The following is a 57,671-nucleotide window of genomic DNA, read 5'->3' as shown; positions in this document are numbered from 1 at the left end:
ACGAGAACAGAACGTCTGGAGTATGAAGATGATGAGTATTACTACTATGTAAAGGCAGTTCCTAAGGCTGCGGTAACGACATCTGAGCGAAGCATCAAGAAAATCAATGGAGGAAATTCCAGAGAAGACCGGAGAAGTGAGGAGAGTGTTGTTTCTTTTTCCGAGCCGATGTTTCAGGGAGAAGAGAAACCTAGAAAAACCAAAAAAAGACGTACAGATGAGATGCCGGTAGAACGGAAAGATGATCTGGATGATATTGATTTTGAAAAGAAACTGGAAGAATCCTTAAAAGATCTTTAATCCTGCAGCAGGTGGAAATATCTGCTGTGCGGAAGTTTTTTATGTATTTCTGAAGTATTACAGGGAAGTGTTTTGGATTTTTTGCAATACTAAAAACAGATAGCGGAGGGGAGGATTTTATGCAGAACTTGCAGGGAATACTGGAGAGATATTTATTCAAGATTTCTCTGCCCAGCATTGGTATTATTGACATCATAGAAATTGCCCTGATTGCGTTTTTTATATACCAGTTCATGGTCTGGATAAAATATACAAGAGCATATACGCTTTTGAAGGGAATTCTGGTAGTGCTGATTTTCCTCCTGGTTGCTTATATTTTTAAGATGAATACGATTTTGTGGATCGTGTCGAATCTTGCCAATATTATGATCATAGCGGTTGTGGTAATTTTTCAGCCGGAACTGCGTAAGGTTCTTGAACAGCTGGGACAGAAGAATATTATGGCTGCGATTATTCCGTTTGATACCAGCAAAGAAGTAACGGAGCGATTTACAGATAAAACAGTCAATGAGCTGATCAAAGCCTGCTTTGATATGGGAGAAGTAAAGACTGGTGCGCTGATCGTGATCGAGCAGGATATTCTTCTGACAGAATATGAGCGTACAGGTATTACGCTGGATGCTGTGCTGACAAGCCAGCTTTTGATTAATATTTTTGAACATAATACGCCTCTTCATGACGGAGCAGTAATCGTGAGAGGAAACCGCATCGTTTCAGCAACCTGTTATCTGCCGTTGTCTGATAATATGGAACTGAGCAAACAGCTGGGAACCAGACATCGTGCAGGAGTGGGAATCAGTGAGGTGACGGATTCCGTTACGATTATTGTGTCAGAAGAAACAGGGCAGGTTTCCGTTGCAAAAGACGGGAAACTCATGCGAAATGTAAACAGTACACGTCTCAGAGAAATTCTGGTAGAGACACAGAATAAACAGGTTGTTGACAGCAGAAGGCTGCGGCAGCTTCTGAAAGGGAGAGTGAAGCATGAAGAATAAACTGATCCGGAACATCTCTCTGAAGATCATGTCGGTGGCAACTGCCGTTCTGGTATGGATGATCGTTGTAAATGTCGACAATCCAATCAGAACGGTTTCTTACACGATTCAGAATGTGGAACTTTTGAATCAGACTTACATTGATCAGAAAGTTCCATTGCCTGATACAGATCATGGGACGTTCCGTGTTTATATTACAGCAGAGCGTAAGACTCTGAGCAGGATATCTGCATCAGACATTCGTGCGGTTGCGGATCTGCAGCAGGCACTGAGTTTTGATGAGGACCCGGTTATGGTTCCGATCACGGTTTCCTGTGATGGCGTTTCTCCGGGCAATATAGAAGTGGTTCCCAATAATCTTGCAGTTCATCTTGAGGATAAGAAAACCCAGGAGTTTGTAATCAGTGTGAACAGTGGAGAATCCAAGCCGGGGAAAGGTTACGAGATTGGTTCTCTGACGGCAAATCCAGAAAAAATCAAGATTACGGGTCCGACCAGCCTGATCAATATAATAGGGAATGTAACAGCGAATATCAGTGTGGATAATAAAACAGAGAACGTGACGAAGGAAACAGAGCTTGTTATTTATGACAAAAACGGAACGCAGCTGACCGATGCACAGATGAGTTATCTGAATGTGCCGAAGGTGACGGTTACTGCGAAACTCTGGAGGGTTCGTTCCAATATACAGATCATCGGCGATTATACCGGTGAACCGGCAGAAGGCTATCAGGTGGAGAGTGTTGTCACAGTACCGAATGTGCTCAGTCTTGCAGGAAGTGAAGAAGCACTTGGTATTCTTGAGGAAGAAGGTAACGTGATCAGAATTCCTGCCGAGTATATAGATATTTCCGGTGAAAGTTCGGATGTTGAGACGAAAGTGAATATTACCCAGCTGCTTTCCGATGGCCTGAAGCTCCCAAGCGGTGCCAGCGAAGATGTGTGGGTGCGGGTGAATATACTTCCGGAGGGCAGTCATTCCTATGAACTGGATACCAATAATATTGCAGTGGAGAATCAGCCGGAAGACACGCAGGTGATTTTTGCAATGGATAAGATTGAACTCAGGATCAAAGAAACAGATGGAGCAGAAGAAACTCTTGATCCGGCAGAGATAGAAGCTTCTGTAGATCTGGAGGGAAAGACAACAGGTAACTATGATCTTTCAGTCAAAATAAAACTTCCGGATGGGTATGAACTGGTAGACCCGGTAACTGCAGAAGTTGAGATATCAGAAATTTCTATTGCCGAAAACAGCAGTGATGAATAAGGAGGCGACATCATGATCAGTCAGAAAATAACAATTAAAAATCCAACAGGACTTCATTTGAGACCGGCAGGGCTGCTTTGTAAGGAAGCAATGAAGTACAAATCTCTGATCACATTCACATTTGAAGACTGTACGGCTAATGCCAAGAGCGTATTAAGTGTTCTTGGCGCGTGTGTGAAATGCGGAGATGAAATTGAGTTGACCTGTGAGGGTAAAGATGAACAGGAAGCAATGGATGCGCTGATCACGGCAATCAGCAGTGGTCTGGGAGAGTAAATCATGAGGAACAGGCAACTGTTCACGAAGTACTGTTTTAAGAGTATGGAATGAAAAGTATTTATCAGGAGAATAAGGAGGAATTATTGTGAAAAAGAAATTAGCAGCAGCTGCATTGAGTATTACACTTTGTATGTCTATGATCTGCCAGACTGGTGCCGCTGCTTTTTCAGACCAGACAGATGGGGTAACATGGTCGGAGTTTGATGATTCTTCAGCAGGAATCACAGAATCTGAACCTGTAACCGGGACTGAGTCTTCTGAAACGGCAGAAGCACCGGAAACAGAAACAACAGAGACAACTGTTCCGGAAGCAGTGACACCTTCGGGAGAGCAGACAACTCCGACAGCGGAAGTGATAACACCGACTCCGGAAACAACAGATGTATCTGCAGAAGAAAATGATATTTCTTCGAATGATATTGAACTGTTTTCAGCAGGGGAAACTTCAGCAGATTCTCAGAATACGGAGACCAATGAGATTCAGACGGAAATTCTGACAGCATCAGACGGAAATATTCATGAAACGGACTGGATCAGAACCACATATGGCAAATGGAGACTGAAAAAACCGGTTGTCACAGTGACCGCTTCTGTTCCGGAAGAACAGGCTGCCGGAGAAAATACAGAAACGGACACTACTGGTACTTCGGATAGTATGACGACATACGATGGTGCTGCAGAGGCGGATAAGGATCCTGCTGCAGGATTGGAAGAGGTTCAGGCAGAAGATGCAGATATTATGACGGCTTCTGAAGTGCCTGCTGCACAGGAAGAGACAGTTTCTGCGGAGGCACTGAATTCTGCTTCTGAAGAAGCTGATGCAGCAGAGAATACAGATCCGGACGTACTGCTGCAGACGGATGTTTCCCCAGAACAGTTTTATACACAGGCAGACGGGATTGTTCATATTGCAACATACAGCAATGATCCTACTGTGAAAGATCCGGTTGCAGAAGGAGATTATTATTTTGACGCAGAAGGTTATCTGATCACAGGACGTTATATGGTTCCGTCAAACGAGGAAGGCTCCGGATCCAATTATGATAAAGAAGTGGAGCATTTCTTCATGGATGAGGCAAATGCAACGCTGAAAGATCCGAATTCAACTGCAGTATGTACCCCGATGAATTCTGATCTTGGCCAAATGCAGAAATCTTACTGGCTGTGGACAGGAACTACCTTCCGTTATTATTCTTCGAAAGGTGGTTTCGTATCGGTATCCGGTCTGAAAACGATCAATACAAAAGCAGATAAATATTATGGATATTATAAGATCAATGGAGCGTATTACATTTTAAAAAATGATGGTACGCCATGTACTGGTATTATTACCATCAGCGATGGGAAAAAACCGGGAGAGTATTATTGCCAGCCGGCTGAGAAGGAAGGTGATATTCCGGGTAAGATGCTTCGGTCCGGATGGCTGCGCATAGCAGACAGCAAGGGCGTGTATCGCTGGTGGAAGTATAATTCTGACGGACGCCGCTCCTCAAAAGTCGCGAAAGTTACAAGGCTTGATAAGAATATAGACAGCAGTGTCGGTGATTATACATACATGCTGGATAAAAACGGCTATATCCTGAAAAGCAAAATGGCAAAAGTCGGAAGTTATTATTATGGTACAGACAAATACGGGCGTATCTATAAAAATAAAGTAGTAAAATTTAATGGCGCCAGATATTATTTCACTTCCAACGGGCGTCGCTCCACCTATAAAAATGGATGGTACAGACTCGCATACGGAAGTAAACGTTATTTCTATTATGGTTCAACACCAGGTAAAATTGTAGAAAAGAAAGGCTGGCAGAGGGTTATCACTCCGGAAGGAAAGAGTGCCGGATGGTTTTATTTCCCGAGCAGCGGGAATCATTATGTGAATTACCTTACTAAATCCGGTCGTTATTTTCGTACGGATGGACGTCTTGCAAGCGGAATTACTACGGTAAACGGAAAGACTTATTTCTTCCAGTCTTCTACCAGTTCAACACCGAAGGGTGTGATGTATAAAAACAAAATGATCCATTATAATAATAAATGGTATTATGCCGGAAGCGACGGAGTTCTTTACAAATCCGGGTGGAAGAAAATCGGCGGATATTATTATTATTTTAACAGTGATTATACGATCAAGACAAATGCAGCAGTTACCAGAAATGGCGTTAAGGGATATGTGGACAGCACCGGTAAGTTTTATTCTGCAGGCTGGGTGATCATCAACAATGCGAAAAATCAGGTGAAATATATTGATCCAGAGACCGGATTGTTTGTAAAGAATACATCGAAGAAGATTGATGGTCTGACATACTATTTTGATAAAAACGGTTACCGGATCAATGATCTCACAAATTTATACAGCGGACCGTATTATCTGGTATGTGACCGTGTGAACGGTGTAATGACGGTATATAATTCATCAGGAACAGTTCCGCTTAAGAGTATCCGTGTTTCTGTCGGTCTTCCGGGAACACCGACCTGGCCGACTAACAGGAATATGCGGCTTACCAGTTATAATAGATGGCAGGCATTGATGGGACCCTCATGGGGGCAGTATGGAACTCATGTAGACGGGGCGGGCAATGGAGGTATCTTCATTCATTCTGTTGCAGGAAGCTCCAGAAGTTATTATAATCTTCCGGCAGGTGAATATAACAAGCTTGGAAATCCGGCTTCTCATGGATGCATTCGCTGCTGCGTAGCAGATGCAAGATGGGTATTCTATAACTGCAATGGTTCTACCATCCGCATCATTGACGGAAAATACAATGCAAATGAATCCATGAAGGGACCTCTTGGCCGCAGGGCTCTGACACCTTTGTACGGTTCCAAGAATTTTGATCCGACAGACAATAAAGCATGGCATTGATCGTGATGTGAGTTATGGCGCTCTCCGAAATAATCGGGGAGCGTCTTTTATGTTAAAGGAAAGTGCCTCACATTTTCCTATGATATAAAAAAGCCCTCCGGGCAGGATTCCCTTTTGGCTCACAGGAATTTCCTTGCATTTCCACATACATCTATGTATAATAAAAAATGTAACAAAACCTTAATATTTTTTCAATATGATAGAGGAGTATGATTCAGGGGGATAAAATGAAGGGAAAGAAAAGAAAAGGCATATACCTGCTGATTCTCTGTGTAATGTTGACAATCGGACTGATTGGGACTGCCAGAATATCGGCTTCACCTTATGAGCGCTGGGATACGGTTGCACAGGAAGAGCGTGAAGCATATGAAAGTTCAGAAGGATTGCTGCGCGCATCATCGGGCAGTGAAAATGCCTGGAAAAAAATCAACGGAGTATGTTATAACGGCAGCGGAGAAATAATTCCGGGAGCGATTACCCGCGGAATCGATGTTTCAGAATGGCAGGGAGTCATCGACTGGAAAAAGGTTAAGAATTCTTCTGTGGATTTTGCATTTGTTCGTGTTGCTTATGGAACCAGTTATCTTGATAAACAATATGCGGCAAATATGAAAAATGCAGCTGCAGCCGGGGTTCCGGTTGGGGTTTATATTTACAGTACCGCCACTACAACATCAGCAGCTCTGAAAGAAGCGCAGCTGGTCATCAGTAAAATGAAAGGATACAAGGTTTCTTATCCGGTTGTGTTTGATATGGAATATTCCCGTATGGGAGAATTGTCAAAAACACAGGTATCAAAGCTTGCACTGACCTTTTGCAATGAGATAAAAAAAGCCGGTTATTATCCGATGGTGTATTGTAATACTTACTGGTATGACGATAAAATAGACTGGTCATTGCTGAAGGGGATTGATGTATGGGTTGCGAGATACGGAGACAAGATTCAGGCACCGCCAAGTTCTGATTATCAGTATACAATCTGGCAATCCACAGATGGAGACGGAGGAGGAATATTGAACTCCACCAAGGGATTGATTGACGGCATTCCGGTTTACAATAACGTTGATGTGAATTTTGGCTATAAGGATTATACAAAAGTGATTACTCCCCGTACACAGCCGCTTTCTTCTTATACAGGTTCATCAACAGTAACGGCGACTCCGACACCAAAACCGACGGCTACGCCAAAACCAACAGCGACGCCAAAGCCAACAGCGACACCAACACCGAAACCGACGGCTACCCCAAAGCCAACGGCGACACCGACACCGAAGCCAACGGCCACACCAAAGCCAACAACTGCTACGGCGGTGAAAAACGGATGGAAAACAGAGAGTGGAAAAACCTATTATTACAAGAATAATGTGAAACTGACCGGCTGGCAGAAAATTGGTGGAAAATATTATTATTTCAACAGTAAAAAAGGATATCTCTACAAGAGTACACTGCTTGTTTCGACCAAAAAAAATATCTGTTATGTAAATGCAAGCGGAGCGAGAGTCTCCAAAACGTGGGTTACCTGGAAAGAAAAAAAGTATTATATGGCATCAAACGGTTACGCTGTGAAAGGTTTCTATACTATTAATGGAAAAACCTATTATTTTAACAAAACGAATGCCTATATGTATAAGAACTGCAAACTGATTTCCACAGCCGGGAATATTTATTATCTTGGCAGCACCGGAGCGCGTTATGAAAACGGATTCTATACGGTGAAAGAAAATGGTGTGAAGAATACCTACTATTTTGATAAAAATGGACGTGCATACAAAGGCTGGCATAAGATTAATGGAAAGAAGTATTATTTCTATAAGGGTACTTCCAAAAAATCAGGAGTCCGTGCGGAAAACATAACCCTTACCAGTTCCACAGGAGTGGTATCTGTGTTTAATAAATCGGGTGTATGTACGAAACAATATAAAAAACAGGATGTACATTAGTTATGAAAGAAAAGAAAGTTTTTTTAAAAGGGTTATTGATCATTTGGAGTGTTTTATCAATTTTGATGTTCAGACCGGAAGCGGCGGAGGCTGCAACAGTGAATACCGGTGAATTTGTTGTAGTACTGGATCCGGGGCATGGAGGAATTGACTCGGGTTCCGATGCCAGACATAATGGCAGGTTGTATCTGGAAGCAGATATGAACTGGAAAATTGCCAATTATACAAAGCAGGAACTGAAAAAGTATACAAACATTAAAGTGATTTTAACCAGAACAAAAAATACATGTCCCTCTCTGAAGAACAGAGTAGCTACGGCAAAAAAGGCAAAAGCGGACATTCTGGTGAGCATGCATATCAACTCGGAAGACAGCGGTTACGCAAAAGGAGCCTGTGTTCTGATTTCCAGGGGAAACTATCGGCCCAGCCTGGCGGCAAAAGAGAAAAAATTCGGAACTTATGTGATGAATGAACTTGGGAAACTGGGAATTGCAAAGCGCAATCAGGATACAGGAGGTATGCTGTATCGCCTTTCTTCTGATGGAAGCAGATATCCTAACGGCAAAATAAGAGATTATTATCAGATTGTATACAGCAGCGTAGAGAATAATCTCCCCGGAGTTATTATTGAACATGCATTTATCAGCAGTTATTCTGACGTAAGTAAATTTTTGAGCAGTGATGCCAAGCTGAAGAAAATCGGTCAGGCAGATGCCAGAGCAATCGTCAGCTATATCAGGCAGCTTCCTGCAAAAGAGGAACCAATTGATCCCGGAAAGAAAAACGGCTGGATAGAAGAGGATGGGAAATTCTATTATTATAAAAATAATGTAAAAGCTGTGAATAAACTTCTGACTCTTGATGGCAAAATTTATTATGTGAATGCTGACGGCGTGAGGCAGTATGGATGGCAGGAGGTTCAGGGAAAAACCTATTATTTCCGAGAAGATGGATCTGCTGTGCAGGGATGGATGGAAACGAATGGCGACTGGTATTATTTCAACAGTAAATACGCATATCTCTACAAAAATGTAAAGCTTGTTTCCGGTTCCGGAAATGTGTATCTTTTCGGAAAAGACGGGAAGCGTCTGAAAGGCTGGACAACTTTTGAGAAAAAGAAATACTATGTAGGCAGTAAAGGCTATGCTCTGCGGGGATTTCAGAAAATCAGTTCGAAATATTATTATTTTGATGCCAAAGAAGCATATCTGGTCAGGGATAAAATTATAAAAATTTCCTCTTCTGCCATTTATTATATAGATGCCAATGGCATACGATTTGACAAAGGATTTAAAACAGTTAAAAATAACAGATATTATTTCAATTCCAATGGAAAAGCCCGGATCGGGTGGCTGAAGTCGGGCGGTAAATACTATTATTTTAATAAAAATGGAATTATGCTGAAGAATACTACGATGAAGGATTCCAAAGGAAAAGTGTACCGGTTTAATTCCCAGGGAATTTGTACCAACCGTAAATGACAGAATCAGCAGAATGCTGAAAAGATAAAAGGAGAAACAGGAAAATGAGAACTTATTTAGTAACCGGAGGTGCCGGATTTATTGGTTCCAACTATATTCACTATATGTTTGAAAAATACGGAGACACGATCCGCATCATCAATGTGGATAAGCTCACCTATGCAGGAAACCTGGAGAATCTGAAGGATATCGAAGACAAAGAAAACTATACTTTTGTTAAGGCAGATATCTGTGACAGCGATGCGATCATGAAGATCTTTGAAGAAAACGATATTGACCGTGTCGTACATTTTGCTGCGGAGAGCCATGTGGACCGGAGTATTAAGAATCCGGATGTTTTTGTAAAAACCAATGTTCTCGGAACACTTGTGATGCTGAATGCCGCTAAGGCTGCGTGGGAACTTCCGGATGGTACATTTAAGACGGATAAAAAATTCCTTCATGTTTCTACAGATGAAGTTTATGGTTCTCTGGAAGAGGACGGAGGATATTTTTATGAAACGACTCCATATGCACCGCACAGCCCGTATTCTGCCAGCAAGGCATCATCGGATATGCTGGTAAAGGCGTACATGGATACCTATAAATTCCCGGCAAACATTACGAACTGCAGCAATAACTACGGTCCGTACCAGTTCCCGGAAAAACTGATTCCGCTGATTATTAACAATGCGCTTCAGGGCAAGAAACTTCCGGTATACGGTGACGGTAAAAATGTCCGTGACTGGCTGTATGTGATGGATCATGCAAAAGGCATAGATATGGTTCAGGAAAAAGGCCGTCTTTTTGAAACATATAATATCGGCGGTCATAATGAGAAGCAGAATATTCAGATCATTCACATTATTCTGGATACTCTTCAGGAGATGCTCCCGGATGATGATCCGCGCAAAAAGCTGGTAAGTGATGATCTGATCACTTATGTGGAAGACCGTAAGGGACATGACCGTCGTTATGCGATTGCGCCGGATAAGATTAAAGAAGAAGTCGGCTGGTATCCGGAAACCTGTTTTGAGGATGGCATTCGTCTGACAATTCAATGGTTCTTTGAGCACGAAGACTGGATGAAAAATGTCACCAGCGGTGATTACCAGAAGTACTACGAGGAAATGTACAAAACCAAATAAAAACAGAGACTCCGTCAGCCGGGAAAAATCCCGGAGATAGCTGTATAGAAAAAATTACAGGAAATATAAATGAAATGCTGCAGGACCTCAGGAAATGCAGCATTTCCTATTTTGGAGAGAGCATAATGGAAAAAATAGTGATTATCGGTGCAAATGACTTTCAGCGCCCTCTGATCCAGAAGGCAAAGGATATGGGATATGAAACGCATGTATTTGCCTGGCGGGAAGGGGCAACAGGAGCAGAAGACGCGGATGTTTTTTACGAGATCAGCATCACGGAAAAGGAAAAAATACTGGAAATCTGCCGCAAAATCCAGCCGAAAGCAGTGGCTACCATAGGTTCAGATCTGGCCAATATTACAGTTCAGTATCTTGCTGAAAAACTGGGACTTCCGTGCAACAGCAGGGAGTGTATCCGCAATTCTACAAACAAATATATCATGCGCAAGGCATTTCAGAAAGCGGGCATTCCCGTACCTTTCTTTCAGATTGCAGAAGAAGGACAGGAGATGATTCCCCCGTCTTATCCGGTTATCGTAAAGCCGACAGACCGTTCCGGAAGCCGTGCAATTACAAAAGTTGAAACTCCGGATAAACTGCAGGAAGCGATAAAAAATGCAGTTTCTCAGTCTTTTGAGAAAAAAGCCATTGTCGAAGAATACATCTGCGGCGCAGAGTACAGTGTGGAGACCATCAGTTTTGAAGGAAATCATACCTGTCTGGCGATTACCAAAAAATATACCACAGGAGAGCCCCACTATATTGAAGTAGGACATCTGCAGCCGGCACCTTTGAAAGAGCAGATGAAGGAAAAAGTGAAACAGACGGTATTTGAGGCACTGGATGCATTGGGAATACGGTATGGAGCAGGACACAGCGAACTGCGTATTGATTCGGAGGGAAATGTGCGCATCATTGAAATCGGATCGCGTATGGGCGGTGACTGCATCGGTTCGGATCTTGTTCCCTTATCTACAGGACAGGATTTTGTAAAGATGGTGGTGGATACAGCGGCGGGAAGAAAACCGGAAATAAAAGAAGCGGAAGAATATGTGGCGGCTATCCGTTTTTTGATGAATGAAAAAGATCTGAAGCATATGGAACGTATACAAAAGGAAAATCCGGATAAAGTGAAAAAAACTGTTCTGGACAGTCCGGTGAAAGATGCAGTGATTACGGACAGCGGGAGCAGACCGGGATTTTATATTCTTCAGGCGGATTCCATGGAAGAGATGGAAGCTCTTCTTTATGAAGGTCCTGCAGAAAACCCGGTGGAGATTTTTGAAACTCCGATCCAGAAACTTCGTTTTTCAGATGAAAAAAATGCATTTTATATGAAGAGGGATGATCTGCTTCCCTTCTCCTTTGGCGGAAACAAAGTCCGCTTTGCCCGGAAATTTGTGGAGGATATGCAGACAAAGCATTGCGACAGTATGATTATTTATGGTAATTACCATTCCAATCTCTGCCGGATTCTGTCAACACTTTGTCGGGAACTGGATATTCCCTGTTACATGATTCACAATACGGAGGATATGAAAGAAGAGAAAGAAACCCACAACAGCCGTATCATCCACGAGATGGGGGTAAAGGAGATCCGGTGTACGAAACAGGGGATTGCAGATGCAGTGCAGCAGGCAATGAATGAACTGACAGAAAGAGGATATCATCCCTATTATATTTACGGAACTATTTACGGAACCGGAAATGAGTGGGTACCCATGCAAGCTTATGTGGAAACTTATGTGGAAATCTGTGATTTCGAAAAGAGAAGCGGTGGAAAATTCGATTATATTTTCCTGGCTTCCAGTACCAATGCCACACAGTCCGGACTATTGATGGGAAGCCTGTTGAAAAAAGACAAACGGAAGATCATTGGAATTTCTGTCTCCAGAAATGAAAAGAGAGGAAAAGAAGTGATTGCCGGAAATCTTCAGGAATACGCAGACAGGTTTTCCATTTCTCTTCCGAAACATCCGGAGGAGGCCATTTCCTTTACAGATGCCTATATGGAAGGCGGTTATGGTGTATATTCGCAGAATGTGGCAGATTTGATCAGTCAGGTCTATCGGACGGATGGAATTCCGTTAGATATGACATATACAGGAAAAGCATTTTATGGTATGATGAAATATCTGGAGGAACACGGGATAGAAAATAAAAATATTCTTTTCCTTCATACAGGAGGAACGCCGTTATTTTTTGATTATCTGATGGAGAAATCGGAGAGCTTGAAATGAAAAAATTAATGATTCTGGGTGCCAGTTATTCTCAGCTTCCGCTTTATGAGGCGGCGAGAAAGCTGGGAGTCCATACGATTGCTGTCAGTACACCGGGGGACTGGCCGGGATTTTCTGCAGCGGATGAGAGTTCTTTTACAGATATTTCGGATCCTGAAGCAGTACTTCGGGCTGCAGAGGAATACCAGATTGATGGAATTACAACCTGCTGTCTTGACACAGGAGTAAAAGCAATTGGCTATGTCTGTGAAAAACTTGGCATTAAGGGACTCTCAGCCAGAGCAGGTGAAATCAGCAGCGATAAGTACAAAATGAAAGAAGCTTTTTTGCAGGGCGGTGTGAACTGTGCCCGCCATATCTGTATCCGAAGCAGAGAAGAGCTGGAGGCGGCTCTTGATGAGTTACGCTTCCCGGTAATCGTAAAAGCGGTGGATCTGATGGGAAGCAGGGGGATTTTTCGCTGCATCACAAAAGAAGAAGCACGGACATATTATGGGGAAACGATGGCAGCAACCAAAAAAGACTACTGTCTTCTGGAGGAATTTATTGAAGGAAAGATTCTGGGATGCGAGGCGATGATTTCTGACGGGAAACTGCTTTACTGTCTGCCGAATAATATTGAAGCTTACCAGAGTTATGTTCCAACTCCCATAGGTCATTCAGTTCCGTACAGAAAACAGAAAAAACTCGGTGCGGAAGTAGAACGTCAGGTCGGTCTTGCCATCAAAGCGGTCGGGCTGGACAACTGTCCGGTCAACTGTGATCTGATCGAAAAAGATGACAGAATTTATGTGATTGAAATTACTGGACGTGCCGGTGCTACCTGTCTGCCGGAAATGGTGGGATTGTATTATGGAATCAATTATTATGAAGCCATTGTGCGGCTGGCGCTTGATATGGAACCGGAAAAAATGTTTCGGGAAGATGCCCCGCATCAGGCGAATTTATCCAGAATCCTGACATCAGAAACAACCGGGATTGTAAAAGAGATACATAATGAAAATGTACGTTCAGACGATATTTATGATCTTTCTTTTAACATTGAGCCGGGAGATGTGGTTCGCAGATATGAAAACGGCAGAGATCGGCTGGGCCAGGTGATTCTGACGGGATCAGATCTGGATGCCTGTGAAAAGAGACTCACACAGGTTTTGTCGAAAATTAACATTGAATTTACTCTATGATTGTGAGAAAATAGCATGAGAAATTATTTGTCTGCAAAAAAAGGTACATTTTTATTGCTGCATATCAGCCTGTTATTCAGTTCCCTCAGCGGAGTCTGTTCCAAAATGGCATCCAGATATACGGATCATATTTTGTCCATTTCGTTTCTGTTCTGGTTTGGTCTGGTTTTTGTAATTATGTTTGGGTATGCCATTATCTGGCAGCAGATTCTGAAAAGAATGCCTCTGACAGTTGCCTATGCCAACAAACCTGTGACATTGATCTGGGGAATTATCTGGGGAAGTCTGATTTTTGGAGAGAAGATTACATGGAATATGATTGTTGGGGCAGCAGTGATTTTTGCAGGAATTTATCTGGTAACGAGTGAAAACACAGAGAGAGGCGGTGGCAGCAGTGAGTGAATTGCAAGTGGGAGTGTGTGTGCTGCTGATTTCTGTTATGATTTCCTCGGTATCCCAGATTCTGTTAAAAAAGGCTGCAAACAGAAGTTACAGAAATCCTCTTATGGAATACCTGAATCCGCTGGTCATTGGTGCGTACGCCATGTTTTTCGGTTCCGTGATACTGACCATGATCGCGCTCAAATATGTGCCGCTGTCCATGTCACCGATTCTGGAATCCACAGGCTATATTTTTGTGTCTGTTCTGGGCTACCTGTTTTTGAAAGAACGTTTCAGCAGGAGAAAACTGCTGGGATTTGCATTGATTCTGTGTGGAATCGTGATTTTTAATCTATAAAGGCGGATTGTTGCTGTTTATTAGTACGTCAGATAACAGGCAAGACAGATATATCAGTTATTCATTTACGATGTACTGGTACATCCCGTGAAATGCGAGAGAAAAGAAGGAGTCAGAAAGATGCTGGTATCCATTGTAATACCGTGTTATAATTCAGAACACACCATCGGCAGGGTGGTGGAACTGGCAATTGAAGAATTTCAGAAACTGGATGATTATGAATGCGAATTTGTTCTGGTCAATGATTATTCCAGAGATCATACTTGGCAGGCAATCCATTCACTGACGGAGAAATATCCCAATGTGAAGGGAATCAATCTTGCCAAAAATTTCGGGCAGCACAATGCAATCATGGCTGCGCTCCATTATACAGAAGGAGAACTGATTGTGGGAATGGACGATGATATGCAGAACCATCCGTCACAGATTCCGCAGTTCCTGGATAAAATGCAGGAAGGCTATGATATTGTTTTTGGAGTGTTTAAAGAACGGAAGTTTTCTGTTTTTAAAAATATGACAGGTGCAGTCAGCCGTTTCCTTCTCTGGCACCTCCTGGATCGTCCGAAGGACATTCAGATGAGCAGCTTCTGGTGCTGCCGCCGTTATGTGAGGGATGAAGTGGTGAAATATGACGGATACAATACGTTTATTCAGGTACTGTTTTTCCGTACGACCCATAACATTGCCAATATTGAGATCGAACATTATGCAAGAGAAGTGGGAACTTCCAATTATAATTTCCGGAGAGGGCTGAAACTGTTTCTGTCCTGTCTGAATTTTACAGTGATTCCCCTGCGTGTTGCGACCTTTCTGGGTACACTTTTTTCGGCAGCAGGATTTATCGGTGCAATAGCAGTTCTGATACGGAAAATTCTGAATCCGGCAACAGTCATTGGCTGGTCCTCTCTGATGTGTGTCATGCTGGTACTGTTTGGATTCTGTTTCCTGATGCTGGGAATTATTGGCGAATATCTGGGCAAAGTCATTTTGAATATAAATAAGACACCTCAGTATGTAATAAGAGATAAGGAAAATATTGTCCAGGATACACATCCGGAGACAGAGACGGATTCCGCTGAGAGGAATCCCGGACACAGACCGGAAGTGTAGATACTGAAGAAGAAAAGATGACGAAGAGGAGATCCATGATTGATTTTAACAGACCTGCCTTTACCGGCAGAGAGATGGAGTACATTAAAGATGCAGTGGACCGGGGAATGCTGTGCGGGGATGGAATTTATACCAGACGCTGTTCTCAGTGGATGGAGGAGAAGTTTCAGGTCAGGAAGGTACTTCTGACAACTTCCTGTACGCATGCTTTGGAAATGGCGGCTTATCTTTCCGATATCCAGCCGGGGGATGAGGTGATCATGCCTTCTTATACGTTTGTATCCACTGCTGATGCTTTTGTATTGCGGGGAGCAAAGGTGGTATTTGTGGATATCCGTCCGGATACCCTGAATATGGATGAAAAACTGATCGAGGATGCAGTAACGCCGAGAACCCGGGCGATTGTCCCGGTCCATTATGCAGGAGTAGCCTGCGAGATGGATACGATTATGGCAATTGCTGCGAAATATGGATTGAAAGTGATCGAGGATGCAGCACAGGGCGTGGATGCTTTTTATAAGGGAAAAGCCCTGGGAAGCATCGGGGATTTCGGCTGCTACAGCTTTCATGAGACAAAGAATTATACCATGGGAGAAGGCGGAGCCCTTCTCTTTCAGGATGAGAAATACCTGGATCGTGCGGAAATCCTTCGGGAAAAGGGCACGGACCGGAGTAAATTTTTCCGGGGACAGGTAGATAAATACCGCTGGGTGGATTATGGGTCTTCCTATCTGCCAAGCGAACTGAACGCGGCGTATCTTTATGCGCAGCTGGAGGAACATGAGAAAATCAGCCATAAACGTATGGAGATTTACAATTATTACCATGAGAATCTGAAATGCCTGGCGGATGAAGGAAAGATTGAGCAGCCGTCTGTACCGGAAGGATGTGTCCATAATGCACATATGTATTATATAAAAGTACGGGACATGGAGGTACGTACACGGCTTCTCTCCTATCTGAGAGAGAGGGGAATCTGCAGTGTGTTCCATTATGTTCCGCTCCATTCGTCACCGGCAGGAAAGAAATTCGGCAGATTCCATGGAGAAGATGTCTACACCACAAAAGAGAGCGAGAGACTTCTGCGCCTTCCCATGTTCTATAATCTGGACATGGAAGACGTAAAGAAAGTTGTGGATGCGATTGTTTCTTTTGATGGATTTGAGGGAAAACTATGAAAAAATGGAAAAAAGTTTTGTGCGCGGCAATTGCTGCTTCTGCAGCAGTCTGCACGGTAAGCACGGTTATGGCGGCATCTGTTGATCTGAATGCAGTATATGGTATTTCCAGCAATGAGCGGGAAGGCTGGCCGCAGGGACCGGAAATCTCCTGCAACACCGGAATTCTCATGGAGGCGGAAACAGGTGCGGTTCTTTATGAGAAGGGGGCGGATGAACTCCGCTATCCGGCCAGTATCACCAAGCTGATGACGCTTCTGGTTGCTGTAGAAAACAGCAGTCTGGATGAAGAGGTGACTTTTACAGAGACGGGTGTCCGGGATGTGACACCGGATTCCGGCAATATTGGTATGCAGCTTGGGGAAGTCATGACCATGGAGGATTGTCTTTATGCCATGATCATTTATTCGGCAAATGAAGTTTCGGCTCAGATCGCAGAGCATGTAGGCGGTACAGAGCAGAATTTTATTGATATGATGAATGCGAGAGCTGCAGAAATCGGCTGTACCAATACACATTTTGCCAATGCAAGCGGACTTCCGGATGACAGTCAGTATACAACAGCCAGAGATATGGCATTGATTTTTCGCGAGGGATTGGAAAATGAAACCTACCGGAAAATTCTTAATACACCAACTTATGTAATTCCCGCAACGAACAAAAACAGTGAAGAACGAAAACTCCATACACATCATCCATTGTTTGCGGAGGAATCTGCATTATATTATCCGGGATGCATCGGCGGTAAATCAGGAATGACGAATGATGCAGGATATACACTGGTAACCGGTGTAGAACAGAATGGTGTGACTTATATTGCGGTTGTTCTGAGAGCAGTGGATCTGAGTCAGGCCTGTGTGGACAGCCGGCAGTTGTTTGATTACGGCTTTCAGAACTTTCAGAAGACAGAATATAAAAATGGAAGTGTGATGCTTCCAAATACCATGACAACCGATCAGATTGAAGAAAAGGAAGTGGATTCGCAGGACGGAAAGATGTATCAGTTCTATGTATCCGGACAGCTGATGGGCACGGCAAAAGTGCCGGAACCGACGGCAGCGCCTGTTCCGACAGTGTCGGAAGAAGAACCGGTGGAAGAAGTGGATCCTGCGGATGAGGAACCGCTTTATCAGGAAGAGTCTGCGGCGGAGGCCGGTACAGAAACGCAAAAAAAAACAGCTGAACTGACGGATCGAATCGTGATTCTTCTGATCATTATGGGAGTTATGATTCTGCTGCTGGTGGTTCTTCTGGCAGCACTTCATCATAAAAAGAAAAAGCGGAGCAACAAAAAACATAGAAACAAGAAATAAAGAAATAAAAAGTAAGTACAGAAATCAGACAGACATGCCTGCATTTGCAGACATGATCATCAATATCATGACATAAGGAGGAGTTCCATGAAAGGAATTATTCTTGCAGGAGGTTCAGGAACAAGATTATATCCGCTGACAAAGGCGATTTCCAAACAGATTATGCCGGTTTATGATAAGCCGATGATATATTACCCGCTTTCCACGCTGATGCTGGCAGGCATCCGGGAGATTCTGATTATCTCCACACCAAGGGATCTGCCCGTATTTAAAGATCTGCTGGGAGACGGAAGCCAGCTTGGAATGAAATTTGAATATGCTGTTCAGGAAGAGCCGAGAGGACTTGCCGATGCATTTATCATCGGTGCGGACTTTATCGGAAATGATGCTGTGGCACTGGTTCTGGGAGATAATATTTTCTATGGACAGAGCTTTTCCAGAGTACTGCAGAATGCATATAACCGTACGGAGACAGAGAAGGGGGCCACGATTTTCGGCTATTATGTAAGAGACCCGAGAGAATATGGTGTTGTGGAATTTGACGAGGAAGGGCATGCGCTTTCCATTGAAGAAAAGCCGGAGCATCCGAAATCTAATTATGCAGTTCCCGGACTGTATTTCTATGACAATGATGTGGTGGAAATTGCCAGAAATGTAAAGCCGTCTGCAAGAGGTGAGATTGAAATCACAAGCGTGAATAATGAATACCTCAGAAGAGGAACATTAAGAGTGGAGACTCTGGGAAGAGGATTTGCGTGGCTGGATACCGGCAATCACGACTCTCTTCTGGATGCGGCAGACTTTGTATCCGCATTCCAGAAACGCCAGGGACTGTATATTTCCTGTATTGAGGAAATTGCGTATAAACGCGGATTTATTACAAAGGAACAGCTGGTTGAACTGGCGCAGCCTCTTCTGAAGACTGCATACGGACAATACCTGATCGAAGTAGCGGAGGGATTATAAAATGGGTAAGATAACAGTAGAGACATGTGAAATCGAAGGGCTGAAGGTAATTACCCCGACTGTATTCGGCGATGCCCGCGGATACTTCATGGAAACTTATAATTACAATGATTTTAAGGAAGCAGGCATTGATGTGGAGTTTGTGCAGGACAATCAGTCCAGCTCCCGTTACGGAGTACTGCGCGGTCTGCATTTTCAGATCAATTATCCGCAGGACAAGCTGGTCCGTGTGGTGAATGGTGAGGTTTTTGATGTGGCTGTAGATCTCAGGGAAGGTTCCGCGACTTATGGAAAATGGTTTGGTGTGATTCTTTCCGCAGAAAACAAGAAACAGTTCTTTATCCCGAAGGGTTTTGCACATGGGTTTCTGGTGCTTTCCGAAAATGCGGAGTTTACTTACAAGTGTTCTGATTTTTATCATCCCAATGATGAGGGCGGTCTGATCTGGAATGATCCGGATATCGGAGTGGAGTGGCCTGTTCCTGAAGGAATGGAACTGATCTTCTCAGAAAAAGATCAGAAATGGGGCAGCTTTAAGGATTTCCGGAGATAGGAGAGAGGAATGCTGAAAACTATTTTTTCCCTGCCGGCGGATGTGTACAAAAACCGCCGGCTGGTTTTCAAACTTGCCAAAAATGATTTTAAGACAAAATATGCCGGTTCCTATCTGGGAATCATCTGGGCATTTATCCAGCCAATTGTTACGATTCTGGTATACTGGTTTGTTTTTTCAGTAGGATTTAAGCCGACTATGGATAATGTGGGAGTTCCCTTTGTCCTGTATCTGGTAGCAGGTATTGTGCCGTGGTTTTTCTTCCAGGATGCCCTGGTGGGAGGAACCAATGCCCTTCTTGAATATAATTATCTTGTAAAAAAAGTCGTTTTCAATATCAGTGTGCTTCCTGTTGTGAAGGTGATTTCCGCGCTGTTCGTACACGGCTTTTTCGTGATGTTTACCATAATTTTGTATATGTTTTACGGGAAATGGCCGGACCTGTATTATCTGCAGATTCTTTATTACAGTCTGTGTGTATTTTTGCTGGTTCTGGGCTTATGTTATGCGACCTGTGCAGTGGTTATCTTTTTCCGTGATCTGACACAGATGATCAATATCGGGCTTCAGGTGGGAGTCTGGCTGACCCCGATCATGTGGGTGGCAGAAAATGCACTGCAGGGCCATCCGGTTCTTCAGAAGGTACTGCAGATCAATCCCATGTACTATGTCGTTTCCGGTTACCGTGATTCTTTTATCATGAAGCGCTGGTTCTGGGAACGTCCGTTGTGGACACTTTATTTCTGGATGTTTACCATTCTGTGTTTCCTCGGAGGCAACTGGGTATTCAAGCGTCTGCGTGTTCATTTTGCAGATGTATTATAACGAGAAAGACTGTTCAGAGGCGGGAACAACAGCTCTGGACAGGCAAAAAGAGAGGTTTTGAAGTGGAGAAGAAAAAAGTCATTCAGGTTCAGCATTTATCCAAAATGTATAAGCTTTATGATAAACCATCGGACCGTCTGAAAGAGTCCCTGGGACTTTCCAGAAAAAAACGTTATCGGGAGCATTATGCACTGCATGACGTGAATTTTGATGTACATGAGGGGGAATGCGTGGGGATTATCGGTACCAACGGTTCCGGCAAATCCACCATTCTGAAGATTATTACCGGTGTGCTGACACCTACAGAGGGTCAGGTACTTGTGGATGGAAGAATATCTGCTCTTCTGGAACTGGGGGCAGGATTCAATATGGAATATTCCGGTCTGGAAAATGTATATCTGAACGGTACCATGATCGGTTTTTCCAAAGAAGAAATTGATGCCAGACTGGATGATATTCTGTCTTTTGCGGATATCGGGGATTTTATCCATCAGCCGGTGAAAATGTATTCCAGCGGTATGTTCGTGCGGCTGGCTTTTGCAGTGGCAATCAATATTGATCCGGAAATCCTCATTGTAGATGAGGCGCTTTCTGTAGGAGATGTATTTTTTCAGGCAAAATGTTATCATAAATTTGAAGAATTCAAGGAGCAGGGCAAGACCATCCTGTTTGTCAGCCACGACCTGAGCAGCATTTCCAAATATTGTGACAGAGTCATCCTGCTGAATAAAGGACGGATGCTGGACGAAGGTGCGCCAAAAGCGATGGTGGATATGTACAAGCAGCTTCTGGTACATCAGGATCCTGTGAAACAGACGGAAGGGGCAGAAGATGCACCGGGAACACAGGAAAACTGGCGGGAAGGCTTCCGTGTGAATCCGGATACGCTGGAATACGGTGAAAAACAGGCGGAAATTGTGGATTTTGTGGTGCTGGATTCCAAAGGACGCCAGAGCAATACCATTGATAAGGGAAGCACATTCCAGATCAAGATGAAAGTGCATTTCCATGAAACGATTCAGCAGCCGATTATGGCTTATACCTTTAAGAACATTCAGGGTACAGAAATCACGGGAACCAATACCATGTATGAGGAGGTTTTTGTGGAGCATCCGGATGCAGGAAGAGAATGCGTGGTGACATTTCAGCAGAAAATGGATCTTCAGGGCGGAGAATATCTGCTTTCCTTCGGTTGTACCGGATACCGGAACGGGGAATTCACTGTGTTCCACCGGCTGTACGATGCCTGCAATATTACGGTTGTTTCCACGAAGAACACCGTGGGATTTTTTGATATGAATTCAGAGGTTTCCGTAGAAGAGCCGGAACCGGACAGAAAAGTCACTGCAAAAGAGTAGGAGTGGGATATGTTGGAAAAAATCGGAAATGTAGAACTGGATTACACGTACTATCCCGGAGAGGATCTGTACAGCGACGGCCCGATTGAAGAAGTGCTTCTGGAAATTGCAAAAAACTATCGGGAAGAAGAATTGAATCAGGTGATCGCAGAGAGAAAAGACTGGTCTGTACTGTATCATTTTTCCCATGTGAGACAGAATATCCTGGAATGGCTTCCAATAGGAAAAGAGGATCATGTGCTGGAAATCGGTTCCGGATGCGGTGCCATCACAGGTGCACTGGCAAGAAAAGCCAAAGATGTGACCTGTATTGAGCTTTCCAGAATGCGCAGTACCATCAATGCTTATCGGAACCGGGACTACGACAATATCCGGATCATGGTCGGCAATTTTCAGGATATCGAGAAAAACCTGAATCAGACATTTGACTATATCACGCTGATCGGCGTGTTTGAATATTCCGAAGGATATATCGGAACCGGAGAACCCTATACAGAAATGATCCGCAGGATTTCCACGCATCTGAAGCCGGGCGGAAGACTGGTGATCGCTATCGAAAACCGGCTTGGACTGAAGTACTGGGCAGGCTGTACGGAGGATCATGTGGGAACGTACTTTGAGGGTCTTGAGGGTTATCCCAATACAAGTGGAGTGAAAACATTTTCCCGCAAAGAACTGAAGGATCTGATAGAAAGTGCCGGGGATTTTGAAACGAAATTTTATTATCCTTATCCGGATTATAAATTCCCCATGACGATTTATTCGGATGAATATCTGCCGAAGAAGGGAGAACTTCGGGATAATTTCTGCAATTTTGACAGGGAGAGGATGCAGCTTTTTGATGAACCGAGAGTGTATGATACTCTGGTTGACAGCGGGCTGTTTCCGGAGTTTTCCAATTCGTTTCTGGTGCTGGCAGAAAGGAAGGAGTAAGGATGGCTGAGATTATTTTTTCGAAATATTCCAATGAGAGAAGTCGGAGCTTTGCCATCCGTACAGATATTCTGCAGGATGGCAGGGAACGTTTTGTGAGGAAAACGGCGCCTTACCCGGAAGGCAGAGAACATGTGAACAGGCTGCCGCTCTGGTATGAGAAACTGGAGGAAATGTATCGGATGGTTTCTCTCTGCTGCAACAGATGTGAAGCGAAGGAAGACGGCGTGCACCTGGAATATCTGGAAGGAAGAACTCTGGAGGAAATTCTGGATGAACTTCTGGAAAAGGGCATGGTGGAGGAAGCAAAAGAAAAGCTTTGTCAGTATCTTTCCCGTGTGAAAACGATTTATGACAGAGAGCCTTTCCGCAAAACGGAAGAGTTTGTCAGGGTGTTTGGAGATGAGATGCTTCCGAAGGGACTGACTGGTGCATCTGTGACGAATATCGATATGGTATGTGCGAATCTGGTACTGACAGAAATTCCTGCCGGGTCAGAGGCAGGAAATACAGAAATTTCCGGCAGTGATTCCCGAGTGATTTCTACAGTGCTGGATTATGAATGGACATTTGATTTCCCTGTTCCGTGTCAGTATGTGTTATACCGGATCATTCATTATTATGTGGATACTCATAAAGTGAGAAGTGTTCTTGGCTCTGAGAAATTGTGCAGAGAATTTGGTATTACCATGGAGCAGGTTAGCGCCTTTGAGCAGATGGAACTTCATTTTCAGGAGTATATTACCGGAAGCCATGTTCCCATGAGGGAAATGTTCCGTTATATCACACCTGGCGTAAATACGGTACAGACAGTTAACAGAGGACAGCTGCAGGTGTTCTTTTCCTATGGAAACAGTTACAGAGAAGAGCATTCGCTGACCCTTCCCATGGAAAACGGAGAGGCAGAGCATACGATTGAAATTCCGGAAGGATGTACAAAACTTCGCATTGATCCGGGAGAGCAGGCATGTGCCGTTCATATTCGGGAACTGACGATGGACGGGAAGAAACCTTCCATGGACGGATGTGTGATTCCGGAAGGCGTACAGGCGGGAGAGTGGATCTATATTGCCAAAGATGATCCGAATGTGGCGGAAATCCCTGTAACAGCCGGAACCAGAGCAATGAAAATTTCTCTGAAAACGTATGGCGCTTCCAGGGATCTGATGAAGCAGGTCGTAAAACTTGCGGAAGAAAACCGGGAGCTGGAGAGAAAAGTGGAGCAGCAGAGTCGGCTGATCCGTGATATGAAAAATACAAAAGTCTGGAAAATGTACCAGAAATATCGAAATATGGCAGAGAGGAAAAAATAGCATGGATGACCACATTGTAGTATTGGATACCTGTGATTATGAGCTGAATAAGAATGGTACCTGTGTCCTGCGGGGATGGATGTATGTGGGATATGAGGAGGAACCTGCAGTACAGGTGCGGGCTGACCATATTCCGCTGGAATGCAGCATGACCCGCCAGGTAAGACGTGATGTGGTCGCAGCAAGGACAGATATCCCTTTTGAAGATGATAATGCGGGATTTGAGATCCGCATACCAAATCTGGAACAGGTATTTTCTCTGGCTGATTCCCTGCGTGTGCGGATCTGCTGCGGACGTGAGACGCTGCCGGTTGTTCAGAAAGAGATGAAGGAAGTACGGGAGGAATATTATCAGTCCACGATCCGTTACAATCTGGAGATTCTGGAGCGCAGTCTGGATCAGGTTCATATCCAGGGCTGGTGCATCAATCTGTGCGGAGAACTGGAAACGGAATTTCTGGATGAAAACGGAAATCCCATACCGGAGGTGAAGTGGAATGATGTGCGTCGGGCAGACCTGCAGGAGCATTTTCATGTACCGCTGGAAAAATGTCATGGTTTTTCCATTGATATTCCAAGAAACAGAATCCGGGGAAGAAAGCTGCGCTTTTGTTTCCGAAATCCTGTAACTTCCAGAGAAGAAGTCATTGATATGTATAAATTTGACAGGGACAATACCCGGATTGTCCGTGTGATGAAGACACTTGGCAGAGCCAATAAAGAAAAAAATCTGGAGATTCTGAAAGAAGAAGGACTCCGGGGATTTCTGGACTTTGTGATGGAGGAGTCCAACAGTTATACAGAATCCTATGCCTATTATGAGAAAAAGCATCGCCCAACCAGAAGAGAACTGGCAAAACAGGCGGGAACCGTATTTGAAAATCCACCATTGTTCAGCATTGTGGTGCCGCTGTATCATACACCGCTTCCTTATCTGAAGATTCTGGTGGATTCTGTGGTCGCTCAGAGTTACGGGAGATGGGAACTCTGTCTTGCGGACGGCAGCAGTGACGAAGCGATTGGGGAATACCTGAAAGAAAATTATGGAAACGAGTCCCGCATTCGTTATCAGCATCTGGAGGAGAATACGGGAATCGCCGGCAATACCAATGCAGCAATCGCCATGGCGCAGGGGGATTTTGTTATTTTTGCGGATCACGATGATGTGATCGCACCGGATGCCCTGTATCTTGCCGCATGTACCATCCGGGACTATCCTGACACAGAGATGATCTATACAGATGAAGATCTGATCGACGAAAACGGAAGATGTATTTATCCGCATTTCAAACCGGATTTCAACATCGATTATCTGCGCTGTATCAATTATATCTGTCATCTGGTGGTGATACGGAAAGATCTGATGGAGCGTGTGGGAGGGCTTCGGGCTGAATTTGACGGTGCACAGGATTATGATTTCCTTCTGAGGTGCGTGGAGCAGACCGACCAGATCCGTCATATTCCAAGAGTTCTTTATCACTGGCGCAGTCATGAAGGTTCGACGGCTGGCAATCAGGACAGCAAACAGTATGCGGTCGATGCCGGTGCCAGAGCATTGATGGAGCATTACCGTCGCCTGGGAATCGAAGCAGAGGTGGAATTTACAGGAATTTTTATTGTGTACCGGACAAGATTTATCGTGCAGGGCAATCCGAAAGTTTCCATTTTGATACCGAATAAAGATCACAGAGAGGATCTGGAAAAATGTATTTCCTCTATCCAGGAAAAGAGTACCTGGAAAAATGTGGAGATCATTATTATAGAAAATAACAGTGAGCAGACAGAAACCTTTGCATATTATGAGAAACTGAAGAAGCGATACAGCAATATCAGAGTTGTGACGTATGAGGGAGAATTTAATTATTCAGCAATCAATAATTTTGGTGCTTCTTTTGCAGAGGGAACATATCTGCTGCTTTTGAATAATGATACGGAAGTGATCACACCTGACTGGCTGGAGCGGATGCTGGGATATTGCCAGAGAGAAGATGTGGCGATTACCGGAGCGAAGCTTTTTTATCCGGATGATACTGTGCAGCATGCAGGTGTGGTGATCGGCATCGGAGGGTTTGCCGGCCATATTCTTTCCGGCATTGGCAGAAATGCGACCGGATATATGGGAAGACTCAAAACGGCACAGGATATCAGTGCTGTGACAGGGGCCTGTCTGATGGTGAAACGTTCGGTTTTTGAGAAACTTCAGGGACTGGACGAGGGATTTGGCGTGGCACTGAATGATGTGGATTTTTGTCTGAGAGCCCGGGAACTGGGGAAACTTGTGGTGTTCCAACCGGATGCCCAGCTTTATCATTATGAATCCAAATCCAGAGGGCTGGAAACAACGCCGGATAAACAGGAGCGTTTCCAGAAAGAAATCAACAGGTTTCTGGAGCGGTATGAGGGACTTCTGAAAAAAGGGGATCCTTATTACAATCCCAATCTGAGTCTGATGACGGCGGACTGTTCTCTTCGGAAGGCCCATGAGCATGTGAAAGGAAAAAGCAAAGCATGAGACAGCAATTATATGAGGTAGAAAAAGAACGATTTTATCTGAATGATCCCTGCAGGTATTCCATCTGCGGAGTTCTTCCGCAGGAGGATACCATTGAGGCGTGGCTGGACGGAGTGCGGCTGGAGGCATCTCTGGAAGAAAAAATAGCGAGAAGTGCCATGGAGCGTTTTCAGGACGGGGAACTGATCGGAGGGCATCGGGTTGAGGTTCTGGTGACGCTCCCGGAAAATCTGGACGGATACAAAAAGCTGGAAGTATTTGCCGTTTTTGAAGGAAAAAAAGAATCCTGGTTCCGGATCAATGTAAAGGAGCTGCAAAAGAGAAGAGGCAGACCGCAGTATTATATTGAGGAAGAAAAAGTAGACCGCAGGGCGGGAATTGCAAGTATTTACGGATGGGCAGCGGCATCTTCTCCTGTAACTGTGAAAATATTTGATGATAAGAAACAGCCTGTTGACTGCCGAATTCAGAAAATGAGCAGAAAAGATGTTGTAGACATGTTTTATGAATGCCCGGTGGAAGAAGAGTGCGGTTTTTTTGCGGAGCTTTCGAACATTCACGGCCGATATCTCTACGCAGTCATGCGTGCTGCGGACGGGACCAAATCTGTTCACAAAATGGGACTTGGTGTGGGAGAAATTCTGGCAGGAAAAGCACGTAAATATCAGAAACGCGGTATGGATTATTTACGTGCACACGGGATGAAGGCACTTGCAGTGAAAAGTATACGCAAAGTAGCCCAGATGCGGAACCGCCCTGTGGAATACAGCAAATGGCTTCCGAAACATCTTCCAAGCACTTCAGAACTGGAGAAACAGAGAAAAACAGTCTTTCATTTTTCGCCAAAGATCAGTATCGTAGTCCCGCTCTATAAAACAAAGCCGGAATACCTGGAACAACTGATCACATCTGTGAAAGATCAGACCTATTCCAACTGGGAACTGTGTCTGTCTGACGGAAGCGGGGCGGATTCTCCGCTGAAAGACCTGCTTGAGAAATATCGGCAGGAAGATGCACGTATTAAAGTCATCTCTCATGATTCCCCGCTTCGTATCGCGGAAAATACCAATGCGGCAATCGGGATTGCCACCGGTGATTACATTGCATTCGGAGACCATGATGACGTATTGACTGCGGACGCTTTTTTTGAGTGCGTGAAAGCCATTAATGCAGATCCTCAGATTGAGGTGCTGTATTCGGACGAAGACAAAATGTCTTTCCAGGGAGATAAATTCTTCCTTCCGCATTTCAAACCGGATTTTAATCTGGATCTTCTCTGTACGGTAAATTATATCTGTCATTTGTTTGTAGCCAAAAAAGAACTGGTGGATCGGGTAGGGCTGTTAAGGCCGGAATTTGACGGCGCACAGGATTATGATTTTATTTTCCGTTGTGTGGAGGCAACCAGCCACATTTGCCATATTCCGAGAATTCTCTATCACTGGAGGAGCCATCAGGATTCTACTGCCGAAAATCCGGAGAGCAAGCTGTATGCCTTTGATGCAGGACAGCACGCAGTACAGGCACATTTTGACCGGATTGGTGTGAAGGCGGAAGTTTATCCGGGGGAATTTCTGGGATTGTACCGTACCAGATATATCCGGGATTATGATCCTCTGATTTCCATCCTGATTCCGAATAAAGATCATATTGATGATCTGGAACGATGCATTTCTTCGATTGAGGAGAAATCCAGCTACAGAAATTATGAATACATCATTATCGAAAATAACAGCACAGAGGAAAGTACCTTTGCTTATTACAAAGAACTGGAAGCCAGAAATCCAAAAGCGCATGTTGTGTACTGGGAGGGCCCGTTCAATTATTCGGATATCAATAATTTTGGAGCCTCTTATGCAAAAGGGGATTACCTGCTTCTTCTGAATAATGATACAGAAGTGATCAATGCAGACTGGCTGGAAGAGCTTCTGGGCTACTGTATGCGTCCGGATGTGGGAATTGTGGGTGCAAGACTTTACTATGAGGATGATACGATCCAACATGCAGGTGTGGTGCTTGGTTTCGGCGGAATTGCGGGACACTGCTTTGTTCAGCAGCCGAGGGGCAATACAGGCTATTGTCACAGAATTATCTGTGCGCAGGATTACAGTGCGGTAACGGCTGCGTGTATGATGGTAAAGAAAGCGGTATTTGACCAGGTAGGAGGTTTAAGCTCCGATCTGGCAGTGGCATTTAATGATATTGATTTCTGTCTGAAAGTCAGAGATGCGGGATACCTGGTGGTCTACAATCCGTATGCGGAACTTTATCATTACGAGTCAAAATCCAGAGGACTGGAAGATACACCGGAGAAGAAGGAACGTTTCGGCAGGGAAATTGCGACACTGGAATCTCACTGGCCGGATATTTTTACAAAGCCGGATCCGTATTATAATCCGAATTTGACACTGAGCAGTCAGGACTTTTCGTTGAAAAGACTGTAATAAATTTTGAAATAATCGCACAGCGTATACTGTGAAACCAGAAAGTGAGGAAAAGATATGCGAGTACTGGTAACCGGAGTGAAGGGACAGCTTGGCCATGATGTGATGAATGAACTTGCGAAGCGTGGCTATGAAGGCATTGGTGTGGACGTAGAAGAGATGGATATTACAGATGCATCAGCTGTGGAGCATGTTATGCGGGAGGCTCATGCGGACAAAGTAGTACACTGTGCTGCGTGGACCGCTGTGGATGCAGCGGAAGATCAGGCGGAACTCTGCCGCAGGGTCAATGCCCAGGGTACAGAAAATATTGCCAGAATGTGCAGAGAACTGGATCTGCCCATGATCTATCTTAGTACGGATTATGTGTTTGACGGCGAAGGAACCAGACCATGGGAACCGGATGATGAGCGTCATCCGCTCAATGTATACGGCCAGACGAAATATGAGGGCGAACTTGCCGTAGAAAAATATCTGGAAAAATACTATATTGTCCGTATTGCCTGGGTATTTGGCGTGAACGGGAAAAACTTTATCAAGACGATGCTGAAGCTCAGTGAAAATCATGATACTCTGACGGTCGTGGATGATCAGGTGGGATCTCCTACATACACATATGATCTTGCTCGGCTCCTGGTGGATATGCTGGAGACAGAAAAATATGGCCGTTATCATGCGACCAATGAAGGACTCTGCTCCTGGTATGAATTTGCAAAGGAAATTTTCCGTCAGGCAGGAAAACAGGTAACCGTGCTGCCGGTATCCAGCGAGGAATATCCGGCTAAGGCAAAACGTCCGCACAACAGCCGGATGAATAAAGACAAACTGGAGGAAATGGGATTTGAACGCCTGCCTTCCTGGCAGGATGCACTTTCCCGTTATTTGAAGGAGATTATGTAATTGCCTATGAAAAAAATATGGAATAAGGAGAGGGCTCCGGAATGGGGGATGCTTGCCCTGGTATTTCTTCTGGTACTGGCATGGTCTCTGACTGCTCCGAAAGGAGGAGGACCGGACGAACCCATGCGTTATGATGTGGCGAAGTATCTCTATGAGCATCCGGGAAAGCTTCCTCATGGCGAGGAAGAATCCATCCGCAATGCAACCTGGGGAATTTCGTATGCATTTTATCCGATTCTGTCCTATATGATATCTGCCGTATTTATGTGGATTGCGGGAATTTTCAGCACTTCCGAAATGGTATTGCTTCATGCGGCTCGTCTGGCGGATGTGATGTTTATTACCATAGCAGCGTGGTTTGTGATTCAGGCAGGAAAAAAACTGTTTGGCAGAGAAAAGGGACTGTTTTTCAGCAGCCTGGTGATTTTTATGCCTGGATTCCTGTACATGGGAACGTATGTAAATACAGATTCCCTTGCATTGATGGCGGCAGCAGTCATTCTTTATGCGTGGGTATGTTATCTGGAGGAAGGATGGAGCTGGAAAAACTGTGTTTTGCTTGCTGTTGGAATGGGAATCTGTTTTTTGTCCTACTATAATGCGTATGGATGGATTTTGTGGAGCTTTTTCTTCTTCTGTCTGACGGTTCTGCTGTGCATGGAGAAACCGGTGAGAGAACGCTGGAAATTTCTGTTTTCCAGAGGTCTGGTCATTGCAGGCATCACGATTCTTCTGGCAGGATGGTGGTTTGTCCGGAACTATGTGATTTATGACGGGGATATTCTGGGGCGAAACGCCAGTACCCTGTGCGCGGAGCTGTATGCCAAAGATGCCTATAAGCCGTCCGTTCATGTGACTCCTGCCAAACTGGGATGGAGTCTGAAAGATTTTTTCTTGTATCAGGATCCAGGCTGGCCGCACAACTGGCTGGTTATGGTGGTGGTAAGCTTTATCGGTCTGTTTGGAAAATTTGATATTTACATGCCGGAGACAGCAAGTAAGATTTATATTCTGTTTGTGGCTGTTGGTATTTTGGGTGTGCTTTTGATGATCCGGGAATTTTACTGGCACAGAAGAAGCGTAACGGTTCAGAAAACATCTGTAAACGGAGAAAAAGTAAAAATCAAGACGGTCCGCTGTTCACGGGAATGGAGCAAAAAAGGATTTTTTAATCTGATGATGCTGGCTTCGCTGGTCACACCGGTGATTCTGTTTATTGATTATGCGTATTTTAACGATAATCAGGCACAGGGAAGATATATCATGTCTGCTGTTTATCCGGTCATGTATTTTGCTGCGTGCGGATATGGAAAACTGCTGGAACGATTTGTGAAGAATGAGAAGATACGGATCTGGTTTTATCGTATTTCGTCCGGTCTGTGGATTCTGGGAGCTGTCCTTGTTTATCTGCGGGTGATTATTCCGGCGTATGCAGCGTGACAGAAGCTGTATTTTTCGTAACACAGGAAAGTGCTTCTCGTTTTCCTGCAATATAAAAAAGCCTATATCACAGGAAAATGCCTTGCATTTTTTCTGGATATAAAAAATATCAGGACCATATTCTTTCCTACTACATAAAAAACGCAGGGAAATCCTCCTTACAGGAGAGGTTTCTCTGCGTTTTTTGTGTTTATTATGAATGTCCCGTTTATGGTAAAATCAGGATTTGATAATCTTTACGATCCAGAGGATCAGAAGCAGGAGCAGAAATGCGCCGACTCCGCCGATTACGTAATAGGGAACAGGCGTCTTGTTTGCAGATAAATCCTGTGCGGCAGCCATATTTTCCTGTCCCTGGGTGAGAAGGCTGAGATCCTGCTCTTCGGAAGGCATTACTCTTCCGGTTCCGATGGCAGTACCTCCGTAATAATAGGTGCGGTTCAGGTTTCCGTCATCAGCAGCCGTGTCTTCGGTGGTAATGTCATTTTCGGAAATTCCCATGGGAGCAACGACAATGCCGCCGGAAATAAGGTTAAAGTCCGTATCTCCCACATCAAGGAGCTGGAAATTATTATACCCATAATCCAGAATGGAAACCGCCTCTGCAGCAGTGGTACCCTGTGCGCCCTGGAAAACGACCGCGATCAGAGTCATACCGCCGCGGGATGCAGCGCAGGCAATGGTGCTGCCGGATGCTTCCGTATAACCTTCCTTGCCCCCAAGGCAGCCTTCATAATAAGAGGCATTGCCATTGGTGATCATGGAAAAATTGTTGGTCAGTACGCGGGAACCGCCGGAAACATTTGTGGCCGCAATGGTATAGGATGCCGTAGAGGCAATCGTACGGAACGTTTCGTTGCTGATGGCGGCTTCCATGATCAGAGCCATGTCATGAGCGGTGGTATGCTGATTTTCATCTGGAAGTCCGGTAGGATTTGTAAATACGGTATTTGTACAGCCAAGCTCCTGGGCACGTGTATTCATCATCTGGACAAAGGTATCAACAGAACCTCCGATATGTTCCGCCACCTGAAGGGCGATATCATTGGCAGATGCAAGCATGATTGAATAGAGGCACTGTTCCATGCTAAAAACTTCATCAAGCTGTGAAGAAATGCTGGCACCGCCGTCTGTCACACCGGAAACACCTGTCTGTGTCATGGTGACATTGTCAGCGAGCTGACTGTTCTCCAGAGCCAGCAGCGTGGTCATGATTTTTACCGTACTTCCGGGATAAAGAGTCTGATCCATGTTTTTTGCATAAAGAATCGTGTCAGTGGAAGCTTCCATGACGACTGCTGCCGTCGAGGTAATATCGGACCCTTGCGGCCATCCGGGAATGGAATTGGTGGAAACTGCGGAACCCGTGTCCTGTACTGCGGCATCCTGCGTGGTTTCTTCAGCGGCAAAAACCGGCGTCTGAAAAAATAAGGAAGCGGAAAGTCCCAAAGCCAAAAGGCCTGATGTCAGTTTTTTGATTTTTATCATAAATAGATTCTCCTGTTTCTGTTCAAACTTATTGATAATATAACATGTAAATTCGAAGGGGTTGTATTTATAAAATTATCTGTCATATCTGCTGTGTACGACTTATTTATTCGATGTACCAGCTTACAACATACGATTATAACACATTTATTCCATTTCTTGCAAAAAATATAGTAAAATGTTAAAATAAATCCATATCTATGCAGTTTGGCTGTATTTTCGAAAGAATGATGCTGCAGAAGAAAGATTTAAAGATTATTTTATACCAAAATATCGAGGATAGGTAAATGAGCAAAAATCGAAGCCTGATCGGAAAGATAGAATGGGGACGGATGTTGAAAAAGCTTTCCCCTTATACAATAAAAAAAGGGCTGCTTTATTTGAAGCATTATGGCCCGAAAGAGTTCTGGATACGCCTTCATGAGAGATTTGAGCCGGAGGAGGTTCCCTATGGTCCCTGGTACGAGGCGTATGTGCCGGATGAAAAAACACTGGAGGAGCAGCGGAAGCATTCTTTTTCCCATGCACCTTTGATCAGTGTGGCAGTTCCTGCCTACAGGACTCCTCCGCAGTTCCTGAGAGAGATGATAGAATCTCTTGTGGCTCAGACATACGGGAACTGGGAACTGTGCATTGCCAATGGAAGCCCCGATGATTCGGCGATGGCAGAGATTCTGGAAGAATATGAAAAAAAAGACCGCCGCGTGCGCTTTAAAAATCTGACGAAAAATCTTGGGATCGCGGAAAATACCAATGCAGCGCTTGCCATGGCAGAGGGAGAATTTGTGGGACTTCTGGATCATGATGACCTTCTGGCACCGAATGCACTTTATGAGGTGGTTTGTGCTCTTGAGAAAAATCCGGAAGCAGATGCTGTGTATACAGACGAAGACAAAGTTACCATGAATCTGGAAGAACATTTTCAGCCGCATCTGAAACCGGATTTTAATCTGGATCTTCTCAGATCCAATAATTATATCTGTCATTTTTTTCTGGCGAGAAAATCGGTGATAGAAACAGCAGGCGGTTTTCGGCGGGAATTTGACGGTGCCCAGGATCATGATTTTATTTTCCGCTGTGTGGAAAATTCCAGAAAAGTGGTTCATGTACCGGAAATTCTTTATCACTGGAGGACGCATAAGGCATCTACTGCCGACAATCCGGCAAGTAAAATGTATGCCTATGATGCGGGCAAGCGTGCGATTGAAGCACATCTGAAGCGGACAGGGACGGATGGAATCGTCAGTCACACACCGGATCTTGGATTTTTCCGTGTGAAATATCCGGTACAGGGAGAACCGATGGTTTCCATTATCATTCCAAATAAAGATCAGAAGGAATCGCTGGAAGCCTGCCTGAATTCTGTTCGTGAGAAGACGAAATACACAAATTACGAGATTATCATTATTGAGAATAACAGTACATCTGAGGAGATTTTCCGTTATTACAGAGAACTGTCGGCAGATCCCCGAATCCGTCTTTTGCGCTGGAAAAAGGAATTTAATTATTCCGCCATTAATAATTACGGTGTCCGCCATGCCAAAGGGGAATATCTTCTTTTTCTGAATAATGATGTGACTGTGATTACAGAGGACTGGATGGAGGAAATGCTTGGCGTATGTCAGCGTCCGGAGGTCGGAGCTGTGGGCGTGAAACTGATTTATCCGGACAACACGATTCAGCATGCGGGGTGTGTTGTGGGAATGGGTGGTATTGCCGGACACATGTTTACGGATATGCCTGCCAACAGAACCGGTTATCTGCATAAGGCATCCATCCTGCAGGATATGAGTGCTGTAACTGCAGCATGCATGATGATGAAGAAATCTGTTTTTGACAAAGTGGGCGGTTTTACAGAAGAACTGGCGGTGGCTTTTAATGACGTAGACCTCTGTCTGAAAACAGGAAGGGCCGGTTATCTGGTTGTTTATGATCCTTATGCGCAGCTGTGGCATATGGAATCCAAATCCCGCGGAGCGGAAGACAGCAAAGAAAAGGTGCGCCGTTTCCAGACGGAAATTGAATATATGCGCAGCCACTGGATTGATATTCTGAAGAATGGGGATCCATATTACAATAAAAATCTTTCCCTGACTAAGTGGAATTATTCGCTTCGTCCATTGCCCGGTACATCGGCCCCGAAATGATTTACGGGTCGGTATGCTGGAAGGGGAAAAACAATATGATTACGGATAAGGAGAAACAATGGAGGAAGTATCGGTCGTAATTCCAAATTATAACGGAATTGCCTATCTGGATGGAGTATTAAGTTCCCTGGAAAGGCAGACGATGAAAAATTATGAAGTGATTCTGGTAGACAATGGTTCTTCAGATGGCAGCAGTGCTTTTGTGATGGCAAATTATCCATGGGTTCATCTGATAGAACTGCCGGATAATTTCGGTTTCTGTAAGGCGGTAAATGAAGGAATAAAGGCATCCAGAGCACCGTATGTATTGCTTTTGAATAATGATACGGAAGCAGCTCCGGATTTTCTGGAGGAAATGACAGCTGCGATCCGCAGACATAAAAAAGCTTTTTCCTGTGCGGCAAAAATGGTACAGTTCCATGACCGGGACAAGCTGGATGATGCTGGGAATTATTACTGTGCGCTTGGCTGGTCTTATGCCAGAGGCAAGGGAAAAGATATTCATACTTACGAAACGGAAGAGCAGATTTTTGCAGCCTGCGGTGGAGCAGCTATATACAGAAGGAAAATCCTGGATAAGATCGGGCTTTTTGATGAAGAACATTTTGCCTATCTGGAGGATACAGATATCGGTTATCGCGCAAGAATTTACGGGTATGAAAACTGGTATGCCCCACGGGCGATGGTTTACCATGTGGGAAGCGGTACCACGGGATCCCGTTATAATCATTTTAAGACCAGATATTCTTCCAGAAATAATATCTATCTGATTTACAAAAATATGCCGTTTCTTCAGATTCTGCTGAACATGCCGTTTCTTCTTGCCGGATTTGGGACCAAATTCTTATTCTTTGCGGTCAAAGGAATGGGAAGAGAGTATCTGGCAGGTATCAAAAATGGTTTTCAGATCAGCAGAAAAGGAAGGAAAGTTCCGTTTTTATTCAAAAATCTGCCGAATTATGTAAGAATTCAGCTGGAATTGTGGCTGAATATGGTCAGACGTTTTGCGATGTTCTGATGCTTTTTATAGAAATTTTATGAAAACGCGAAAAAGATATGGTTGCTTTTGCTTTCTATCTATTATAATATAAAAGTTATGAAAAAGACAGGGATATGAAAAAGATGGAACTATGAGATAAATTGAGGTGTCAAATTGATTAAAGATAATCAGAAAAATTTCAGCCGTCTGCATGTGCTGATTGATGCCGTTGTCATTGCTGTTTCGTATATATGTGCATGGGCGATCCGCTTTGTCGGACCTTTTTCCGCATCTGCGGTGCGCAGCAGGAGCTTTGAACAGTATATGATCCTGCTGGTGTTTATGATTCCTTTATATCTGATTCTGTACCATGCATTTACACTGTATACGCCGCTGCATATGCAGGGCAGAAGGCTTGTACTCTCCAATGTGGTCAAAGCGAATACACTTGGACTTCTGATCGTGATAACAGCGCTGTATGTGGTACGTGAAGGAAACCTTTCCCGTACGACTTTTGTGATCTTTTATATCATCAACATCTGCCTGGAATGGGGCGTGAGGATGCTGATCTTCAAGATCTTAAGAGATATGCGCAAGAAAGGACGATATCAGAAGCAGATCATTCTTGTGGGATACAGCCGTGCAGCAGAGGAATATATAGACCGTATCCGGCAGAATCCTCAGTGGGGATATGTGATCAGGGGAATTCTGGATGACAATGTGCCTGCAGGAACGATGTATCATGGTGTGAAAGTGATCGGGAGAATTGCCAATCTGATGGTCATTCTTCCTGCGAACCGGCTTGATGAAATTGCAATCACACTCGGGCTGAATGAATACTACCGCTTGGAAGAAATTGTTGCACTGTGTGAGAAATCCGGCGTGCATACGAAATTTATTCCGGATTATAACCGTATTATTCCGACGAAACCGTATACGGAAGACATTCTTGGTCTTCCGGTGATCAATATCCGCTATGTTCCGCTGAGCAATACGTTTAATGCTCTGGTAAAGCGCATTATGGATATTTTTGGTTCGATTGCGGCGATTATTATTTCTTCACCGCTGATGCTTGTGATGTGTATTCTGATCAAGCTGACTTCACCGGGACCGCTGATCTATAAGCAGGAACGTGTGGGACTCCACAACAGGACATTCCGGATGTACAAGTTCCGCTCTATGGAGGTTCAGGCGGAAGAACAGGAGAAGAAAGCCTGGACAGTCAAAAATGATCCGAGAGTGACTCCGGTGGGGAAATTCATGCGTCATACCAGTATTGATGAACTTCCGCAGCTTTTTAACATTTTAAAAGGGGATATGAGTCTTGTCGGTCCCAGACCGGAACGTCCGTTTTTTGTGGAGAAATTCCGGGAGGAAATACCGAGATATATGGTAAAGCATCAGGTAAGACCAGGACTTACCGGCTGGGCACAGGTCAACGGATACAGGGGGGATACCTCCATCCGTAAGCGTATCGACTATGATCTTTATTATATTGAGAACTGGACCATTGGTTTTGATATCAAGATATTGTTCCTGACGTTTTTTAAAGGTTTTGTTAACAAGAATGCATATTAGGATAAGGGGAAAAAATATGTCAAAGCGAGGGAAAAAGAAATTACTGTTTTTGATTGAGATTGTTATTCTGCTGATTTTTATCGGCGGGCTGTTTGTGTACGGACAGATTACTTCCAGGCTGAACAAAATTGAACAGCCTGTCCTGGATGAAGAAAAGATTGAAGTGAATCCGGAAGTCATGCAGGCAGAACAGACGACACTGACAGGATATACGACTTATGCATTGTTTGGTATTGACAGACGTACGAAAAATGCGAATTATGCAGGAGAGAACAGTGATACGATCATCATTGCCAGTGTAAACAATGACACCAAGGAAGTGAAGCTGGTTTCTGTTTACCGTGATACTTTGCTGAATGTGGGAAATGATACCTATTCAAAGGCCAATGCAGCATATGCTCTTGGCGGAGCGGAACAGGCCATTTCCATGCTGAACACCAATCTGGATCTGAATATCCGGGATTATGCAACCATTGATTTCAACGCTCTGACTGCAGCAGTGGATGCTCTCGGAGGACTGGATATGCCTCTTTCCTATGCAGAGATTGTGCATATGAACAGTTACTGTAAGGAAGTGTCAGTAGAAACAGGCAAAAGCTATACACCGATTGAGGAACTGGAAACACCGCCGGAAGATCAGGAGGCGATTTACGGAACCTATCATTTAAATGGTGTACAGGTGACCTCTTATTGCCGTATCCGTTATACGGCAAGTCTGGATATGGGCCGTACAGAGCGTCAGAGACGTGTGCTGCAGATGCTGGTGGATAAGGCGAAACAGGCAGGGCTGACTTCTATATTCAGTCTGATGGATGAGGTTTTCCCGATGGTTACGACATCTCTTTCCAAGACAGATATTCTTCAGCTGATTCCATCTATGATTGGTTACAGCATGGATGAAACGACAGGTTTTCCGCAGAATTTCAAATTTGCGGATATCAACAAGGGAAGTGTGATCGTACCCACATCGCTGATTTCCAATGTGGAGGAGCTTCATAAATTCCTGTATGGAGATGATGTAGATTACACTCCTTCTCCGACAGTGTCCGCATATAGTGACAGGATCGATGAAATTGTTGCCAATGGAGGAGAAGGTGCTTCGATTACGGAAACTCCGGAAGAATCTGTGGAAGATATCTGGACGGATACATCCAGTGATACCAGTTATGATTACAGCTATGATACGGATTATGATAATAGCTATGATTATAGTGACGGCAGCACAGATTATGATAACGGCTATGATTACGGCGGTGATACCGGAGGGGATTACGGCGGTGATACCGGAGGGGATTACAGCGGTGATGATGGAGAAGACTACGGTGATTACGGTGGAGACACGGGAGAAGATTACAGCAATGATTACAGTGACGGTTCTGATTATGATTACAGCGGTGATGATTCTTCCTATTACGAAGGTTATGAAGACGGCACGGAAGAATAAGGTGAGAACCGGAATCTGTTTTTCGGAAAAGCTTCTTAGAGGGGAATTTCCGATTGGCGGTTATCATTATGTCTGAATATAAAAAATCAGAAACCATCCCTGCAGGAAATGCAGGGGTGGTTTTTTGGAAACAGAGGGAAATTATGGAAAAAATGAGAGTAGATATGATTATACCCACATATCATCCTGGTCAGGAATTACGCAGTCTTCTTACAAGACTGACCAGACAGAGTTTTGGCGTCAGCAGAATTCTGATCATGAACACAGAAGAAGAATTCTGGGATAAGAAGCTGGAAGAGGATTTTCCGATACTGGAGGTACACCATCTGAAAAGGGAAGAGTTCGATCATGGCGGAACAAGAAGAGCAGCAGCAGCTCTTTCGGATGGGGATATTATGGTATTTATGACTCAGGATGCCATACCAAAGGACCAGAATCTGATAGAAAATCTGGTACTCGCACTGGAACCTGAGAATGTGGGAGCGGCCTACGCAAGGCAGCTTCCTGCACCGGACTGCCGTTTTCTGGAAAGATGTACGAGGGCTTTTAATTATCCGGAAGAGTCGTGTGTAAAAACATCAGCAGATCTGCCGCGCCTGGGGATTAAGACCTTTTTCTGCTCCGATACATGTGCGGCGTATAAAAAGCAGGTATATGAGGAAATGGGCGGTTTTGTGGAGAAGACGATTTTTAATGAAGATATGATCATGGCGGGACGTATGGTACAGAATGGCTATGGAATTGCTTATGCAGCAGATGCGAGAGTGATTCATTCTCATAATTATTCTGCAATGATGCAGTTTCACCGGAACTTTGACCTTGGAGTTTCACAGGCAGAACATCCGGAGATTTTTCAGGGAATCTCTTCAGAGGGAGAAGGAATCAAATTGGTAAAAAAGACAATTTCCATTTTATGCCGCAAAGGACGATTCTGGCTGATCCCAGTTCTGGTTGTTCAGAGCGGAGCCAAATATGCAGGATATTTTCTCGGAAAACGTTATCAGAAACTGCCGAAAGCATTAGTTCGCCGGTGCAGTATGAATAAGTCGTACTGGGAATAGACAGAAAAAAAGAGAAACATGGTTTTTTTGAGAAAATATCACAATTTCAACACAATTCCCTGTTACACTGTTTTTATTAAACCGAAAGATTTGAACTGTGATGTTTTCAGGAAAAATGTAAGGATTAGAGAGTGTTTGAAGAGTGCTTTCCGACAGATGTGCATGACAGTTTTGACAGACAAAAAGATGATTAAGGAATAGATGCTGAAATAACTGCAGTGGTTACTTGCAGCAGAAGGGAGTTACAGATTATGAGTGATGAGATGAAATGGGGACAGGAGCCTCGTGAGGCGGTGGATTACGACAGTGTTTCCTCTGATACAGCACAGAACAACTGGGATCCGGTATCCGGTACCCAAACGGCTCTTTCCAAAGAACTGGAAGAGCTGAAAGGTGCGGATATTCCATGGCTGAATCAGATCCCGGAAATGAATCAGAGAGCACGTGAAAATCAGGAAGTACGGCAGACGCGTATCTTACAGGAAACAGAAACGCAGGCGGACCGGAGGTCGGAAGAAACGTCTCGGGAGACAGCAGCAGAAGGATCGGCAACATCGTCATCAGAGCTGGGAACACCGGTATCGGAACCTCAGACCCAGACTGGTTCCGGTGGAGGAAATGGACCGGTTCCGCCGCGATATGCACACTATGAGATGCATCAGGGACGCCGTCCGACGAACCCGCAGCCGCCGAAAAAACCTGAAAAAAAGGGAAGTTTTCCGGCGAAGCTCGCGACAGTTGCAGCACTTGCAGTGGTGTTTGGACTTGTTGCCGGCCTTGTTTTTCAGGGAGTTAATCTGGTAACCGGCAAATATGTACAGTCCTATCAGGATTCTTCTGTTGGAATGACAGAGACAGTTCCGGAGGCAGAAAGCCAGGAGGCGTCTTCTGACAATACAGATATTTCTCAGCTGGTAGCTCAGAGCGGCAGTGTAGCTGGTGTCGCACAGGCGACACTTCCGTCAGTAGTAGCGATTACTTCTGTAAGTATTCAGGAAATTCCGAGTTTCTTTTCTTATTATGGGTTTGGCTACGGAACACAGGAATATCCGAGTACAGGCAGCGGTTCCGGTATTATTGTGGGAGAAAATGATGATGAACTCCTGATTGCAACGAATAATCACGTTGTGGAGGGAGCAACTACATTAAGTGTCTGCTTTATCGGCAATGATGTGATAGGAGCGGAAGAAGAAACGCAGAGCCTTGCAAGCGGAGACAGCGACAGCCTTGCAGAAAATGCTGTCAGTGCCAAAATCAAGGGAACAGATCCGGAAAACGATCTTGCTGTTGTGTCTGTAACGAAATCAGATATTCCGGAGGACACCATGTCAGAAATCAAGATTGCTCAGCTTGGGGATTCAGATAATCTTGTAGTCGGAGAACAGGTTGTAGCAATTGGTAATGCTTTGGGATATGGTCAGTCTGTGACTTCAGGTTGGATCAGTGCACTGAATCGTACAGTGACTATGGAGGATGGAAGCAGTTCCGATCTGATCCAGACAGATGCAGCAATCAATCCTGGCAACAGCGGCGGTGCTCTTTTGAACATGCGGGGCGAGCTGATCGGTATCAATTCTGCGAAATATGCAGATAATGCAGTGGAAGGTATGGGATATGCAATTCCCATCTCCAAGGCACAGCCGATTCTGGAAGAGCTGATGAGCCGCAAGACACGTGATAAGGTGGACAGTGATAAAGCGGCATACCTTGGGGTAGTTGTTGCTGATCTTACTACCGAGGCAATCCAGATGTATAACATGCCTGCAGGTGCGTTTGTCACAGAAGTCAGTGAGAATACCGCAGCAGAGGCAGCAGGAATCCGGAAGAGTGATATCATTGTGAAACTGGATGGACAGAAAGTCAGCGGCAGAGATGATCTGATAGAGAAACTGTCCTATTATGCAGCCGGTGAAGAAGTGGAGATTGTTGTGAACAGGGCAGATAATGGAGAGTATGTAGAACATACGCTGACCGTAACGCTTGGTTCCAAAGCTGATGCAAATAAATAAAACAGAATGTTATGAGGAGATCCGTCTGCGGGTCTCCTTTTTGTCATATCGGGAAAGGGGGCGTATGTTCCTGTGATATAATAAAAAACTTTCAGGCAAATTTTTTATAAGAAAAAAGAGGATTTTCATTTTATAAAAAGTTTATTTCCTAACATCTTATGATATGATATAATAAAAGCCATATAAAAATACAGGAAACATTGCTTCGTGAATAACGGTACAGATCTGCAGATATATGAGAGATATCGTTGTTTAAAAATACTGGGCGATGATCACAGAGAATAGAAAGGAGTCTATATGACAGACGAGTTTGACAGCAGAGAAGAGCTGGAAGAGGAAAACATGAAGGAAGAAGACGATACCGAGTATGAGAAATACTGTTTTCTTTGCCGCAGATCTGAAAGCCAGGCAGGGAAGATGATCGACCTTCCCAATAATATACATATTTGTCCGGATTGTATGCAGAAGAGCTTTGATACGATGAATCAGCAGATGAGCAATGGGAAGATGAATTATTCCAATCTGCTGAACATGCCGGGAGTGAGCATGATCGATCTGAGTAATTTTAACAATCCTGTGCAGCAGCCGAAAAAAATAAAGAAAAAGAAAGAAGCCCGCAAACCGGCACTTGATCTGAAAAATATTCCGGCACCCCATAAGATCAAAGCAACTCTGGATGAATATGTGATTGGCCAGGAATATGCCAAGAAGGTGATGTCTGTAGCTGTATACAATCATTATAAGAGAGTTGCTACAGATACAATGGACGAGATCGATATTGAGAAATCAAACATGCTTATGATCGGACCGACAGGCTGCGGTAAAACGTATCTGGTAAAAACACTGGCAAAACTTCTGGATGTTCCGCTTGCGATTGCGGATGCGACATCTCTGACAGAGGCAGGCTATATTGGTGATGATATCGAAAGTGTCGTATCCAAACTTCTTGCAGCTGCAGATAATGATGTGGAGAAGGCAGAGCATGGAATCATCTTTATTGATGAGATCGATAAGATTGCCAAGAAGAAAAATACCAACCAGCGTGATGTGAGCGGAGAAGCTGTTCAGCAGGGGATGCTGAAACTTCTGGAGGGAAGTGAAGTGGAGGTTCCGGTAGGAGCCAACAGCAAGAATGCCATGGTGCCCCTGACCACGGTAAATACCAGAAATATTCTGTTTATCTGCGGCGGTGCGTTTCCGGATCTGGAAAGTATTATCAAAGAGCGCCTGAACAAACAGGCATCCATTGGATTTTATGCAGATCTGAAGGACAAATACGATGACGACCCACATCTTCTGGAAAAAGTGACTGTGGACGATCTTCGGAATTTTGGGATGATTCCGGAATTTCTCGGACGTCTGCCGATTATTTTTACCCTGAACGGTCTGAATGAGGATATGCTGGTAAAAATCCTCCGTGAGCCGAAAAATGCAATTTTGAAGCAATATCAGAAGCTGCTTGCTCTGGATGAGGTCAAACTTGAGTTTGATGAAGATGCGCTGAAAGCCATTGCAGAAAAAGCCATGGAAAAGAAAACAGGTGCCAGAGCACTCCGGGCGATTCTGGAGCAGTATATGCTTGATATCATGTATGAAATACCGAAAGATGACAGTATCGGCCAGGTGATCATTACCGGTGATTATATCAGAGGCACCGGCGGACCGAGAATTTTTCTGAGAGGGCAGGAAGTGCCGGCGCTGGAAGGTTAGAGCGTGTTTGAAAATTGCTCAAGTGTTATCCATGCTAAATAACCACTTGTTTTGCTGGCTTGCTTTTCGGATGGCACAGATGTAAAATCAATGATTTGGGATCTGACATGATAGAAAGGAGAAGGATTATGGGAACAGATTTTTTTGATGATCTTGGGGAAACATTGTCAAGAACTGCCCGGGAGTTTGGAGAACGCGCGGAGTCACTTTATGAGACCCAGAAGCTTCGCGGCAAGATTAGCGTCGAAGAGCGCGCGGTAACGAAACTTATGGCAGATCTGGGCAGGACTTTGTACAGAACCTATATGAAGGGCGAAGAATTGACAGAAGAGCAGATGACTCTTTGCAGCCAGATCGACAGACATAAAGATGTCATCAGCCGGTATAAGGCAGAAATGGCAGGAAAGAAAGGCAAGAAAATCTGTCCGTGCTGTGGAGAATCCGTAGATCAGTATGCAGCGTTCTGTCCTTATTGCGGTGCGGCGTGTCCGGTTCCGGAGAAAAAAGAAAAGACCGGAAAAACAGCAGACAGTGAAGAACAGACCGCAGAGGAACCGGAAGACCCGGCAGAGGAAAGCGCGGAAGACAGTTCGGTGGAGAGAACTGCTGAAAAGCCAGAAGATAGCCCGGCGGAAGAGTCTGCTGAAGAGCCAGAAGGCAGCCCAGTGGAAGAATCTGGTGAAGGGTCAGAAAACAGCCCAGCGGAAGAATCAGCCGAAATGGATCCGGAAAAACCGGAATAAAAGTTTCCGGATAAAAATGAAATAAGACTGTACCAATGGGGGAATGACATCTGTCCGATGTTGTTTCCCATTAAATGAGGAAGGAGAAAAGGGAAATGGAAAGTCCCGTCCGGACTTCCATCAGGAATCGTGTCCGCAAATAAGACAGGAGAAACTTCTACTGTGCAGCATGATATGGCAATCGTATACGGCAAAAAAACAACGTATGTTATTTGTGTATTTTCCAGCAACATCGGAGAGTATTATGGCATCAACGGAATCCGGAATATTTCCAGATATGTCTATAATTATTTGAATTAGAAAATGATATAGAGATGGAAAAAACAGGGCAGGAGAGAGGTTTCTGCCCTGTTGTCAAAAAAAATCAAATTTTTTTAATTTTTTTAAAAATACCTATTGACTTTTTGGAATACATAGGTTATTATAAGTGAGCAGTCGCGAGAGAGCGATTGAAAATCAGAAATGCAGGAGTGGCGGAATTGGCAGACGCGCAGGCTTCAGGTGCCTGTGGTCGCAAGATCGTGTGGGTTCAAGTCCCATCTCCTGCATTATTTTTTTGCCAAAGGGGGCCTTATGAAAATTGAGGTCTCCTTTTGTTGTACAAAAAAATTGTTATCACCAGATTTATTTTTAGTAAAGGATTGTGTTGAAAAAGAGAAACTCTTGTGATACAATCTTGAAGATTTAGGATAAAATAATACTTAGACAGAAAAACGACAGAAAGGGAGATTGTATGAAAGCATTTCTGATATTAGAAGACGGCCATGTATTTACAGGAACAAGTATCGGGTCTGCAAGGGAAGTGATCAGCGAAATCGTCTTTAATACTTCCATGACAGGTTATCTGGAAGTTATGACCGACCCTTCCTATGCAGGACAGGCAGTTTGCATGACTTATCCGCTGATCGGTAATTATGGAATCTGTTATGATGACCAGGAATCCATGAAACCATGGATTGATGGCTTTATTGTCCGAGAATTATCACGTATCCCAAGCAATTTCCGCAGCGTGGACACTATTCAGCATTTTCTTGCCAAACATGACATCCCGGGTATTGCTGGTATCGACACCAGAGCCCTCACCAAAATTCTCAGAGAAAAAGGTACCATGAACGGTATGATCACTGTAAATGAGAATTATGATTTAGATACAATTATCCCCCGATTAAAAGCATATACAACCGGCAAAGTAGTAGAAAAGGTAACCTGCAGAGAAAAGACAGTTCTGAAAGGTGATGGACCGAAGGTAGCACTGATGGATTTTGGTGCGAAGCGCAACATTGCAAAATCCTTAAATGAAAGAGGATGTCAGGTGACTATTTATCCGGCACTGACACCGGCTGAAGAAATTCTGAAGGACAATCCGGACGGTATTATGCTGAGCAACGGCCCTGGAGATCCGAAGGAATGTACTTCGATCATTAAGGAAATCCGTAAGCTTTACGATTCAGAAGTTCCGATTTTTGCGATCTGCCTGGGACATCAGCTGATGGCTCTTGCAACCGGCGGAGATACTTATAAAATGAAATACGGTCACAGAGGCGGGAATCATCCGGTCAAGGATCTTGCGACAGGAAGAGTTTACATTTCTTCCCAGAACCATGGATATGTAGTGGATGCAAGAGGACTTGAGGAGAAAAATATCGCAAAACCGGCATTTGTCAATGTCAACGATGGAACTAATGAAGGTATGGCTTATGTGGGCAAGAATATCTTTACTGTACAGTTCCATCCGGAAGCATGTCCGGGACCGCAGGATTCCAGCTATTTATTTGACAGATTTATGGAAATGATGGGAGGTAAGAGATAATGCCGAAGAATAAAGACATTCACAAAGTACTTGTCATCGGATCCGGTCCAATCATCATTGGACAGGCCGCTGAATTTGACTACGCAGGAACTCAGGCATGCCGTTCTCTGAAAGAAGAAGGCATGGAGGTTGTACTTCTGAACTCCAATCCTGCTACCATCATGACTGATAAAGATATTGCTGACCGTGTTTATATCGAGCCACTGACAGTGGAAGTGGTAGAACAGCTGATCCTCAAGGAAAAGCCGGACAGCGTGCTTCCGACTCTTGGAGGTCAGGCAGGTCTGAACCTTGCCATGGAGCTGGATGAAAAAGGTTTCCTGAAAGAACACAATGTCCGACTGATCGGAACGACAGCCGAAACGATCAAAAAGGCAGAAGACCGTCAGGAATTCAAGGACACCATGGAAAAAATCGGTGAGCCTGTAGCAGCATCCAAGGTAGTAACTACTGTGGAAGACGGTCTTGCATTTACCAATACCATTGGTTATCCGGTGGTTCTTCGTCCTGCCTATACACTGGGCGGAAGCGGCGGCGGTATTGCACATAATGAATACGAGCTTCGTGAGATTCTGGAAAATGGTCTTCGTCTTTCCCGTGTAGGAGAAGTTCTTGTAGAACGCTGTATTGCCGGATGGAAAGAAATCGAATATGAAGTAATGCGTGACAGTGCAGGCAATTGCATTACTGTCTGCAACATGGAAAATATCGACCCTGTCGGTGTGCATACCGGTGACTCCATCGTTGTTGCACCGTCTCAGACCCTTGGAGATAAAGAATATCAGATGCTCCGTACCTCTGCTCTGAATATCATCACAGAGCTTGGTATTACCGGCGGCTGTAACGTACAGTATGCACTGCATCCAGAGAGTTTTGAATATTGTGTAATTGAGGTAAATCCACGTGTAAGCCGTTCTTCCGCGCTTGCAAGTAAAGCGACCGGTTATCCGATCGCAAAGGTGGCAGCCAAGATCGCGCTGGGATATACTTTGGATGAGATTCCGAATGCCATCACAGGCAAGACTTATGCAAGTTTTGAGCCGATGCTGGATTACTGTGTTGTCAAAATCCCGCGTCTGCCGTTTGATAAATTTATTACTGCCAAGAGAACTCTGACGACGCAGATGAAAGCAACCGGTGAGGTTATGAGTATCTGTCATAATTTTGAGGGCGCTCTCATGAAAGCCATCCGTTCTCTGGAGCAGCATGTGGACAGCCTGATGTCCTATGATTTTTCCGGACTTTCTTCGGAAGAACTTCTGGACGAGCTGAAGATTGTGGATGACCGCAGAATCTGGAAGATCGCAGAAGCAATCCGCAGAGGACTTTCCCAGGAGATGCTTCATGAAGTAACACGAATCGATCACTGGTTTATCGATAAGATCGCGATTCTTGTGGAAATGGAACAGACCTTGAAACATCAGGAACTGACACCGGAGATCCTTCTGGAAGCAAAACGCATGGAATTCCCGGATAATGTGATTGCCAGACTTACCGGCAGGACAGAAGCCGAAATCAAAGCTCTGCGTCAGGAATGGGGAATTACCGCTGCATACAAAATGGTTGATACCTGTGCGGCAGAGTTTGCGGCAGCAACCCCGTATTATTATTCTGTATACGGCAATCAGGAAACAGAAAACGAAGCAGTTGCCACACCGGATAAAAAGAAGGTTCTGGTTCTTGGCTCCGGTCCGATCCGTATTGGTCAGGGTATCGAATTTGACTTCTGTTCTGTACACTGTACCTGGGCATTTTCCAAAGAAGGATACGAGACGATTATTGTCAATAACAACCCGGAAACAGTCAGCACGGACTTTGACATTGCAGATAAATTGTACTTCGAGCCTCTGACTCCCGAGGATGTGGAAAACATTGTAAATATTGAAAAACCGGACGGTGCTGTTGTACAGTTCGGTGGCCAGACTGCAATCAAACTTACAGAAGCGCTGATCAAAATGGGTGTAAAAATCCTTGGAACTTCTGCAGAAAATGTGGATGCAGCTGAGGACCGTGAGCTCTTTGACGGAATTCTGGAACAGTGCCAGATCCCGCGCCCGAAGGGACATACGGTATTTACGGCAGAGGAAGCCAAAAAAGCTGCCAACGAGCTGGGATATCCGGTTCTGGTACGTCCTTCCTACGTGCTTGGCGGACAAGGTATGCGTATTGCAGTCAGTGATGAGGATGTGGAAGAATACATCGGTGTGATCAATCAGATCGCACAGGAACATCCGATTTTGGTAGATAAATATCTGGTTGGTAAGGAAATAGAGGTCGATGCTGTCTGCGACGGTGATGATATTCTGATTCCTGGTATCATGGAGCATATTGAACGTGCCGGTATCCATTCCGGTGACAGTATTTCCGTTTATCCTGCACAGACCATCAGTGCACAGGCAAAGGCTACGATTGCAGAATACACCAGCCGCCTTGCGAAAGCCCTTCATGTAATTGGTATGATCAATATCCAGTTCATCGTATGTAAGGATGAAGTATATGTAATCGAAGTAAATCCGCGTTCCAGCCGTACCGTTCCTTATATCAGCAAGGTAACCGGAATTCCGATCGTACCGCTGGCAACCAAGGTGATTCTTGGATATAAGCTGAGAGATCTGGGCTATGAACCGGGACTTCAGCCGGAGGCAAAACACATTGCCATTAAGATGCCGGTATTCTCCTTTGAAAAAATCCGTGGTGCGGATATCAGCCTCGGACCGGAAATGAAATCCACCGGTGAGTGCCTTGGTATTGCGGAAACCTTCAATGAAGCTCTTTATAAAGCGTTCCTTGGTGCAGGAATCAAGCTTCCGAAATATAAGAATATGATTATTACGGTAAGAGAGGAAGATAAACAGGACATCATTCCGATTGCCAGAAGATTTGAAGCTTTGGGATACCGCATTTACGCAACGAGAGGTACAGAAAAAGTTCTGAAGGAAAATGGCATCAAAGCAATCCGTACCAATAAGCTTGAACAGCCGGCTCCGAATCTGATGGACCTGATTCTCGGTCATAAGATCGATGTGGTCATTGATACGCCGCCGCAGGGTGTGGAGCATCAGAAAGACGGATTTGTGATCCGGAGAAATGCCATTGAGACAGGTGTTAATGTTCTGACTTCTCTGGATACTGCAGAAGCACTGGTAACCAGTTTGGAGAATACAGATCTGAATCATCTGACGCTGATCGATATTGCTACTATTGCAAATCGTTAATTTCTGATTCATTTATCAGGCGAAGATTCCTGGAAGGTGTCTGGAAATTCATTTCCAAACACGCGCAAAATCCATGGAATCTTCGCCTTTGTTATGATATACTTACAGCGGAATATAATTGATATTGATGAAGAAGGGAGAAAACATGAACATTATCGAATTGATCAAGGTAATCATCCTTGGTATTGTGGAGGGCATTACGGAATGGCTTCCGATCAGCAGTACCGGACATATGATTCTGGTAGATGAATTTATGCATCTGAATGTTTCGGAAGAATTTATGGAATTCTTTCTGGTGGTCATCCAGCTGGGGGCAATACTGGCGGTAGTCGTTCTTTACTGGAATAAGCTGTGGCCTTTTTATATCCGCAAAATTCCGAAGAAAACGCAGAGAGCACTGAATCAGCAGCCTGCAGTTTCACGGTGGATTCTCACATTTGTAGAGAAATTCTGTGATAAGGATAAATGGATTTTGTGGTTCAAGATTCTGGTTGCCTGTATTCCGACCATTGTGATCGCATTGCCGTTTAATGACATTATTGAAGAGAAATTTAATAACTATGTGGTGGTTGCCATTGCATTGATTTTCTATGGTGTGCTGTTTATCTTTATTGAGGATTACAACAAGAAGAGAAGACCGACCTGTACCTCTCTGGAGGAAATGTCTTTCAAGACCGCATTTTTGATCGGTATTTTTCAGGTGCTTTCAGTGATTCCGGGTACTTCCCGTTCCGGTTCTACTATTATCGGAGGAATTCTTGTGGGAACTTCCAGAACTGTTGCAGCAGAATTTACGTTTTTCCTGGCAATCCCGGTTATGTTCGGAGCAAGCCTTCTGAAACTGATCAAATTCGGATTTGCCTTTTCCGCCAGCGAGGTAGTGATTCTGATCGTGGGTGTCGTGGTTGCATTTGTGGTTTCCATCCTTGCAATCAAATTCCTGGTGGGATATATCAAGAAGCATGATTTCAAGGCATTTGGATGGTACAGAATCGTTCTTGGTGTCCTTGTGCTGGGATATTTCATTGGAAAAACATTGCTGTTTAAAGCCTGAAAAGGGTTTGCAGATATATTAAAATTTTTCAGCGGAAAAGAAAAATGGGGGATTTTTCCAGCTGAATAGCAGGGAGGTATTTTATATGGGAAAGTATGTTATGGCGCTGGATCAGGGAACAACCAGTTCCCGATGTATTCTTTTTGATAAAAAAGGAAACATGTGCAGCGTAGCGCAGAAAGAATTTACACAGTTTTATCCGCATCCGGGATGGGTAGAGCATGATCCACATGAAATCTGGTCTTCCCAGATGGCGGTTGCCATTGAAGCCATGGGCATGGTTGGCGCCGATGCAGCGGATATTGATGCGATTGGTATTACGAATCAGCGTGAGACAACGATTGTCTGGGACAAAACAACGGGCAATCCGGTTTATCCGGCAATTGTATGGCAGTGCCGCAGGACAGCCGGAATGATTGAAGAACTGGAAAAAGAAAGATTTACAGAAGTAATCCGCAAAAAAACAGGACTGATTCCGGACGCTTATTTTTCCGGTACGAAGATCAAATGGATCCTGGATTATGTGGACGGCGCCAGGGAAGCGGCAGAAAGAGGAGAACTTCTTTTTGGAACGGTGGATACCTGGCTGATCTGGAAGCTGACCAAAGGAGAAGTCCATGTAACGGATTATACCAATGCTTCCAGAACGATGCTTTTTGATATTCATAAGAAACAATGGGATGATGAAATTCTGGACAGACTTGGGATTCCAAAATGCATGCTTCCGGAAGTGAAACCAAGCAGCTGTATTTATGGATATACAAATGAAAATCTGATCGGAGGCCGTATACCGATTGCAGGAGCTGCAGGTGACCAGCAGGCTGCGCTTTTCGGACAGTGCTGTTTCCGGGAAGGTGATGTGAAGAATACATATGGGACTGGCTGTTTCCTGCTGATGCATACCGGCAATCATGCAGTGGAATCCAGTCAGGGACTTTTGACGACGATTGCGGTGAATCCGGACGGAACACCGGGATATGCGCTGGAAGGAAGCGTATTTGTGGCTGGTGCTGCAATCCAGTGGCTGAGAGATGAAATGAAGATTCTGGACAGTGCAGCGGAATCCGAGAAGTACTGTCTTTCTGTACCGGATACCAATGGTGTTTATGTGGTTCCAGCGTTTACAGGACTTGGCGCACCGTACTGGGATCAGTATGCGAGAGGGGCTGTTCTCGGATTGACAAGAGGAGCAGGACGCGCGCACCTGATTCGTGCGACAGTGGAATCTCTGGCATATCAGGTACAGGATGTGATTGCCGCTATGCAGAAGGATGCAGGAATGAAACTCAGTTCTCTGCGTGTGGATGGCGGAGCAAGTGCCAATAATTTCCTGATGCAGTTCCAGGCAGACATTCTGGATGCAAAAGTTGTACGTCCGAGCTGTATTGAAACAACAGCTCTGGGAGCTGCGTATCTTGCAGGCCTTGCGACCGGGTTCTGGAAAGATGAAGAGGAGATTAAAGCCAACTGGCAGGAAGGCCGTGTGTTTGAGGCTGAAATTTCGGAAGAAAAACGGGCAAAACTCCTGAAAGGCTGGAAAAAGGCTGTGAGATGCACCTTTGACTGGGCGAAAGAAGAGTAGAAAGACTGCCGCTGCTGCAGATATGATTCTGTGGAAGCGGCAGTCTTTTTTGGTATTGCAGTAATCAAAGATAAAGAATCTCACCGGTGCGGCTTACGTCATAACCTGTCTGGCTGTGCAGTCCGGCTTTAAAATCATCGGAACGGACGATATCCACAATGGCGGAGTATCCCGGATTTTCCAGGCGGTCCGCTTCTGCTACCAGAAACATGGGAATTGTGGTGAGCGGAAGGAAATCCAGAGTGCCGGACTGTCGGGAAATATATTCTTCTCCGATGGCAGTATCTGCTTTTCCATTGATGATGGCAGCTGCAGTGGAAAGGTCTGATACCAGTTCGTGCCGGTATCCTGAAATTTCCAGAGGGGAGATTCCCTCTTTTTTTAAAGCTGTGTCAAGATATATCCGTCGGGTACTGCCTTTTTCGCGATTGGCGAAAATTACGTCAGCGCGGGTCAGATCCTGGAAAGAATGGATATTCTTGGGATTCCCGCTGCGCACATAGAAGCCCATGGAGTATTCGTACAGATAGATGGCGGCAATGGGAGTGCCCGGAATCAGCTGAGGCAGAATTTCCGGAGAAAGGCTTGCTGCCGCAATATGTGCCTTATTAAAATAAAGCGCATAAAGACCGTTATAGGTATTCATATGTGACTGCAGAATAGGCATTCCTTTTGGATGGACAGCCATGAGACCGCACAAAAGCTCCAGAGCAGCGGAAGTCTGCCCGCTTAGGATCAATCCGTTGGAATTCAGCAGATAATCTCTCTTCAGAATAGAACTTTCTGGCTGGACATCGGGAATGAAACAGGAAATAGTTGCGACGATAATATTGCCGCCTCCGATGTCAATGGAGACGATCGAGTTAACTGCACCTTTGTTGATATTGATGACTTTTCCTTTTAACTGATTTCTTGCACTTAATTTCATGATTTTTCCCTCTTACTGTTGATAGTGTGTTTTTGTTTTGTGGTGAATTGTTTTGTGATGTATTTGTTTTGTGATGTATTGTTTTGTGGTAATGATGATATACGCATCTGTTTATGGCCTGGCTGGTTTTGTATCTTTTGAAATAATACAGTGATAAAACTATTTATTATAACTCAATAATACTTCACTATACCGAATTTAAAATTATGTTATTATGTTTTAAAGCGATTTACAAGAAGATGAATTGACAGGAATGGAAGATTGAGTAAGATTGAGATAAAATGAAACAAAACTGAACAAAACAAAATAAAAACGAACAAAAAGGAGAGAAGATAATGAAAAAACGTATATTTGCAGTACTTATGGCGGGAATGATGGCTGCAGGACTTACTGCGGGAACCGTGCAGGCGTCAGAAGAGCCGACGGAGGAGCTGAGCGGGGAGGTTTATGTATTTATTGCGGCAAGTTTGAGCAATGCTATGGAAGAAATCCAGAAAAACTTTAACGGGCAGTATCCGGATGTGGAGATTCTTTACAATGCAGACAGCTCCGGTACACTTCAGACACAGATCGAAGAAGGATCCAGATGTGATATTTTCTTTTCAGCAGCAACAAAACAGATGGATGCTCTGGTGGAAGAGGGACTTGCAGAAGAGGATACGGTAACAGATCTTCTGGAGAATAAAGTCGTTCTGATCAAACCGACAAGTGGAGAGACTGCCGTTACAGGATTTGAGAATATCACAGATGCAGCGAATCTGGCTCTTGCAGGAGAGAGTGTTCCGGTTGGTCAGTATGCCCGTGAAATTTTTACCAATATGGGAATGATGGATCAGGTAGAAGCGATGGAGATCAATGAAGGCAAGAATGTAACAGAAGTTCTTGCAGCAGTGGCTGAGGGCAGCAATGAAGTAGGTATTGTTTATGCAACTGATGCAGCATCCGTTGCAGACCAGGTGGAGATTATCGCAGAAGCACCGGCAGATGCTCTTCAGACTCCGGTACTTTATCCGGTGGGAATGATCACAGATCAGGAGGCTTCAGAAGGAGAAATTGCAGCAGCAGAGGCTTTCCTTGCATATCTGAAGACGGATGAGGCTTTGGCTGTATTTGAAGATTATGGATTCAGTCCATATACAGCAGAAGATGTGGAAGAAGCTGAGGAAGCTGTTGAGGAGACTGCAGAGGATGCAGAAGAAGCTGCCGAGGAAACAGAAGAAACCGCAGAGTAAAAATTAGAGCGTGTTTGAAAGCAGAAGAAATGAATAAGCAGTACAGAAATCAAAAGATCCGGAAAGTGAGACTGTAAATTCTGTACAAATCAGGAAAATCGGAGCAGGTTCCCCAATAAATACGGAGCATGCTCCGATTTTTTGCAGTGAGGAGAATCCTTTGCATATTCCTGCGGAGAAATTTACATATTCCTGCGGAGAAAATAGAAATGATTATCCGGCAGCGTTTATTTCTCTTTTATGAAGAAATAGCATGGATTATTTCTCCGGATAATATCTGTATTTTTTACAATATTTGTATTAGAATATTCGTATCAAAGCGAAAAAAGATTTGTGCAGAGGTCGGGAAAAGAATAACAGATTGAAGAAAAGAATCTGGACAGAATACAGGGATGATTTCTGACAATTGTGTAAACAGACAGGAGAGAGAATTGTATGATGACATTGATCTTTAGTATTTTGATGATATGGATTTTTGGGAAACTGATTGGATTTGCATTCAGGGCTGCCTGGGGTGTGACAAAAATACTGTTTACATTCCTGTTTCTTCCTGTTGTATTGATTGCCCTGGTAATTGGCGGACTGATTTATATAGCACTTCCGTTGCTTCTGATTATTGGAGTTGTGGGGATGATATTTGCGTCAAAATAAAAGATAATATATCACAGAATAGCTGGAATTTCCCAAAGATTTCCAGCTATTCTGCTATTCTCTGGGAATATCCTGTGAGTTGTTTTTAGGTATCTGTGCATGAAAAACACGCTCTAGAGTTCTTTCTGGACTGACAGTTTCATGATAAAGCCGTTTTATCTGTATGAAAAATATGATATACTTGACAATATTATACGGAATCGTTAGTCATTTATTTTTTGATGTATTGATACATCGTGCATGGGCTGCGAAGCAGAAAGGAACTTACATGAAAGCATATCAGTTAAAAATGATTGTAAAGAATACAAAACCTCCTGTCTGGATACGTATGGAGGTTCCGGCGGGAATGACGTTTTCCGCACTGAGTCTGATTCTGAATCATGTATATTTACTGGAGCAGAAGGGAACATTCGGGTTTGAGTTTTATATGAAAAAGGTTCGGCTTGCGGAGGACGGACCGGATAACCTGTTTAAGGCGAAGTTCGATTTTGATGTACAGGATGCAGCTTCTACCTTCATTGATACTTATCTGGATACGGAAAAGAATTTTTCCTATTTTTCCAATGATATGAAATTTCGTGTGGAAATTGAAAAAACAGATTCACAATATCTATTGGAATTTCCTTCCGTTATCAAGTTCAGTGGTTTTTCTGAGGAGCATCCGGTTGTGAAAAAGGCTTCAGAGATTATCACGGGATTGCATCAATTTCGCATGGAATATCAGAATGAACCGGTATACGATAGCAGAGCAGTTTTGACAGAACGGGTACTGGAGGCCGGAACAAGAATTTCCGGAATGAAAAATCCGGTCAATAAACCAGATAATATCAAAAAATCTGTAGACACAAAGTTGAGGGAGACTGCGGAACTTATAACCAATGCATATATGCTTAAAATCAATGATTTGAAGGAGGAAGTGGAGGATTACCGGAACAGTGGAGAAGAAGATCCGGAACGATTATTAGAGATCGAGCATCGTCTGAAGACAATTCAGCAGGATATGGAGACCAGCTTAAAGAAAGAAATACAGGAATATTATCATCTGCAGCCGGAAAAACAGGACAGGGTGATGCTGAAAGAAGTGATTTCCCTGTATACGAAATCCGATCTGATTGAATTTGCCAAAGACCTGCATCTGCGCAGATATTCTTCTTTTTCCAAAGTACAGATTGCAGAAAAGATTGCAAATACTCTGCTTTCTCCGGATGTGATGCGGGAACGTATGGGGTTGCTGGAGGACTCTCAGATGGAGTTGTTTGAAAAAGTACTCTATGCGAAATATCCGGTGGAACTGACGGAGGAAGAACGGGAAGATGCGGAAATTCTGGAAGAAACAGAGTATCTGTATTTTACAGTCTCTGACAGAGCGGCAATCCCGGAAGATGTAAAAGAGAAATATCGTGTGATCAGTACGCCGGAATTTCAGAAGAAACGACAGGAAAAAGTGTGGCTTTTGAAATGTGTCAGGATGGTCTATTATCTTTATGGTACAGCACCGCTTACGATTGTCCGCAGGCTTTATCGGAAAAAGCCCGGTTTTTCCATAGATATGGAACGTATGAAAGCGCTGCTGCTGGAAATCCCGGAAGAAGAAAGCTTCTGCAGTATGGTCGATGGACGAATCGTAGACAGCAACTGTGTGGAAAATAAAAAGTATCTTAAGATAGAAGAATGTCAGGGAGACAAAGCTTTTTATATACCATCCCCGGAGGAAATTGAAGATTACTATAAAAATGGGTATCCTTCCCAAAATCCGCATTACCAGGCACTTTTGCAGATGCTGGTGAAGGATATGGATGTTTCGGTTGAGGAAGCAGAAAATCTGGTAAAGACTATTTTTATTAAGATTGCATTTGGATATGATTTTTCTGATGTGATGGATGAATTCAAGGAGCGGGGAATATTTTTTTCGAATGAAGATATGCTGAGGAAAGGCGTTGATTTGCTTACGCAGGTGAATAATCATACCAGGAAGATTTTTAATCGTGGATATATGCCGGATGAATTGTTTCCTGCCGCACGTTCTGTGGTAAGAAGCAGCGGGAAGATGCCGACCATTGTTCCGGGAAGTACCCATGCGGCAGATATTCCGGGTAATGGAGAAGGGAAAATCCGGGAAATTCGTGTAACGGAAGTTCCCATTGGTTTTGGCAGCAGCAGATGGGAAGTTCCTACCGGTGTGCAGGCACAGCGGGGAAAGAACGCTGAACAGACGAAAAAAATCTATCCGAATGACCCATGTCCATGCGGTTCTGGAAAGAAATTTAAGAAGTGCTGCGGAAGAAACTGACAGCAGACAGAGAAACAGGGAGTAAATGATTATGGAAAATACGAGATTAGAGGAGCGGTTTGAATTTCGAAATATCAGACAGGATGAGGCAGATCAGGCGATCAAAATTGAGCAGATCTGTTTTCCTCCAAACGAGGCGTGTTCTGCGGAGCACATGAGAGAACGAGTGTCTGCGGCACCAGAGTTATTTCTGGTTGCGGCAGATCGGGAAACGGGGGAATTAGCTGGTTTCTTAAATGGACTTGCTACCAGAGAGGATTCTTTCCGGGATGAATTTTTTACAGATGTGAGCCTTTATGATCCGGAGGGAAAAAATATCATGCTGCTTGGACTGGATGTTCTCCCGGAATACCGCAGACAGGGGCTGGCCACAGAATTAATGTCCCGCTATGTGGAAAGAGAGCGGAAAAATGGCCGTCATATGCTTCTTCTTACTTGCCTTGATTCCAAAGTTGAAATGTACAAAAAAATGGGATTTACCGATTGC

General features: G+C 44.3%; 43 protein-coding genes, 1 tRNA gene and 1 pseudogene (2 of these 45 cut by a window edge). 43 read left to right on the top strand and 2 right to left on the bottom strand.

The window, feature by feature from the left end; translation table 11 throughout:
* From ACTNEW_RS05775 to ACTNEW_RS05655, 25 genes are all read left to right on the top strand, one after another.
* Nucleotides 1–300, top strand: the 3' portion of a protein-coding gene (locus ACTNEW_RS05775) for a hypothetical protein (protein WP_441058900.1). It extends 807 nt beyond the left edge of the window; only the last 300 of its 1,107 coding nucleotides appear in the window; the start codon falls outside the window, past its left edge; it ends in the stop codon at nucleotides 298–300.
* Between the two features lie 119 nt (nucleotides 301–419).
* The gene (gene cdaA / locus ACTNEW_RS05770; RefSeq protein ID WP_441058898.1) at nucleotides 420–1,295 is read left to right on the top strand and encodes a diadenylate cyclase CdaA; all 876 of its coding nucleotides are present in this window, start codon (nucleotides 420–422) and stop codon (nucleotides 1,293–1,295) included.
* Nucleotides 1,285–2,565: a CdaR family protein gene (locus tag ACTNEW_RS05765; RefSeq protein WP_441058896.1), complete on the top strand. Its 1,281-nt coding sequence runs from the start codon at nucleotides 1,285–1,287 to the stop codon at nucleotides 2,563–2,565. Before cdaA ends, ACTNEW_RS05765 begins: the two co-directional genes overlap by 11 nt.
* Before the next feature lie 12 nt (nucleotides 2,566–2,577).
* Nucleotides 2,578–2,841 carry an HPr family phosphocarrier protein gene (locus ACTNEW_RS05760; RefSeq protein ID WP_441058894.1) on the top strand — a complete coding sequence of 88 codons (264 nt, stop codon included), beginning with the start codon at nucleotides 2,578–2,580 and terminating at the stop codon, nucleotides 2,839–2,841.
* Between the two features lie 88 nt (nucleotides 2,842–2,929).
* Nucleotides 2,930–5,707 (top strand): L,D-transpeptidase family protein, encoded by a 2,778-nt coding sequence (locus ACTNEW_RS05755; RefSeq protein WP_441058892.1) that lies wholly within the window; start codon nucleotides 2,930–2,932, stop codon nucleotides 5,705–5,707.
* 227 nt (nucleotides 5,708–5,934) lie between these two features.
* Nucleotides 5,935–7,647, top strand: a complete 1,713-nt coding sequence (locus ACTNEW_RS05750; protein WP_441058890.1) for a GH25 family lysozyme — start codon at nucleotides 5,935–5,937, stop codon at nucleotides 7,645–7,647.
* Nucleotides 7,648–7,649: 2 nt separating this feature from the next.
* A complete protein-coding gene (locus tag ACTNEW_RS05745; RefSeq protein ID WP_441058888.1) occupies nucleotides 7,650–9,128 on the top strand; it encodes an N-acetylmuramoyl-L-alanine amidase in 1,479 nt (492 codons plus the stop codon).
* 44 nt (nucleotides 9,129–9,172) lie between these two features.
* Nucleotides 9,173–10,255 (top strand): dTDP-glucose 4,6-dehydratase, encoded by a 1,083-nt coding sequence (gene rfbB / locus ACTNEW_RS05740; protein WP_441058886.1) that lies wholly within the window; start codon nucleotides 9,173–9,175, stop codon nucleotides 10,253–10,255.
* Between the two features lie 125 nt (nucleotides 10,256–10,380).
* The gene (locus ACTNEW_RS05735) at nucleotides 10,381–12,495 is read left to right on the top strand and encodes a pyridoxal-phosphate dependent enzyme (protein ID WP_441058884.1); all 2,115 of its coding nucleotides are present in this window, start codon (nucleotides 10,381–10,383) and stop codon (nucleotides 12,493–12,495) included.
* Nucleotides 12,492–13,679: an ATP-grasp domain-containing protein gene (locus ACTNEW_RS05730; protein ID WP_441058882.1), complete on the top strand. Its 1,188-nt coding sequence runs from the start codon at nucleotides 12,492–12,494 to the stop codon at nucleotides 13,677–13,679. The genes ACTNEW_RS05735 and ACTNEW_RS05730 overlap by 4 nt, the downstream gene beginning before the upstream one ends.
* A 15-nt stretch (nucleotides 13,680–13,694) precedes the next feature.
* Nucleotides 13,695–14,081, top strand: coding sequence for an EamA family transporter (locus tag ACTNEW_RS05725; protein WP_441058880.1), 387 nt, complete (start codon nucleotides 13,695–13,697; stop codon nucleotides 14,079–14,081).
* Nucleotides 14,074–14,418: a DMT family transporter gene (locus ACTNEW_RS05720; RefSeq protein WP_441058878.1), complete on the top strand. Its 345-nt coding sequence runs from the start codon at nucleotides 14,074–14,076 to the stop codon at nucleotides 14,416–14,418. Before ACTNEW_RS05725 ends, ACTNEW_RS05720 begins: the two co-directional genes overlap by 8 nt.
* 120 nt (nucleotides 14,419–14,538) lie before the next feature.
* Nucleotides 14,539–15,528, top strand: coding sequence for a glycosyltransferase family 2 protein (locus ACTNEW_RS05715; protein WP_441058876.1), 990 nt, complete (start codon nucleotides 14,539–14,541; stop codon nucleotides 15,526–15,528).
* Between the two features lie 35 nt (nucleotides 15,529–15,563).
* Nucleotides 15,564–16,706, top strand: a complete 1,143-nt coding sequence (gene rffA / locus ACTNEW_RS05710; RefSeq protein WP_441058874.1) for a dTDP-4-amino-4,6-dideoxygalactose transaminase — start codon at nucleotides 15,564–15,566, stop codon at nucleotides 16,704–16,706.
* On the top strand, nucleotides 16,703–18,019 hold the full coding sequence (locus ACTNEW_RS05705; protein ID WP_441058872.1) for a D-alanyl-D-alanine carboxypeptidase family protein: 1,317 nt from the start codon (nucleotides 16,703–16,705) through the stop codon (nucleotides 18,017–18,019). The genes rffA and ACTNEW_RS05705 overlap by 4 nt, the downstream gene beginning before the upstream one ends.
* Nucleotides 18,020–18,106: 87 nt before the next feature.
* On the top strand, nucleotides 18,107–18,985 hold the full coding sequence (gene rfbA / locus ACTNEW_RS05700; RefSeq protein ID WP_441058870.1) for a glucose-1-phosphate thymidylyltransferase RfbA: 879 nt from the start codon (nucleotides 18,107–18,109) through the stop codon (nucleotides 18,983–18,985).
* A 1-nt stretch (nucleotide 18,986) separates the two neighbouring features.
* Nucleotides 18,987–19,538 (top strand): dTDP-4-dehydrorhamnose 3,5-epimerase, encoded by a 552-nt coding sequence (rfbC, locus tag ACTNEW_RS05695; RefSeq protein WP_441058868.1) that lies wholly within the window; start codon nucleotides 18,987–18,989, stop codon nucleotides 19,536–19,538.
* 9 nt (nucleotides 19,539–19,547) lie between these two features.
* Complete coding sequence (locus tag ACTNEW_RS05690; protein ID WP_441058866.1) at nucleotides 19,548–20,363, top strand: ABC transporter permease; 816 nt, start codon at nucleotides 19,548–19,550, stop codon at nucleotides 20,361–20,363.
* Nucleotides 20,364–20,467: 104 nt separating this feature from the next.
* The gene (locus tag ACTNEW_RS05685; RefSeq protein ID WP_441059067.1) at nucleotides 20,468–21,721 is read left to right on the top strand and encodes an ABC transporter ATP-binding protein; all 1,254 of its coding nucleotides are present in this window, start codon (nucleotides 20,468–20,470) and stop codon (nucleotides 21,719–21,721) included.
* Nucleotides 21,722–21,730: 9 nt separating this feature from the next.
* Entirely contained in the window at nucleotides 21,731–22,654 is a 924-nt protein-coding gene (locus ACTNEW_RS05680; RefSeq protein WP_441058864.1) for a class I SAM-dependent methyltransferase, read from the top strand.
* 2 nt (nucleotides 22,655–22,656) lie between these two features.
* Nucleotides 22,657–23,967 carry a hypothetical protein gene (locus ACTNEW_RS05675; RefSeq protein ID WP_441058862.1) on the top strand — a complete coding sequence of 437 codons (1,311 nt, stop codon included), beginning with the start codon at nucleotides 22,657–22,659 and terminating at the stop codon, nucleotides 23,965–23,967.
* A gap of 1 nt (nucleotide 23,968) precedes the next feature.
* Nucleotides 23,969–26,479, top strand: coding sequence for a glycosyltransferase (locus ACTNEW_RS05670; RefSeq protein WP_441058860.1), 2,511 nt, complete (start codon nucleotides 23,969–23,971; stop codon nucleotides 26,477–26,479).
* Nucleotides 26,476–28,923, top strand: a complete 2,448-nt coding sequence (locus ACTNEW_RS05665) for a glycosyltransferase family 2 protein (protein ID WP_441058858.1) — start codon at nucleotides 26,476–26,478, stop codon at nucleotides 28,921–28,923. Before ACTNEW_RS05670 ends, ACTNEW_RS05665 begins: the two co-directional genes overlap by 4 nt.
* A gap of 57 nt (nucleotides 28,924–28,980) precedes the next feature.
* On the top strand, nucleotides 28,981–29,823 hold the full coding sequence (rfbD, locus tag ACTNEW_RS05660) for a dTDP-4-dehydrorhamnose reductase (protein WP_441058856.1): 843 nt from the start codon (nucleotides 28,981–28,983) through the stop codon (nucleotides 29,821–29,823).
* Between the two features lie 6 nt (nucleotides 29,824–29,829).
* Nucleotides 29,830–31,263: an ArnT family glycosyltransferase gene (locus ACTNEW_RS05655; protein WP_441058854.1), complete on the top strand. Its 1,434-nt coding sequence runs from the start codon at nucleotides 29,830–29,832 to the stop codon at nucleotides 31,261–31,263.
* A gap of 219 nt (nucleotides 31,264–31,482) precedes the next feature.
* Here ACTNEW_RS05655 and ACTNEW_RS05650 read toward each other — a convergent pair whose 3' ends face one another.
* A complete protein-coding gene (locus ACTNEW_RS05650) occupies nucleotides 31,483–32,751 on the bottom strand; it encodes a D-alanyl-D-alanine carboxypeptidase family protein (protein ID WP_441058852.1) in 1,269 nt (422 codons plus the stop codon).
* A 287-nt stretch (nucleotides 32,752–33,038) separates the two neighbouring features.
* Between ACTNEW_RS05650 and ACTNEW_RS05645 the strand changes: the two genes are divergently transcribed.
* The 14 genes and pseudogenes from ACTNEW_RS05645 to glpK all read left to right on the top strand — a co-directional run bounded on the left by ACTNEW_RS05645 (nucleotide 33,039) and on the right by glpK (nucleotide 52,083).
* Complete coding sequence (locus ACTNEW_RS05645) at nucleotides 33,039–34,898, top strand: glycosyltransferase family 2 protein (protein ID WP_441058850.1); 1,860 nt, start codon at nucleotides 33,039–33,041, stop codon at nucleotides 34,896–34,898.
* A gap of 58 nt (nucleotides 34,899–34,956) precedes the next feature.
* Complete coding sequence (locus ACTNEW_RS05640; protein WP_441058848.1) at nucleotides 34,957–35,916, top strand: glycosyltransferase family 2 protein; 960 nt, start codon at nucleotides 34,957–34,959, stop codon at nucleotides 35,914–35,916.
* A gap of 135 nt (nucleotides 35,917–36,051) precedes the next feature.
* The gene (locus tag ACTNEW_RS05635) at nucleotides 36,052–37,455 is read left to right on the top strand and encodes an undecaprenyl-phosphate glucose phosphotransferase (protein ID WP_441058847.1); all 1,404 of its coding nucleotides are present in this window, start codon (nucleotides 36,052–36,054) and stop codon (nucleotides 37,453–37,455) included.
* A gap of 16 nt (nucleotides 37,456–37,471) precedes the next feature.
* The gene (locus ACTNEW_RS05630; RefSeq protein ID WP_441058845.1) at nucleotides 37,472–38,899 is read left to right on the top strand and encodes an LCP family protein; all 1,428 of its coding nucleotides are present in this window, start codon (nucleotides 37,472–37,474) and stop codon (nucleotides 38,897–38,899) included.
* A 143-nt stretch (nucleotides 38,900–39,042) separates the two neighbouring features.
* Nucleotides 39,043–39,960: a glycosyltransferase family 2 protein gene (locus tag ACTNEW_RS05625; protein ID WP_441058844.1), complete on the top strand. Its 918-nt coding sequence runs from the start codon at nucleotides 39,043–39,045 to the stop codon at nucleotides 39,958–39,960.
* A gap of 251 nt (nucleotides 39,961–40,211) precedes the next feature.
* A complete protein-coding gene (locus ACTNEW_RS05620; protein ID WP_441058842.1) occupies nucleotides 40,212–41,969 on the top strand; it encodes a S1C family serine protease in 1,758 nt (585 codons plus the stop codon).
* A gap of 297 nt (nucleotides 41,970–42,266) precedes the next feature.
* Entirely contained in the window at nucleotides 42,267–43,679 is a 1,413-nt protein-coding gene (clpX, locus tag ACTNEW_RS05615; RefSeq protein ID WP_441058840.1) for an ATP-dependent Clp protease ATP-binding subunit ClpX, read from the top strand.
* A gap of 128 nt (nucleotides 43,680–43,807) precedes the next feature.
* Nucleotides 43,808–44,422 (top strand): zinc ribbon domain-containing protein, encoded by a 615-nt coding sequence (locus ACTNEW_RS05610; protein ID WP_441058838.1) that lies wholly within the window; start codon nucleotides 43,808–43,810, stop codon nucleotides 44,420–44,422.
* A 111-nt stretch (nucleotides 44,423–44,533) separates the two neighbouring features.
* Nucleotides 44,534–44,722, top strand: a pseudogene (locus ACTNEW_RS05605) (serine hydrolase); the annotation flags it as partial.
* Between the two features lie 164 nt (nucleotides 44,723–44,886).
* A tRNA-Leu gene (locus tag ACTNEW_RS05600) sits at nucleotides 44,887–44,970 on the top strand.
* 185 nt (nucleotides 44,971–45,155) lie between these two features.
* Nucleotides 45,156–46,232: a carbamoyl phosphate synthase small subunit gene (locus ACTNEW_RS05595; RefSeq protein WP_441058836.1), complete on the top strand. Its 1,077-nt coding sequence runs from the start codon at nucleotides 45,156–45,158 to the stop codon at nucleotides 46,230–46,232.
* Complete coding sequence (carB, locus tag ACTNEW_RS05590; protein WP_441058834.1) at nucleotides 46,232–49,447, top strand: carbamoyl-phosphate synthase large subunit; 3,216 nt, start codon at nucleotides 46,232–46,234, stop codon at nucleotides 49,445–49,447. Before ACTNEW_RS05595 ends, carB begins: the two co-directional genes overlap by 1 nt.
* A 145-nt stretch (nucleotides 49,448–49,592) precedes the next feature.
* Entirely contained in the window at nucleotides 49,593–50,501 is a 909-nt protein-coding gene (locus ACTNEW_RS05585) for an undecaprenyl-diphosphate phosphatase (protein WP_441058832.1), read from the top strand.
* Between the two features lie 85 nt (nucleotides 50,502–50,586).
* On the top strand, nucleotides 50,587–52,083 hold the full coding sequence (gene glpK, locus ACTNEW_RS05580) for a glycerol kinase GlpK (protein WP_441058830.1): 1,497 nt from the start codon (nucleotides 50,587–50,589) through the stop codon (nucleotides 52,081–52,083).
* Nucleotides 52,084–52,147: 64 nt separating this feature from the next.
* Here the strand turns inward: glpK and ACTNEW_RS05575 are convergent, their stop codons facing one another.
* Nucleotides 52,148–53,011, bottom strand: a complete 864-nt coding sequence (locus tag ACTNEW_RS05575) for a substrate-binding domain-containing protein (RefSeq protein WP_441058828.1) — start codon at nucleotides 53,009–53,011, stop codon at nucleotides 52,148–52,150.
* Between the two features lie 335 nt (nucleotides 53,012–53,346).
* On the opposite strand from ACTNEW_RS05575, the gene modA reads away from it, so the two are divergent.
* The 4 genes from modA to ACTNEW_RS05555 form a co-directional block, all read left to right on the top strand.
* Nucleotides 53,347–54,243 (top strand): molybdate ABC transporter substrate-binding protein, encoded by an 897-nt coding sequence (gene modA, locus ACTNEW_RS05570; protein WP_441058826.1) that lies wholly within the window; start codon nucleotides 53,347–53,349, stop codon nucleotides 54,241–54,243.
* A gap of 435 nt (nucleotides 54,244–54,678) precedes the next feature.
* Nucleotides 54,679–54,894 carry a hypothetical protein gene (locus ACTNEW_RS05565; protein ID WP_441058824.1) on the top strand — a complete coding sequence of 72 codons (216 nt, stop codon included), beginning with the start codon at nucleotides 54,679–54,681 and terminating at the stop codon, nucleotides 54,892–54,894.
* Between the two features lie 268 nt (nucleotides 54,895–55,162).
* Nucleotides 55,163–57,184, top strand: a complete 2,022-nt coding sequence (locus ACTNEW_RS05560; protein WP_441058822.1) for an IS1096 element passenger TnpR family protein — start codon at nucleotides 55,163–55,165, stop codon at nucleotides 57,182–57,184.
* A gap of 25 nt (nucleotides 57,185–57,209) precedes the next feature.
* Nucleotides 57,210–57,671: the 5' portion of a GNAT family N-acetyltransferase gene (locus tag ACTNEW_RS05555; RefSeq protein WP_441058820.1), read on the top strand. Its footprint extends 63 nt past the window's final position; the window shows 462 of its 525 coding nt (coding positions 1–462); it begins with the start codon at nucleotides 57,210–57,212; the stop codon falls past the right edge of the window.

Origin of the sequence: Blautia sp. HCP3S3_G3 (assembly GCF_052063365.1) — a bacterium.
Classification (GTDB): Bacteria; Bacillota; Clostridia; order Lachnospirales; family Lachnospiraceae; genus Blautia_A.
Note: the sequence above shows the minus strand (reverse complement) of the source record. Positions and strands in the feature narration are given on the sequence as shown.

Bases quoted from the DNA above. Each gene is read 5' to 3' on its own strand.
- cdaA (WP_441058898.1), top strand. From the start codon at position 420: ATGCAGAACTTGCAGGGAATACTGGAGAGATATTTATTCAAGATTTCT.
- ACTNEW_RS05765 (WP_441058896.1), top strand. From the start codon at position 1,285: ATGAAGAATAAACTGATCCGGAACATCTCTCTGAAGATCATGTCGGTG.
- ACTNEW_RS05760 (WP_441058894.1), top strand. From the start codon at position 2,578: ATGATCAGTCAGAAAATAACAATTAAAAATCCAACAGGACTTCATTTG.
- ACTNEW_RS05750 (WP_441058890.1), top strand. From the start codon at position 5,935: ATGAAGGGAAAGAAAAGAAAAGGCATATACCTGCTGATTCTCTGTGTA.
- ACTNEW_RS05745 (WP_441058888.1), top strand. From the start codon at position 7,650: ATGAAAGAAAAGAAAGTTTTTTTAAAAGGGTTATTGATCATTTGGAGT.
- rfbB (WP_441058886.1), top strand. From the start codon at position 9,173: ATGAGAACTTATTTAGTAACCGGAGGTGCCGGATTTATTGGTTCCAAC.
- ACTNEW_RS05735 (WP_441058884.1), top strand. From the start codon at position 10,381: ATGGAAAAAATAGTGATTATCGGTGCAAATGACTTTCAGCGCCCTCTG.
- ACTNEW_RS05730 (WP_441058882.1), top strand. From the start codon at position 12,492: ATGAAAAAATTAATGATTCTGGGTGCCAGTTATTCTCAGCTTCCGCTT.
- ACTNEW_RS05725 (WP_441058880.1), top strand. From the start codon at position 13,695: ATGAGAAATTATTTGTCTGCAAAAAAAGGTACATTTTTATTGCTGCAT.
- ACTNEW_RS05715 (WP_441058876.1), top strand. From the start codon at position 14,539: ATGCTGGTATCCATTGTAATACCGTGTTATAATTCAGAACACACCATC.
- rffA (WP_441058874.1), top strand. From the start codon at position 15,564: ATGATTGATTTTAACAGACCTGCCTTTACCGGCAGAGAGATGGAGTAC.
- ACTNEW_RS05705 (WP_441058872.1), top strand. From the start codon at position 16,703: ATGAAAAAATGGAAAAAAGTTTTGTGCGCGGCAATTGCTGCTTCTGCA.
- rfbA (WP_441058870.1), top strand. From the start codon at position 18,107: ATGAAAGGAATTATTCTTGCAGGAGGTTCAGGAACAAGATTATATCCG.
- rfbC (WP_441058868.1), top strand. From the start codon at position 18,987: ATGGGTAAGATAACAGTAGAGACATGTGAAATCGAAGGGCTGAAGGTA.
- ACTNEW_RS05690 (WP_441058866.1), top strand. From the start codon at position 19,548: ATGCTGAAAACTATTTTTTCCCTGCCGGCGGATGTGTACAAAAACCGC.
- ACTNEW_RS05685 (WP_441059067.1), top strand. From the start codon at position 20,468: ATGTATAAGCTTTATGATAAACCATCGGACCGTCTGAAAGAGTCCCTG.
- ACTNEW_RS05680 (WP_441058864.1), top strand. From the start codon at position 21,731: ATGTTGGAAAAAATCGGAAATGTAGAACTGGATTACACGTACTATCCC.
- ACTNEW_RS05675 (WP_441058862.1), top strand. From the start codon at position 22,657: ATGGCTGAGATTATTTTTTCGAAATATTCCAATGAGAGAAGTCGGAGC.
- ACTNEW_RS05670 (WP_441058860.1), top strand. From the start codon at position 23,969: ATGGATGACCACATTGTAGTATTGGATACCTGTGATTATGAGCTGAAT.
- ACTNEW_RS05665 (WP_441058858.1), top strand. From the start codon at position 26,476: ATGAGACAGCAATTATATGAGGTAGAAAAAGAACGATTTTATCTGAAT.
- rfbD (WP_441058856.1), top strand. From the start codon at position 28,981: ATGCGAGTACTGGTAACCGGAGTGAAGGGACAGCTTGGCCATGATGTG.
- ACTNEW_RS05655 (WP_441058854.1), top strand. From the start codon at position 29,830: ATGAAAAAAATATGGAATAAGGAGAGGGCTCCGGAATGGGGGATGCTT.
- ACTNEW_RS05650 (WP_441058852.1), bottom strand. From the start codon at position 32,751: ATGATAAAAATCAAAAAACTGACATCAGGCCTTTTGGCTTTGGGACTT.
- ACTNEW_RS05645 (WP_441058850.1), top strand. From the start codon at position 33,039: ATGAGCAAAAATCGAAGCCTGATCGGAAAGATAGAATGGGGACGGATG.
- ACTNEW_RS05640 (WP_441058848.1), top strand. From the start codon at position 34,957: ATGGAGGAAGTATCGGTCGTAATTCCAAATTATAACGGAATTGCCTAT.
- ACTNEW_RS05630 (WP_441058845.1), top strand. From the start codon at position 37,472: ATGTCAAAGCGAGGGAAAAAGAAATTACTGTTTTTGATTGAGATTGTT.
- ACTNEW_RS05625 (WP_441058844.1), top strand. From the start codon at position 39,043: ATGGAAAAAATGAGAGTAGATATGATTATACCCACATATCATCCTGGT.
- ACTNEW_RS05620 (WP_441058842.1), top strand. From the start codon at position 40,212: ATGAGTGATGAGATGAAATGGGGACAGGAGCCTCGTGAGGCGGTGGAT.
- clpX (WP_441058840.1), top strand. From the start codon at position 42,267: ATGACAGACGAGTTTGACAGCAGAGAAGAGCTGGAAGAGGAAAACATG.
- ACTNEW_RS05610 (WP_441058838.1), top strand. From the start codon at position 43,808: ATGGGAACAGATTTTTTTGATGATCTTGGGGAAACATTGTCAAGAACT.
- ACTNEW_RS05595 (WP_441058836.1), top strand. From the start codon at position 45,156: ATGAAAGCATTTCTGATATTAGAAGACGGCCATGTATTTACAGGAACA.
- carB (WP_441058834.1), top strand. From the start codon at position 46,232: ATGCCGAAGAATAAAGACATTCACAAAGTACTTGTCATCGGATCCGGT.
- ACTNEW_RS05585 (WP_441058832.1), top strand. From the start codon at position 49,593: ATGAACATTATCGAATTGATCAAGGTAATCATCCTTGGTATTGTGGAG.
- glpK (WP_441058830.1), top strand. From the start codon at position 50,587: ATGGGAAAGTATGTTATGGCGCTGGATCAGGGAACAACCAGTTCCCGA.
- ACTNEW_RS05575 (WP_441058828.1), bottom strand. From the start codon at position 53,011: ATGAAATTAAGTGCAAGAAATCAGTTAAAAGGAAAAGTCATCAATATC.
- modA (WP_441058826.1), top strand. From the start codon at position 53,347: ATGAAAAAACGTATATTTGCAGTACTTATGGCGGGAATGATGGCTGCA.
- ACTNEW_RS05565 (WP_441058824.1), top strand. From the start codon at position 54,679: ATGATGACATTGATCTTTAGTATTTTGATGATATGGATTTTTGGGAAA.
- ACTNEW_RS05560 (WP_441058822.1), top strand. From the start codon at position 55,163: ATGAAAGCATATCAGTTAAAAATGATTGTAAAGAATACAAAACCTCCT.